The sequence below is a fragment of the Streptomyces sp. NPDC104831 genome, from assembly GCF_055583025.1.
The window spans coordinates 1-55,754 of record NZ_JBVJOT010000048.1 but is presented as its reverse complement, the minus strand read 5'-3'; the positions used below and the strand labels follow the sequence as shown (position 1 = coordinate 55,754).

Annotated in this window: 49 protein-coding genes and 1 pseudogene (1 of these 50 running past the window's edge); 27 read left to right on the top strand and 23 right to left on the bottom strand. The window is 74.7% G+C overall.

What is annotated here, in order from left to right; all coding sequences use genetic code 11:
* Positions 1–823: the 3' portion of an Lrp/AsnC family transcriptional regulator gene (locus ACZ63H_RS28660; RefSeq protein ID WP_469869894.1), read on the top strand. 245 nt of this gene lie to the left of the window's left edge; 823 of the gene's 1,068 nt are visible here — the last part of the coding sequence; its start codon lies beyond the left edge, outside the window; the stop codon is at positions 821–823.
* 266 nt (positions 824–1,089) lie between these two features.
* On the opposite strand, the gene ACZ63H_RS28655 is transcribed toward ACZ63H_RS28660, so the two are convergent.
* Positions 1,090–2,352, bottom strand: a complete 1,263-nt coding sequence (locus tag ACZ63H_RS28655) for an ATP-grasp domain-containing protein (protein ID WP_469869892.1) — start codon at positions 2,350–2,352, stop codon at positions 1,090–1,092.
* Between the two features lie 142 nt (positions 2,353–2,494).
* Between ACZ63H_RS28655 and ACZ63H_RS28650 the strand changes: the two genes are divergently transcribed.
* Positions 2,495–3,454, top strand: a complete 960-nt coding sequence (locus ACZ63H_RS28650; RefSeq protein WP_469869890.1) for a LysR family transcriptional regulator — start codon at positions 2,495–2,497, stop codon at positions 3,452–3,454.
* Positions 3,455–3,600: 146 nt separating this feature from the next.
* Here ACZ63H_RS28650 and ACZ63H_RS28645 read toward each other — a convergent pair whose 3' ends face one another.
* Positions 3,601–4,419, bottom strand: coding sequence for a triphosphoribosyl-dephospho-CoA synthase (locus ACZ63H_RS28645; protein WP_469869888.1), 819 nt, complete (start codon positions 4,417–4,419; stop codon positions 3,601–3,603).
* Positions 4,420–4,425: 6 nt separating this feature from the next.
* Positions 4,426–5,400: an intradiol ring-cleavage dioxygenase gene (locus tag ACZ63H_RS28640; RefSeq protein WP_469869886.1), complete on the bottom strand. Its 975-nt coding sequence runs from the start codon at positions 5,398–5,400 to the stop codon at positions 4,426–4,428.
* 266 nt (positions 5,401–5,666) lie between these two features.
* Between ACZ63H_RS28640 and ACZ63H_RS28635 the strand changes: the two genes are divergently transcribed.
* Positions 5,667–7,043 carry an MFS transporter gene (locus ACZ63H_RS28635; protein WP_469869884.1) on the top strand — a complete coding sequence of 459 codons (1,377 nt, stop codon included), beginning with the start codon at positions 5,667–5,669 and terminating at the stop codon, positions 7,041–7,043.
* Positions 7,044–7,115: 72 nt separating this feature from the next.
* Here the strand turns inward: ACZ63H_RS28635 and ACZ63H_RS28630 are convergent, their stop codons facing one another.
* The 4 genes from ACZ63H_RS28630 to lnt all read right to left on the bottom strand — a co-directional run bounded on the left by ACZ63H_RS28630 (position 7,116) and on the right by lnt (position 12,405).
* Complete coding sequence (locus tag ACZ63H_RS28630) at positions 7,116–9,035, bottom strand: helix-turn-helix domain-containing protein (protein ID WP_469869882.1); 1,920 nt, start codon at positions 9,033–9,035, stop codon at positions 7,116–7,118.
* Between the two features lie 121 nt (positions 9,036–9,156).
* Positions 9,157–10,065 (bottom strand): 3-hydroxybutyrate dehydrogenase, encoded by a 909-nt coding sequence (locus ACZ63H_RS28625; protein WP_469869880.1) that lies wholly within the window; start codon positions 10,063–10,065, stop codon positions 9,157–9,159.
* A 54-nt stretch (positions 10,066–10,119) separates the two neighbouring features.
* Entirely contained in the window at positions 10,120–10,599 is a 480-nt protein-coding gene (locus ACZ63H_RS28620; RefSeq protein ID WP_469869878.1) for an NUDIX hydrolase, read from the bottom strand.
* A 195-nt stretch (positions 10,600–10,794) separates the two neighbouring features.
* Positions 10,795–12,405 carry an apolipoprotein N-acyltransferase gene (lnt, locus tag ACZ63H_RS28615; protein WP_469869876.1) on the bottom strand — a complete coding sequence of 537 codons (1,611 nt, stop codon included), beginning with the start codon at positions 12,403–12,405 and terminating at the stop codon, positions 10,795–10,797.
* Between the two features lie 471 nt (positions 12,406–12,876).
* Between lnt and ACZ63H_RS28610 the strand changes: the two genes are divergently transcribed.
* A complete protein-coding gene (locus ACZ63H_RS28610) occupies positions 12,877–13,827 on the top strand; it encodes an O-antigen ligase family protein (protein ID WP_469869874.1) in 951 nt (316 codons plus the stop codon).
* A 65-nt stretch (positions 13,828–13,892) separates the two neighbouring features.
* On the opposite strand, the gene ACZ63H_RS28605 is transcribed toward ACZ63H_RS28610, so the two are convergent.
* Together ACZ63H_RS28605 and ACZ63H_RS28600 are read right to left on the bottom strand one after the other, a co-directional pair.
* Positions 13,893–14,435 carry a hypothetical protein gene (locus ACZ63H_RS28605; protein ID WP_469869872.1) on the bottom strand — a complete coding sequence of 181 codons (543 nt, stop codon included), beginning with the start codon at positions 14,433–14,435 and terminating at the stop codon, positions 13,893–13,895.
* Positions 14,436–14,527: 92 nt separating this feature from the next.
* Entirely contained in the window at positions 14,528–15,313 is a 786-nt protein-coding gene (locus tag ACZ63H_RS28600) for a glutamate racemase (RefSeq protein ID WP_469869870.1), read from the bottom strand.
* Between the two features lie 40 nt (positions 15,314–15,353).
* Between ACZ63H_RS28600 and ACZ63H_RS28595 the strand changes: the two genes are divergently transcribed.
* Positions 15,354–16,547, top strand: coding sequence for a glycosyltransferase (locus ACZ63H_RS28595; protein WP_469869868.1), 1,194 nt, complete (start codon positions 15,354–15,356; stop codon positions 16,545–16,547).
* A 21-nt stretch (positions 16,548–16,568) separates the two neighbouring features.
* Here the strand turns inward: ACZ63H_RS28595 and ACZ63H_RS28590 are convergent, their stop codons facing one another.
* The gene (locus ACZ63H_RS28590) at positions 16,569–17,864 is read right to left on the bottom strand and encodes a TerD family protein (protein WP_469869920.1); all 1,296 of its coding nucleotides are present in this window, start codon (positions 17,862–17,864) and stop codon (positions 16,569–16,571) included.
* Positions 17,865–18,175: 311 nt separating this feature from the next.
* Between ACZ63H_RS28590 and ACZ63H_RS28585 the strand changes: the two genes are divergently transcribed.
* The 4 genes from ACZ63H_RS28585 to ACZ63H_RS28570 all read left to right on the top strand — a co-directional run bounded on the left by ACZ63H_RS28585 (position 18,176) and on the right by ACZ63H_RS28570 (position 22,933).
* Entirely contained in the window at positions 18,176–18,616 is a 441-nt protein-coding gene (locus ACZ63H_RS28585) for a DUF6643 family protein (RefSeq protein WP_469869866.1), read from the top strand.
* Positions 18,617–18,658: 42 nt separating this feature from the next.
* Complete coding sequence (locus tag ACZ63H_RS28580) at positions 18,659–19,489, top strand: MOSC domain-containing protein (protein WP_469869864.1); 831 nt, start codon at positions 18,659–18,661, stop codon at positions 19,487–19,489.
* Between the two features lie 170 nt (positions 19,490–19,659).
* On the top strand, positions 19,660–20,265 hold the full coding sequence (locus tag ACZ63H_RS28575) for an Rv1733c family protein (RefSeq protein ID WP_469869862.1): 606 nt from the start codon (positions 19,660–19,662) through the stop codon (positions 20,263–20,265).
* Between the two features lie 229 nt (positions 20,266–20,494).
* Complete coding sequence (locus ACZ63H_RS28570; RefSeq protein WP_469869860.1) at positions 20,495–22,933, top strand: right-handed parallel beta-helix repeat-containing protein; 2,439 nt, start codon at positions 20,495–20,497, stop codon at positions 22,931–22,933.
* A gap of 38 nt (positions 22,934–22,971) precedes the next feature.
* Here the strand turns inward: ACZ63H_RS28570 and ACZ63H_RS28565 are convergent, their stop codons facing one another.
* Together ACZ63H_RS28565 and ACZ63H_RS28560 are read right to left on the bottom strand one after the other, a co-directional pair.
* A complete protein-coding gene (locus ACZ63H_RS28565; RefSeq protein WP_469869858.1) occupies positions 22,972–23,400 on the bottom strand; it encodes a DUF4440 domain-containing protein in 429 nt (142 codons plus the stop codon).
* A 98-nt stretch (positions 23,401–23,498) separates the two neighbouring features.
* Positions 23,499–26,048 (bottom strand): hypothetical protein, encoded by a 2,550-nt coding sequence (locus tag ACZ63H_RS28560; RefSeq protein ID WP_469869856.1) that lies wholly within the window; start codon positions 26,046–26,048, stop codon positions 23,499–23,501.
* Positions 26,049–26,304: 256 nt separating this feature from the next.
* Here ACZ63H_RS28560 and ACZ63H_RS28555 point away from each other — a divergent pair, with 256 nt between their 5' ends.
* Entirely contained in the window at positions 26,305–27,135 is an 831-nt protein-coding gene (locus tag ACZ63H_RS28555) for a DeoR/GlpR family DNA-binding transcription regulator (protein ID WP_469869854.1), read from the top strand.
* A gap of 55 nt (positions 27,136–27,190) precedes the next feature.
* On the opposite strand, the gene cds1 is transcribed toward ACZ63H_RS28555, so the two are convergent.
* Positions 27,191–28,315: an L-cysteine desulfhydrase Cds1 gene (gene cds1, locus ACZ63H_RS28550; protein ID WP_469869852.1), complete on the bottom strand. Its 1,125-nt coding sequence runs from the start codon at positions 28,313–28,315 to the stop codon at positions 27,191–27,193.
* Positions 28,316–28,639: 324 nt separating this feature from the next.
* Here cds1 and ACZ63H_RS28545 point away from each other — a divergent pair, with 324 nt between their 5' ends.
* The 7 genes and pseudogenes from ACZ63H_RS28545 to ACZ63H_RS28515 all read left to right on the top strand — a co-directional run bounded on the left by ACZ63H_RS28545 (position 28,640) and on the right by ACZ63H_RS28515 (position 33,851).
* A complete protein-coding gene (locus ACZ63H_RS28545) occupies positions 28,640–28,963 on the top strand; it encodes a hypothetical protein (RefSeq protein WP_467939921.1) in 324 nt (107 codons plus the stop codon).
* 245 nt (positions 28,964–29,208) lie between these two features.
* Positions 29,209–29,769 (top strand): annotated as a pseudogene (locus tag ACZ63H_RS28540) (ATP-binding protein); the annotation flags it as partial.
* Between the two features lie 468 nt (positions 29,770–30,237).
* The gene (locus tag ACZ63H_RS28535; RefSeq protein ID WP_469869850.1) at positions 30,238–30,849 is read left to right on the top strand and encodes a TetR/AcrR family transcriptional regulator; all 612 of its coding nucleotides are present in this window, start codon (positions 30,238–30,240) and stop codon (positions 30,847–30,849) included.
* A 5-nt stretch (positions 30,850–30,854) separates the two neighbouring features.
* Entirely contained in the window at positions 30,855–31,241 is a 387-nt protein-coding gene (locus ACZ63H_RS28530; RefSeq protein WP_469869848.1) for a (R)-mandelonitrile lyase, read from the top strand.
* A 13-nt stretch (positions 31,242–31,254) separates the two neighbouring features.
* Complete coding sequence (locus ACZ63H_RS28525; RefSeq protein ID WP_469869846.1) at positions 31,255–31,839, top strand: DUF4865 family protein; 585 nt, start codon at positions 31,255–31,257, stop codon at positions 31,837–31,839.
* Positions 31,836–32,747, top strand: a complete 912-nt coding sequence (locus tag ACZ63H_RS28520; protein WP_469869844.1) for a phosphotriesterase family protein — start codon at positions 31,836–31,838, stop codon at positions 32,745–32,747. Before ACZ63H_RS28525 ends, ACZ63H_RS28520 begins: the two co-directional genes overlap by 4 nt.
* 57 nt (positions 32,748–32,804) lie before the next feature.
* The gene (locus ACZ63H_RS28515; protein WP_469869843.1) at positions 32,805–33,851 is read left to right on the top strand and encodes a S66 family peptidase; all 1,047 of its coding nucleotides are present in this window, start codon (positions 32,805–32,807) and stop codon (positions 33,849–33,851) included.
* 19 nt (positions 33,852–33,870) lie between these two features.
* Here the strand turns inward: ACZ63H_RS28515 and ACZ63H_RS28510 are convergent, their stop codons facing one another.
* Together ACZ63H_RS28510 and ACZ63H_RS28505 are read right to left on the bottom strand one after the other, a co-directional pair.
* Complete coding sequence (locus tag ACZ63H_RS28510) at positions 33,871–35,121, bottom strand: ROK family protein (protein WP_469869841.1); 1,251 nt, start codon at positions 35,119–35,121, stop codon at positions 33,871–33,873.
* Positions 35,122–35,169: 48 nt separating this feature from the next.
* Positions 35,170–35,820 (bottom strand): alpha-ketoglutarate-dependent dioxygenase AlkB family protein, encoded by a 651-nt coding sequence (locus ACZ63H_RS28505; protein ID WP_469869839.1) that lies wholly within the window; start codon positions 35,818–35,820, stop codon positions 35,170–35,172.
* Between the two features lie 68 nt (positions 35,821–35,888).
* Here ACZ63H_RS28505 and ACZ63H_RS28500 point away from each other — a divergent pair, with 68 nt between their 5' ends.
* Complete coding sequence (locus tag ACZ63H_RS28500) at positions 35,889–37,022, top strand: methyltransferase (protein WP_469869918.1); 1,134 nt, start codon at positions 35,889–35,891, stop codon at positions 37,020–37,022.
* A 70-nt stretch (positions 37,023–37,092) separates the two neighbouring features.
* Here ACZ63H_RS28500 and ACZ63H_RS28495 read toward each other — a convergent pair whose 3' ends face one another.
* Together ACZ63H_RS28495 and ACZ63H_RS28490 are read right to left on the bottom strand one after the other, a co-directional pair.
* Positions 37,093–37,953 (bottom strand): class II fructose-bisphosphate aldolase, encoded by an 861-nt coding sequence (locus ACZ63H_RS28495; protein ID WP_469869837.1) that lies wholly within the window; start codon positions 37,951–37,953, stop codon positions 37,093–37,095.
* A gap of 31 nt (positions 37,954–37,984) precedes the next feature.
* Positions 37,985–38,866: an SIS domain-containing protein gene (locus ACZ63H_RS28490; RefSeq protein WP_469869835.1), complete on the bottom strand. Its 882-nt coding sequence runs from the start codon at positions 38,864–38,866 to the stop codon at positions 37,985–37,987.
* Positions 38,867–39,004: 138 nt separating this feature from the next.
* Between ACZ63H_RS28490 and ACZ63H_RS28485 the strand changes: the two genes are divergently transcribed.
* Positions 39,005–39,784, top strand: a complete 780-nt coding sequence (locus ACZ63H_RS28485) for a DeoR/GlpR family DNA-binding transcription regulator (protein WP_469869833.1) — start codon at positions 39,005–39,007, stop codon at positions 39,782–39,784.
* Positions 39,785–39,862: 78 nt separating this feature from the next.
* Here the strand turns inward: ACZ63H_RS28485 and ACZ63H_RS28480 are convergent, their stop codons facing one another.
* Positions 39,863–40,258, bottom strand: coding sequence for a luciferase domain-containing protein (locus tag ACZ63H_RS28480; RefSeq protein ID WP_469869831.1), 396 nt, complete (start codon positions 40,256–40,258; stop codon positions 39,863–39,865).
* A 435-nt stretch (positions 40,259–40,693) separates the two neighbouring features.
* Between ACZ63H_RS28480 and ACZ63H_RS28475 the strand changes: the two genes are divergently transcribed.
* Complete coding sequence (locus ACZ63H_RS28475) at positions 40,694–41,878, top strand: MFS transporter (RefSeq protein WP_469869916.1); 1,185 nt, start codon at positions 40,694–40,696, stop codon at positions 41,876–41,878.
* Between the two features lie 521 nt (positions 41,879–42,399).
* The gene (locus ACZ63H_RS28470) at positions 42,400–43,140 is read left to right on the top strand and encodes a maleylpyruvate isomerase family mycothiol-dependent enzyme (protein WP_469869829.1); all 741 of its coding nucleotides are present in this window, start codon (positions 42,400–42,402) and stop codon (positions 43,138–43,140) included.
* Positions 43,141–43,147: 7 nt separating this feature from the next.
* Here ACZ63H_RS28470 and ACZ63H_RS28465 read toward each other — a convergent pair whose 3' ends face one another.
* Positions 43,148–43,546 carry a MarR family winged helix-turn-helix transcriptional regulator gene (locus ACZ63H_RS28465; protein ID WP_469869827.1) on the bottom strand — a complete coding sequence of 133 codons (399 nt, stop codon included), beginning with the start codon at positions 43,544–43,546 and terminating at the stop codon, positions 43,148–43,150.
* 85 nt (positions 43,547–43,631) lie between these two features.
* Between ACZ63H_RS28465 and ACZ63H_RS28460 the strand changes: the two genes are divergently transcribed.
* Together ACZ63H_RS28460 and ACZ63H_RS28455 are read left to right on the top strand one after the other, a co-directional pair.
* Entirely contained in the window at positions 43,632–45,122 is a 1,491-nt protein-coding gene (locus ACZ63H_RS28460; RefSeq protein WP_469869825.1) for an MFS transporter, read from the top strand.
* A 72-nt stretch (positions 45,123–45,194) separates the two neighbouring features.
* A complete protein-coding gene (locus tag ACZ63H_RS28455; RefSeq protein WP_469869823.1) occupies positions 45,195–45,479 on the top strand; it encodes a DUF6332 family protein in 285 nt (94 codons plus the stop codon).
* Positions 45,480–45,830: 351 nt separating this feature from the next.
* Here the strand turns inward: ACZ63H_RS28455 and ACZ63H_RS28450 are convergent, their stop codons facing one another.
* Positions 45,831–47,102 carry a geranylgeranyl reductase family protein gene (locus tag ACZ63H_RS28450; protein ID WP_469869821.1) on the bottom strand — a complete coding sequence of 424 codons (1,272 nt, stop codon included), beginning with the start codon at positions 47,100–47,102 and terminating at the stop codon, positions 45,831–45,833.
* Positions 47,103–47,233: 131 nt separating this feature from the next.
* Between ACZ63H_RS28450 and ACZ63H_RS28445 the strand changes: the two genes are divergently transcribed.
* The gene (locus tag ACZ63H_RS28445; protein ID WP_469869819.1) at positions 47,234–48,589 is read left to right on the top strand and encodes a M20/M25/M40 family metallo-hydrolase; all 1,356 of its coding nucleotides are present in this window, start codon (positions 47,234–47,236) and stop codon (positions 48,587–48,589) included.
* Between the two features lie 62 nt (positions 48,590–48,651).
* Positions 48,652–49,356: an MBL fold metallo-hydrolase gene (locus ACZ63H_RS28440; protein WP_469869817.1), complete on the top strand. Its 705-nt coding sequence runs from the start codon at positions 48,652–48,654 to the stop codon at positions 49,354–49,356.
* 6 nt (positions 49,357–49,362) lie between these two features.
* On the opposite strand, the gene ACZ63H_RS28435 is transcribed toward ACZ63H_RS28440, so the two are convergent.
* Together ACZ63H_RS28435 and ACZ63H_RS28430 are read right to left on the bottom strand one after the other, a co-directional pair.
* The gene (locus ACZ63H_RS28435; protein WP_469869815.1) at positions 49,363–50,406 is read right to left on the bottom strand and encodes an NUDIX hydrolase; all 1,044 of its coding nucleotides are present in this window, start codon (positions 50,404–50,406) and stop codon (positions 49,363–49,365) included.
* Positions 50,407–50,555: 149 nt separating this feature from the next.
* A complete protein-coding gene (locus ACZ63H_RS28430; RefSeq protein ID WP_467939953.1) occupies positions 50,556–50,735 on the bottom strand; it encodes a hypothetical protein in 180 nt (59 codons plus the stop codon).
* Between the two features lie 213 nt (positions 50,736–50,948).
* On the opposite strand from ACZ63H_RS28430, the gene ACZ63H_RS28425 reads away from it, so the two are divergent.
* Complete coding sequence (locus ACZ63H_RS28425) at positions 50,949–52,952, top strand: NPCBM/NEW2 domain-containing protein (RefSeq protein ID WP_469869813.1); 2,004 nt, start codon at positions 50,949–50,951, stop codon at positions 52,950–52,952.
* A 456-nt stretch (positions 52,953–53,408) separates the two neighbouring features.
* Here the strand turns inward: ACZ63H_RS28425 and ACZ63H_RS28420 are convergent, their stop codons facing one another.
* Positions 53,409–54,362, bottom strand: coding sequence for an ROK family protein (locus ACZ63H_RS28420; protein WP_469869811.1), 954 nt, complete (start codon positions 54,360–54,362; stop codon positions 53,409–53,411).
* 218 nt (positions 54,363–54,580) lie between these two features.
* Between ACZ63H_RS28420 and ACZ63H_RS28415 the strand changes: the two genes are divergently transcribed.
* Positions 54,581–55,627, top strand: coding sequence for a LacI family DNA-binding transcriptional regulator (locus tag ACZ63H_RS28415; RefSeq protein ID WP_469869809.1), 1,047 nt, complete (start codon positions 54,581–54,583; stop codon positions 55,625–55,627).
* Positions 55,628–55,754 lie beyond the last annotated feature (127 nt).

Below are 55,754 nucleotides of genomic sequence, written 5' to 3'. Positions count from 1 at the left end.
GATCGCCGAGGACCCGCACGTGTTCAACCTCGAGCACGTCAGCGGCGGCCGGGACCTCCTCGTCACCGCTGCCTTCCACGACCAGGCCGAACTCGCCCGCTATGTCGGCTTCCGCCTCGGCGCGCTCGACGGGGTGGCCGCGTCCCGCACCCAGGTCGCCACCACCCTGCACACCGAGGGCAGCCGGTGGCGTCTCGACCGGCTCACCGAGGACCAGCGCCGGCGTCTCGCTCCCGCCGCGACCGCCGAGGCCCGGCAGGGGGGCGGCCGGCTGCTCCAAGGCCGCGACCTGGAACTCGTACGCGCGCTCAGCGAGGATCCCCGGCAGAGCGCCGTCCAGCTCGCCCGCCGTACCGGCCTCAGCCCGACCACCGTCCGCCGCCGTCTCGACCGGCTCGACGCCGAACGCGCCCTGGTCTACCGCTGCGAGGTCGCCCGGACCCTCTCCGGCTGGCCCGTGTCGGTGTCACTGTGGGCAGCCGTGCCGCAGAGCCGGGCCCCGCACCTCGCCGAACGCATCAGCGCCCTGCGCGAGATCCGCCTGTGCGCCTCGCTCTCCGGTCCGCACAACCTGTTGCTCGCCGCCTGGCTGCGCTCGGTCGAGGACATCGCGTCCTTCGAGTCGCGGCTCGTCGAGCGCTTCCCGGAACTCGTCGTCGCGGACCGGGCGCTGACCCTGTGGCCGATGAAGCTGGGCGGCCACCTCCTCGATCCGCAGGGCCGCCACCTGCGCGCCGTTCCTCTCGGTTTCTGGCGCGACCCGCGCTCCGAAGCAGCCGAGGCGAAGCTCCTCGACCGCCTGCGCACCGCGCCGGTGCCTTGACGGGTGCCGGGCGCGGCGAAGCACAGCCGGGATCCGACGCTCCGTGACGGCGATGTCTCCGGCCTGCCGAGCCGCCTCCGGCCGGCCGCCACCGGACCTTCCAGTGGCTGCGCACCGCTTTCTTCACGGCCCTCGCCGGGCTGCCGACCGCCCTGGGTCTCCGGCGGTCAGGCAGCCGGCTCCCCTGACGCGGCCGGGTGTGGCGGGCACGGAGGCGCTCCTCGCGGGTGACGGGCGTGACAGCCGGTGACAGGAGGCGAGCCCGGCTACTCGCGGCCCGAGGCGGCCACGTCGTAGAACGACGGGCCGTCCAGGTATCGGATCGTGTTGGCGTCCCGCAGGACGGTCTCCTCGCTCTCGTGCAGCAGGACCACGATCGCGGGGTAGCTCAGGTCGTCCACCGTGCGCCGGATCAGCTGTCCCGGTGCCACGGCCACCCGGACCTCGTGGAAGCTCTCGAGTGTGCGCAGCCGTTCCAGGTACGGGTAGCCGCGCAGCGTGCCGCAGAACGGGGAGACCAGGCCGACGAACGCGCAGTGCAGGGACCGCGGGTCGTCGTCCTTGTGCCGCGCCATGAACCGGTCGGGGTCCAGATAGGCGTCGACCGTCCAGTCGAGCTGCGAGGCCCCGCGGGCGAGTTGCGCGCAGCGTGGAAGGTGCGCACCGCCGATCCGGGCCCCCGCGTCCACCAGAACGGGACCGGAGGCGGTGATCTTGATCTCGACGTGGGCGGGACCGTGCCGGATGCCGAGCGCGTCCAGCACCTCGCCCGCGTACGCGGTCAGCCGGTCCTGCACCTCGCCCCGGCGCGGCATCAGGTACACGGTGTCCGGGAGGTCGGCCACGCCGTTGGCGGTGATCCGGGTGGTGCGCCAGATCTCGCAGACCCGGTGGACCCTGTCCCGGCTGACCGTGTTCACCATGTACTCGGTGCCGCGCAGGTACTCCTGGGCCACGGCGGCGGTGTTGCGCTCGGAGAAGACGTTCTGCGAACCGATGACCGCGCGGGCGGCAGCCGCCGACTCGTCGGGGGTGTCGCAGAAGTGGACGCCGTTGCCCGCCGCGCTGCGCAGCGGTTTGACGACGATCCGGCCGCCCACGGAAGCGTGCCAGGCACGCACCGCCCGCTTGTCGGTCACGAACGCCTGCCGGGCGGCGGCGAGCCCCGCCTGCCGCACCGTCTCGGTCATGAGGTACTTGTTGCGGCGCGCGCCGCTCAGCGCGGTGCCGTTGGTGGGCAGGCCCAGCAACTCGCTCAGCGCGTCGGCCAGTTCGACTCCTGTCTCGCCGCCGGGGACCACGGCGACGGGCCGGTGGGCCGCGACCGCGCGGGCCGTGGCGGCCAGGTCTCCTCGATGGACGATGTTGTCGCGGTAGTCCGACAGGTCGAACGGGCCCCGGTAGGCGGCGGGGACGTCCGGGGTGCTCTGCACCCGCACCACGGCCGCACCGCGCCGGAGGAACGCGTCGACCAGGCTCTTCGACAGCCTGTAGGAGTCGACGACACACACGAGAGGAGCGGCGGTCATATCGGCCTTTCTGCGGGGGGATGCGCCGAGTATGAGCGGGAGGATGGCGAAAAGGGGACCTCCCATCGGTCATAAGACCCGCGTTATGGCCACCCCGCCCGCGCTTCCCCGTCCCGCTCGTCTCTCTGCCTATGCTGGGGAGATGCAGCTGGAGTTGAGGCATCTCGAAGCTGTCCGCGTGATAGCGGAAGCGGGCAGCCTGGGGCGGGCGGCGATGCGGCTCGGAGTGTCCCAGCCGGCTCTCTCCGCGCAGCTGCGCCGCATCGAACAGGTCACGGGTGGCGAACTGTTCGTCCGCAGCAGACTGGGCGTCGAGCCCACCCCGCTGGGCGAGTTCGTGCTGTCCGCGGCGCGCCGGGTGCTCGGCGAGATGGACGCCCTGACCGCCGGGACGCGAGCCGCCGCACCGCATCCGACACTGCGGCTCGGATGCGTCGATCTCGTCCTGCTGGGCCGGCTGTTCGGGAACCTGGAGACGGAACTGCCCGGCCACGAGGTCGACGTCGCCGTCGAGCACTCGGTGACCACGCTCACCCGGATGCTCGGTGCCGGGCAGTACGACGCGATCCTGTACGGGGAGGTCGCCGACCACGAGGTGCCGCTGCCCGACAGCGCTGCGGCTCGCACCGTCATACCGAGAGAACCGGCCTGCGTGCGCCTGTCCGCCGACCACCCCCTGGCCGGGCAGGAGCAGATCGAACTCGCCGACCTGGCGGGCGAGACCTGGTTGACGGTGGCCGAGGACGACGACGGCGGGCCGGAAGCCATGGTCGGCGCCTGCGATCGGGCCGGCTTCACACCGAAGTTGCGCTACCGGATCGACGACCGCAAGATACGTTACGACCTGATCGCCGCCGGGCGGGTCATCTCCCTGAGCCAGCCCACCTCCCCGCCCACCGAGGGCACGGTGCTGCGCCCGCTGGCCGGCGACCCGCTCACCGGCCGCATCCGGCTCGCCTGGAACCGGTCCGCGGTCTCCGAACGGCGCGCGCGCCTGCTGTACCGGGCGGCGGGACGCGCGTACCTCGACAGCATCCCCGACAACACCTTCTACCGCGCATGGTGGGAAGCCCGCCCCGAACTCCACCCGGCCCTCGCCTGAGGTCACGGCGGTGGTGGGCCGGACCGCCGGGGCCGGCTTGTGGGCCCGGAGCGCCAGGCCCGGCGACTGTTTCGGAAGGCCGGGCAGCCGGATCACGTTGCCGTGACCCGGCTACCCGACCAAGGCGTGTCCGTGTTCACCGGCGTTCACCGGCCGGAAGTGAGGGCGTCCAGGAACAGGGTCCCCGCGAGCAACCCGGTACTGCCGCGAGGGCTCCACGAGCGGGCGCGGAGGTCGGCGTCCAGGGCGGTCAGCGCCTCGGCGCCCGTCGGTGCCGCGGTGCCACCCGTCTCCAGGACGGTACGGGCGCCCGCCTGGACGTGGCGCAGGCCGGCCGGACCCGCTGTGTACAGGAGTTCGGTGTCCTGCAGGGTGGCCATGACGGTGAGCAGGGCGTCGAGACGCGCCTGTGTCTCGGTGGCACCGGTCGCGCGGGCGGTTCGGAGCGCGGTGAGGGCACGCCGTATGTGCGGGAAGCCGGCGCGTGCCTCGCCGCGGGCGCCGGCTGCGCCGTAGGCCGCCGCCATGGTGGAGCCGTGTGAGGGGCGCCGGGGAGCACCGTGGTCGCGATGGGCGGCGAGTTGTTTCGCCGTGTCGGTGAGCCGGGAGCCCTGTGCGGTGGGGCCGAGTGCGGTGGCGGCGGTCAGCAGGCCGAGGGCCCACAGAGCGCCGCGGTGGCCGCCGCCGGCCCGGTTCACCGTATGTTCGGCGCACCGTCCGATCGCCCACAGTTCCGCGCACAGCGCCGGGGTGGGTGCGCCGGTGCGGCGGGCGGCGGCGGCCATGGCCGCGAGGCCGGGAGCGAGCGCTTTCGCAGACCACAGCAGGGCGCGGTGGTCCCGGCCGGTGGCGCGGACGGCGAGGTCGCGCGGGTCGGGCAGTCCGGGCTGTGGTGCCAGGGCCAGCTGCGCGAGCAGTGCGGAGACCGCGGTCCGTGCGAGCTTCTCGTCCTCGCAGCTGATCACGGGCGGCTACGAGGAGGTCGAGGCCGACGGGGCCGTCGTGCCGGAGGAAGCGTCGCTCGGCGGGGCCCCGGTGGGAGCGCCGCTCGGCGGGGTGCCGGTGGGGGCGCCGCCCGGCGGGGTGCCGGTGGGGGCGCCGCCCGCGCCGGTGTTCTCGGCGTCCGGGTCGACGCCAAGGGTGAGGAAGCCCGTGTAGCCCTTGGACGGGTCCTTCTTGTGGACGGCCTTCAGAGTGAGCAGCCCGCCGGCGGCGCCGGTGTCGTCGTACACCATGTCGTCGGCGAGCTTGGTGTAGGAACCGGTGTGCCGCGCGTACGGCTCCAGGGCGAAGATCTCTTGGGCGGTCTCGTCGTCGAAGAACAGCTGGCCCGTGAAGTTGACCTTGCCGCCCTCGTAGGTGCCGTCCCCCTTCTCACCGCCGGTGTGCACCTTGACGTGGATGTGGCAGGTGCGCGGGGTGTACCAGCCGGGGAAGATCGTCTCGAACTTGACGACACCGTTGCCGTTGGCGATCTGGTAACCGCGCAGGTACGTCTTGTCGTTCGCGGTGGAGCCGTCCTCGCTCTCGGCCGGGGCCGAACCGCCGGGGTTGGCGGTGGTGTACCCCGAGTAGTAGCCCCAGGCGTCACAGTGCCAGATCTCCACGGCCGCACCGGGAACGGGGGTGCAGCCGTCGGTGGCGTCGACGACGGTCAGGCGCAGGGTGAGCGGCACGCCCTTCTTGCCCTCGGTGATGTCCTTGCGTACCAAGGCGCCGTCGAGGTGGTACGGCCCCTCGGTGACGCTCGTCATCAACTGCATACAGGTGCTGCCGGACGACGCGGCGGAAGCCGATGCCGAGGTGTCCGTGGCGGTGGCCCTCGTCGTGTCGGCGAAGGCGGACTGGTAGCCGGTGAAGGCCAGCCCGCCCACGGCCACCGTGCCTCCGGTCACGGCGATGGCTCGGCGGCGGGTGATGGACCGGTCGATGTGTTTTCCCGTCATGCCGGGAACCTACGAACCATGGCTATGGGCCGAATAAGGCGACGCCAAGAACGGCCTGTCAATGGACCGCCGTACGGAACACCGCGGTCACCGGATGGAGACCCGCACCCGGCCGCCGTGAACACCCCCTCCCCGCCCCGGCATGGTGGCCGCACGCATACCCGCCCCCAGAACTATGGTGCCCCACCACATGTGCCCCTGACCTGCGGCTTCCTACCGTGTGCCGACACGTACCCGTCCCCACCGCACACGAGGAAGTGGCGCACATGGCATCCGGAAACACCGCTCCCCCGCCCCCCGCGAGCCTCCCGAGGATCGTCGCCGCCAGCCTCATCGGGACCACCATCGAGTGGTACGACTTCTTCCTGTACGGCTCCGCCGCCGCGCTGGTGTTCAACAAGTTGTTCTTTCCGGGCTCCGATCCCCTCGTCGGGACGCTGCTGTCGTTCCTGACGTACGCCGTCGGCTTCGCCGCCCGCCCGCTGGGGGCGCTGGTGTTCGGCCACTACGGTGACCGGCTGGGGCGCAAGAAACTGCTGGTGCTCAGCCTGGTGCTGATGGGCGGGGCCACCTTCGCGATCGGACTGCTGCCCACGCACGCCACCGTCGGCAGCGCCGCGCCGCTGCTGCTCACCGCGCTGCGGCTGGTGCAGGGCTTCGCGCTCGGCGGCGAGTGGGGCGGAGCCGTCCTGCTGGTGTCGGAGCACGGGGACGCGCGGCGGCGCGGTTTCTGGGCGTCGTGGCCGCAGACCGGCGCCCCGGCCGGGCAGTTGCTCGCGACCGGTGTGCTGTCGCTGCTCACCGCCGTACTGTCCGACGACGCCTTCGGCAGCTGGGGCTGGCGCATCCCGTTCCTGCTCTCCGGGGTGCTCGTGCTCGTCGGTCTGTGGATCCGGCTCTCCGTCGACGAGTCCCCCGTCTTCAAGGAGGCTTTGGAGCGGGCCGAGGCACGGCGGGCCCAGGCGGACGAGCAGCCGCCGCTGGTCTCCGTGCTGCGCCACCACTGGCGGGACGTCCTGGTGGCGATGGGCGCCCGGATGGCGGAGAACATCAGCTACTACGTCATCACCGCGTTCATCCTCGTCTACGCCACCACCTCGGCCGGCGTCTCCAAGCAGACCGCGCTCAACGCCGTACTCATCGGCTCCGCCGTGCACTTCGCCGTCATCCCGGCCTGGGGCGCGCTGTCCGACCGGGTCGGGCGGCGGCCGGTGTACCTGCTGGGCGCGGCCGGTGTCGGGCTGTGGATGTTCCCGTTCTTCGCGCTCGTGGACACCGGGTCGTTCGGCTACCTGATCCTGGCCGTGACCGTGGGCCTGGTGCTGCACGGCGCCATGTACGCGCCGCAGGCCGCGTTCTTCGCGGAGATGTTCGCGACCCGGATGCGGTACTCGGGCGCGTCCATCGGCGCCCAGTTCGCTTCCGTGGCGGCCGGCGCGCCCGCACCGCTCATCGCCACCGCGCTGCTCTCCGACTACGACAGCTCCACCCCGATCGCGCTGTACGTGATCGGCGCCGCGGTGCTGACCCTGGTCGCCGTGGGGCTCGCGCGCGAGACGCGGCACCGGGATCTGGGCCGGATCGCGGACGAGGACGTCGAACCCTCCGGCGCGCGCCCGGCCGCCCGGGCCCGGACGCGCTGACCGGCAGCCGCGGCCCGTGCCCGCACCGGCCCCGCCCGCACCGTCACCGGCCGGCCCCTCGCACGGGGCCGGTCAGTGCCGCGCCGCCCTCGACAACCGGTGGAGTCTCAGGGCCAGTTGTATCTCCAGGGCGCGGGCCGGGCTCTGCCAGTCGGCGCCCAGCAGGCGGCCCACCCGCTCCAGTCGCTGCGCCACCGTGTTCACGTGGACGTGCAGCGCGTCCTTGGTGCGCGCCGGGCTCATCCCGCCCTCGAAGTAGGCGGCGAGGGTGCGCACCAGTTCCGTACCGCGCCGTTCGTCGTACGACACCACCGGGCCGATGGTCCGCTCGACGAAGCCGGCGACGTCCCGTTCGCCCGCGAGGAGCAGACCGAGGAAGCCGAAGTCCTCGGCCGCCGCGCCGTCCCCGGCCCGGCCCAGCAGGCGCAGCGCGTCCAGGCAGCGGCGGCCCTCGGCGTAGGCGGCGGCCACCGCCTCGGGATGCCGGGCGAGGTCGGTGACGGGAGCGGAGGCGCCGACGGTGACCGGCTGGTGGACGGCCGTGCCCAGGTGGCGGGCGGTGCGGCGGGCCACCTCGGTGGCGCTGTCGGCGGCGCCGAGCGGCAGCAGCAGGACGGTGCCGCCGTCGCGGGCCGCGGCCAGGCCCTGCCGGGTGGCGGCCAGGTGGGAGGCGGCCGACCACAACCGGCGGCGGGCCGCGGCCTCCTCGTCGGCGTCGGCCGCCGGGCCGTCGAGGCGGGCGGCGAGCACGACATGGGTGGCGTCCAGGTCGGCCCGGAGGCGGCCGGCGCGTTCGCGCAGCAGGCGGGGGTCCCGGTCGCGCGCGTCGAGCAGGTCGTCCAGCAGCTCGCCGCGCACCCGATGTTCGGCCTCGGCGGCGGAGCGGCGGGCGAGCAGCAGCAGGGAGGTGACCATCGCCGCCCGCTCCAGAGTGCGCTGGTCGACCGGGTCCAGGCCGGGGTGGCCGCGCAGCACCAGGGCGCCGAGGAGTTCGCCGCCCGCGGCCACGGCGGCGATCCAGTCCTTGCCGTGCCGTACGGCGTGTCCCTCGGCGCGGGACGCCTCCAGCGCCTCGGCCGGTGCCGCCGCGGCCTCGGCGAACGTCACGGTGCCGTCGAGGACCTGGGAGACGGCGGCGGCCACGTCGTGGACCCCGCCGCCGCGCAGGACGAGTTCGGCGAGCCGGTCGTGGACCTCCGAGGCCCGCTCGATGACGGCGCTGCGGTCCCGGATGATCTCGTTGGCGCGCTCCAGGCCGGCCAGGGCGGTGCGGGTCTCGGTGAGCAGGTTGGCGGTGTCGATGGCCGCCGCGGCGAGGGCGGCGAAGGAGCCGAGCAGGGCGATCTGCCCGCGTTCGAAGACCCGTGCCCGCCGGTCGGCCGCGAACAGGACGCCGATCACGTGCGGGCCGAGCATCAGGGGCACGCCGAGGATGGCGACCAGGCCCTCGTCGCGGACGCCGGCGTCGATGGCGTGCGTGTGCTGGAAGCGGGCGTCCTCGAAGTAGTCGTCGGTGACGTAGGGCCGCGCGGTCTGGGCGACGAGTCCGCCGAGCCCTTCGCCCATGCCGAGGCGCAGTTGCTGGAAGCGGGCGGAGACGGAACCCTCCGTGACCCGCATGTAGGTGTCGCCGCGGGCCGGGTCGTTGAGGCTGAGGTAGGCGACGTCCGTGCCGAGCAGGGAGCGGGCGCGCTGCACGATCGCCTGGAGCACGGCGTCCACGTCGCGCAGTCCGGCGAGGTCGTGGGCGGTCTCGAAGAGCGCCGAGAGCTCCGCCTCGCGCCGCCGCCGTCCCTCCAGTTCGGCGCGCACGCGCAGGGCGAGCAGTCTGGCCTCCTCCAGCGCGGCGATCCGGCCGGCCGGCTCGGCGGCGGCTCGGGCGCGCAGGACGGGCTGCTCGAAGGCCTCTACGGAGGCGTCGCGGGCCAGCAGGTCGAGGTACGGGACCTCGGCGCTGCCGACGGGCGCCGGCTGGAGGTGATCGCGGGACATGGTCACAGGATTCCGTATCGGCCACCGGCCCGGCAGGCCTGTGGAAAACTCCCGGGGCCGGTGGTGCCGGGCCGGTCGGCGGGCCGTTGGTCCGCCGTCCGGGGCGAGCGCGGCGGGCCGGTCAGTGGGCCGTCCACCCGCCGTCCAGGACGAGCGAGGTACCGGTGACGAAGGACGCCTGCGGGCTGCACAGATAGGCCACGGCCTCGGCGACCTCCTCGGGTTCGATGAGCCGCCGCAGCGCGCTGTCCTTCAGCAGCACCTCGGACACCACGCGTTCCTCGGGGATGCCGTGCGCCCGCGCCTGGTCGGCGATCTGCTTCTCGACCAGCGGGGTGCGCACATAGGCGGGGTTCACACAGTTCGAGGTCACACCGTGGGCGGCGCCCTCCAGCGCGGCCGTCTTGGACAGTCCTTCCAGGCCGTGTTTGGCGGCCACATAGGCGGCCTTGTAGGCCGAGGCGCGCAGCCCGTGGACGGAGGACACGTTCACGATCCGGCCCCAGCCTTGCGCGTACATGTGCGGGAGGGCGCCGCGGATGAGGCGGAAGGGGGCCTCCAGCATCACGGTGAGCACCGTGTGGAACACCTCGGGCGGGAACTCCTCGATGGGCCGTACGAGTTGCAGCCCGGCGTTGTTGACCAGCACGTCCGCGCCGGCGGCGGCGCGCTCGGCGGCGTCCAGGTCGGTGAGGTCCACGACCCGCGGCACGACGGCGCCCGGGAGGCCGCCGGTCCGCTCCGCCTCCCGGACCAGCTCGTCCAGGCCCTCCTCGTCCCGGTCGACGGCGCGCACCTCGGCCCCGGCGGCGGCCAGCCGCAGCGCGCAGGCACGGCCGATGCCGCCGGCGGCCCCGGTGACGAGCGCGGTCCGGCCGCCGAGGTCGAGGGCGAGGGGCCGGGGCCGGGGGGCCGGACCGGGCGCGGGGGCGGACCCCGGCGCGGGCGCGGGTCCGGTCCCGGGACCGGAACCGGGCGTGCGGGCGGCGCCGGGCGGGGAGGCGGCGGGCAGAGGGGTCGGCGAGGTCATGGGCCGACCCTAAGCGGAAGCCCATCCTCACCACATATGGTCGCCACCCATACTTCAACCGACACTCATAGGGTCGAACCATGTGGGGGCATCGGACATGGCCTGCTTGATCCGGAAGAGGCCGAACTCGTTCAGCTCGGGCAGCGCGTCCACCGCGAACCAGCCGACCTCCAGCGACTCGTCGTCGTTGACCCGGGCCTCACCGCCGACCGCCCGGCAGCGGAGGGTGATGTCCATGTACTGGCAGACGTCGCCGTTGGGGTAGGTGACCGGCGGCAGTGCCTGGACCAGGACCACCCGCTCGGCCACACAGCGCACCGCCGTCTCCTCGAAGACCTCCCGCACCGCGCAGGCCGCGGGCTGCTCGCCCGGCTCGGGGATGCCGCCGATCACCGACCACTTGCGCGTGTCCGTCCGCCGGCCGAGCAGCACCCTGCCCTCGTCGTCGAAGACGATCGCGCTGATCCCGGGCAGCCAGACCAGCTGCTGCCCGGCGGAGTCCCTGAGCGTGCGGAGGAAATCGGGGATAGCCATGATCCGACCCTAGCGGCCGGCACCGCGCCCCCGGCCGTTTCCCGGGTCGTACGACGGCCGTACCCCGCACGCGACCGTCCCGGGCCGGCAGCTCCCGCGGCCGGACGGCAGGGCGTGCGCCCCTCCCCCGCCGGCCCGTCGGCCACGCGGCAGGGCGTACACCGCCCGCACGCCGCCCCGTGACCGGGCGCGCGGTTACGCGTTCCCGGTGCGCCGGGCGCGCAGGCCGGAGCCGATCGCCCAGCCGACGCCGCCCGCGGCGGCCAGCACCAGCGCCAGCTCCGGCAGGGTGCCCAGCTCGGTGGCGGGGGTCGTGGACGTGCGCAGCGGCACCTTCTGGACCAGGTAGGCGGGCACGAACATGCCGGTCTTCTGGGTGATCCGGCCGTCCGGCAGGATCACCGCGCTGACCCCGCTGGTCACCGGCACGGTCACGGTGCGGCTGTGCTCGACGGCGCGGACGCGGGACATGGCGAGCTGCTGGTAGGTCATCTCGCTGCGGTCGAAGGTGGCGTTGTTGCTCGGCACGGAGATCATCTCCGCGCCGTGCGTCACCGTGTCGCGCACGGCCCAGTCGAAGGCGGCCTCGTAGCAGGTGGCGAGGCCCACCTTGGTGCCGGCGAGGTCGAACACGCCCGGCTCGGTGCCCGGGGTGAAGTCCTGGCGGGCCATCTCGGTCCAGCTCTTGTTGATCGCGCCGACGAGCGAGCGCAGCGGGAGGAACTCGCCGAAGGGCTGGATCTGCCGCTTGTCGTAGGTCTGCGTGGGGCCCTTGGCCGGGTCCCAGAGGATCTGCTCGTTGAACAGCTTGCCGTCCCGCTCCACGACCCCGCCGACGGAGACGGGCACGCCGATGTCCCTGGCCGCCTGGTCGATCACGGCGGCGGCGTCCGGGTACTCGAAGGGGTCGATGTCGGAGGAGTTCTCCGGCCACAGCACGTAGTCCGGTCTGGGCGTCCTGCCCGCGCGGACGTCGGCGGCGAGCTTGTGGGTCTCGCGCGCGTGGTAGTCGAGCACGGCCCGCCGCTGGGCGTTGAACTCCAGGCCGGCACGCGGCACGTTGCCCTGGACGAGCGCCACGGTCGCGGTGCCCTTCTCGGCCCGGTCGCTCACCAGCGCGCGGGCCGCGAGCGCGCCCCCCACGGGCACGGCCACGCTGAGCAGCGCGGCGGTCGCGGCGGCGCGCCGTACGGTTTGGGTGCGCCGCCGCTCGGCGATCAGCCGCCCGGCCTCGTACAGGCCGAAGCCGCACAGGACCACCGCGAAGCCGAGCACGGGCGTGCCGCCCACCGCGGCGAGCGGCAGGAAGACGCCGTCCGCCTGACCGAACGCGATCTTGCCCCAGGGGAAGCCGCCGAAGGGCACGCGCGCGCGGGCCGCCTCGCCCGCCGTCCACAGGGCGGCGGCCCACACCGGCCAGGCGGGCAGCCGGGAGACGGCGGCGACACCGACGCCGACCAGGGCGACGAAGACCGCCTCGGCGGCGACCAGGGCCAGCCAGGGCAGGGGCCCGACCTCCACGCTCGTCCACACCAGCAGCGGCAGCAGGAAGCCCAGCCCGAACAGGTAGCCGAGGCCGAGGGCGGCCTTCCAGCCCCGGCCGCGCAGCACCCAGCCGAAACCGGCGAACGCGGGCAGGGCGAGCCACCACAGGGTGCGCGGCGGGAAGCTGACGTAGAGGAGCACTCCGCAGAGCACGGCGGCGACGGCCGGGACCAGGCGCATCAATCGGCCACGGCGCGTGGAGGACGCGGGGCGCGGCCGGAGCCGGTCCGGCTGGTCCACGGAGGTTGCGGTGACGGTCACCCGGGTGAGTGTACGGCGGCCCGCGCCCCCCTCGACAGCGGCCATCGGCGCCCGCCACCGGCCGCTCACCAGCGACGACCTCGGTGAGCCGGTGCCGTGGCGAGCGCCGGGCCGCTCCGCCGCCCACCGCGGAGATGCCGGGCCGAGGGACGGTCGCGGTGCGTGGCCGGCCGGGGCCGGCCGGGCGCCCGCCCCGGCCGGTCGCGCGCCCGCCGTGCCCGGCCGGGGCGGGTGCCGGACCAGCGCAATCATGCCGTTCCTCCGCATCTCGTCCCCAAAACGCTCCACAGCCGTTACGGTGTGCCCAGCCTCGGCGGCCCGGCCGGTCACCGGCCCGCGGCCGGGGCCTGCCAAGGTCGGGGGACCGGGTACGAGGGGCGACGGGTGGGGTCGACGGGGACGCAGTCCGCGACCGGTACGTGCGGTGCGGATGCCTTTTGCGCGCGAAGAAACGTTTCCGACGGGACGGGCATGATCCTGTTGGGAGCCTGCGCCGGGTGGTCGCTGATCACCGCGGCGGTCCATGGCGGGCGGCCGGAGGGCGTGCTGCTCGCGGTGCTCGCCCTGGCCGCGGGGTATGCGGGGGGCCGGGTGTCCGGCGCGCTGCTGCCGGTGGCCGCGCCCTGCGCCGGCGCGGCGGCGGGGCTGGTCCTGGCGGTGACGCTGCCCCGGCTCTCCCCCGGTCCCTGGTACGCCGGCCCGCTCGGGCCCGTCGGCGGCACGGCCGCGCTGCTGGCGCTGGCCGCCGGGGCCGCGTGCTGTGCCGCGTGGGCGACGGGGGTACCGCTGCTCCGGCTCGGGCTGGCGGCGCTGGCCTGCGCCACCGTGCCGGCCGGGCTGCTGCTGGGGTCGCCGGCCGGGTGCGTGGCCGGCGGGGCCGTCCTGCTGTGCTCGCTGGCCGCGGGCTCGGCGCGCGGCCGGGGCTGGTGGCTGGCGGGGCTCGCGGGGGCGGCCGTCGTGGTGACCGCCGTGATCTGGGCGGTCGCGGCGGGCGCGGTGCCCGGAGGGCTCGCCGGGGCGTTCGGCGGCTGGTTCCCCGCGCACCGGGTGCCGCAGTGGCAGGACGCCCTGCGGCTGGCGGGCCACCACCGCGGCCTCGGCGTCGGGCCCGGCCGGTTCGGCGAGCCGGCCGGCATCGGGGCGCCGGCGCTGCCGGCCGACGGCAGACCGCACTCGGCCCCGTTGCAGCAGGCGGCCGAACAGGGCCTGGTCGGGGTGTCGCTGCTGGCCGCGGTGTTCTGCTGGGTCCTGTACGCGCTGTGGCGCACCGCCCGCCCCACACCGGTGGCCCTCACCGCGGGCGCGGCCCTGACGGCGCTGGCCGCGCTCGCCTCGGTGAGCAACGCGCTGAGCTTCACGCCGGTGACGGCGGGCGCCGGCCTCCTGGCGGGCTGGGCGACGGCCCGGCCGTGGTCACCGTGACGCGCGCGCCGGGAGCCCCGTCGGCGGCACGCCACCCGGCCGTCCCGCCCGCCCGCGCGGCCGTCTCAGCCCGCCGTCCCCGGCCGGATCGTGCGGAGGCGGTCCCTGATGAGCCGGACCGCGGACTCCGCGTTGTCCACGGTGATGGTGAAGGTGTGGCCGTCCCACAGGCGCAGCACGATGCCCTCGCCGCGGCGGACGACGACGGCGGTGCCCTTCTCGGGACGCCAGCGGTAGCCCCAGCCGCCCCACTGCCGGGGGGTGACATGGGCGTCGAAGTCGGCGCCCGCCACGTGCGAGAGCGGGATGCGGCGGCGCGGGAGCCCGATGTGGCCGCAGCGCACTTCGAGGCACTCCCGGTCGAGCTTGAGATCGACGTGTACGAAGGCGAGCGTCCCGAAGAGCACCAGCAGGCCGGCCGCGATGCAGCCGACGACGGACATCGCCAGCGCGGCGATGCCGGACGTCCAGGCCGAGTCCACGGCCAGCTCGATGCCGAGCGCCATGCAGGCGGCGCCGACGAGCGCGAACAGCCACTGCACCCGGTTGGTGGCGCGTCCCTTCCAGACCGGGGGGAGCTTTCCGTCGGCGGCGGGGTGGTCCCTCATGCCTATGAGGTTACCCGGCTTTCACCGCCCGGGGAGGGTGCAGCGCACGGCGCACGGCCCGGCGGCGGGCGGGCGGGTGCCTGCCGCGCCGGTCAGCGGACGGGGCTGACGGAGCGCAGGAAGCGGCCTTCGTCGTAGGACAGCGCCGTGTCCGGGAGCGTCGCCTCGCGGCCGCTCAGCAGCACGGTGAGGGTGGTGTCGGCGACGGCGTCCGGGGCCGCTTCCACCCCGATCCGGCGCAGTGCCTGGGCGGCCACCGCCCCGGCGGTGCCGTGCAGCACGAGCGGCGGGCGGCCGGGCCGCTGGACGGCCGCGCGGATGCGCTCCGCGACCAGCTCGTAGTTGGTGCAGCCGAGCACGAGCGTGGTCACGTCGTCCGGGGTGCGGGAGGCGGCCGAGGCGATCGCGGCGTCGATCGCGGCGTCGTCGGCGTGGTGCACGGCGTCCGCGAGGCCGGGGCAGGCCACCTCGGTCACGGCGACGCCGTCGGCGAACCGCTCGATCAGGCCGCGCTGGTAGGCGCTGCCCGTGGTGGCCGGGGTCGCCCAGATCGCGACGGGCCCGCCGCCCGCGGCGGCCGGCTTGATCGCCGGTACGGTGCCGATGATCGGCAGCCGCGGCTCGAAGCGCGCCCGCATCGCGGGCAGGGAGTGCACGGAGGCCGTGTTGCACGCGACGATCAGCACGTCGGGGTCGTGCGCGGCGGCGGCCCCGGCGACGGCGATGGCCCGCTCGGTGATGTCTTCGGGAGTGCGCGGTCCCCAGGGCATGCCGTCCGGGTCCCAGGACAGCACCAGATCCGCGTCGGGCCGCAGCCGGCGTACCGCGGCGGCGGCGGGGAGCAGGCCGATTCCGGAGTCCATGAGCGCGATCTTCACCCGGCCACGATAGACGATGCCCTCTCACGGGCCCGTGCCGGTGGGGCAGACTGCCGCCGTGGACGCGTACTTGTGGATCACCGTCGTATCACTGGCCGCCTGGGCCTGGCTGCTGCTCGGCCAGGGCTTCTTCTGGCGCACGGACGTCCGGCTGCCCCCGCGCCGGGAACCGGGGGCGTGGCCGTCGGTCTGTGTGGTCGTCCCGGCCCGGGACGAGGCCGCCGTGCTGCCGGACAGCCTGCCGTCGCTGCTGGCGCAGGACTATCCGGGGCGGGCCGAGGTCTTCCTGGTGGACGACGGCAGCACGGACGGCACGGGGGAGCTGGCCCGGGAGCTGTCCCGGCGGCACGGCGGGCTGCCGCTGACGGTGGGCTCGCCCGGTGAGCCGCCGGCGGGCTGGACGGGCAAGCTGTGGGCGGTGCGGTACGGCATCGGGCTGGCGCGCGCGCGTGACCCGGAGTACCTGCTGCTGACGGACGCGGACATCGCGCACGCGCCGGACAGCCTGCGCGAGCTGGTGGCGGCGGCCGGGGCGGGCGGCTTCGACGTGGTGTCGCAGATGGCGCGGCTGCGGGTGGCGAGCCTGTGGGAGCGGCTGGTGGTGCCGGCCTTCGTGTACTTCTTCGCGCAGCTGTATCCCTTCCGGTGGATCGGCCGGGAGGGCTCGCGTACGGCCGCGGCGGCGGGCGGGTGCGTCCTGCTGCGCACGGACATGGCGGAGAAGGCGCGCATCCCGGACGCCATCCGGCACGCCGTGATCGACGACGTGGCGCTGGCGCGGGCGGTGCGGGGCGCGGGCGGCCGGGTCTGGCTGGGGCTGGCCGAGCGGGTGGACAGCGTGCGGCCCTATCCGCGCCTGCGCGACCTGTGGCGGATGGTCTCGCGCAGCGCCTACGCCCAGCTGCGGCACAACCCGCTGCTGCTCCTCGGTACGGTCGCCGGGCTGGCGCTGGTGTACCTGGTGCCGCCGGCCGCCGTGGCCGTGGGCGCGGCCGGCGGTGACGCGGCGACCGCGCTCGTCGGGGCGGCGGCGTGGGCGGTGATGGCGGGGACGTACCTGCCGATGCTGCGCTACTACGGGCAGCCGCTGTGGCTCGCGCCGTTGCTGCCGTTCACCGCGTCGCTGTACCTGCTGATGACGGTCGACTCGGCCGTGCAGCACTACCGAGGGCGCGGGGCCGCCTGGAAGGGCCGTACCTACGCCCGGCCGGACGCCGTGCCCGAGGAGGGCTGAGCCCGGCCGGGGACGGGCGGGTCACTTGCGGCCGGGCGTCCAGTTCATGCCCCAGCCGTAGGCGCGGTCCATGGTCCGCTGCGGGCTCGAACCGCGCTCCGGGACCAGGTACCGCGCCTCGCGCCGGACGAGGAGGTCGCCGCCGGTGTTGGTGATCAGGGCCAGCGCGCACACCGGGGAGGCGACGGTGCACTCGTCGAGCGAGAACTCGATGGGGGCGCCGTGCTGCGGCTGGAGGGTGACGGTGGCGTTCAGGTCGGCGAAGGAGCGGGCGCCCTCGTAGATGGTGACGAAGACGAGGATGCGCCGGAAGTCGCCCGTGTGGTCGAGGTTGATGGTGAGGTTCTCGCCGCGGGCCACCGCTCCGGTGCGGTCGTCGCCGTCGAGATGGATGTACGGCGGCCGGTTCAGCGCGCCGAAGGCGTTGCCGAGGGCCTGGACGACTCCCTTGCGGCCGTCGGCGAGTTCGTACAGCGCGCACAGGTCGAGGTCGACGCCGCCCTGGCCGCTCAGCCGGTTGAGCCAGCTCGTGGACTGCTTGCGCATCTGCCAGTTGAGGTTGACCCGCATGGCGCCGGAGGTGCCGCCCTGCTTGGCGAGCGAGACGGAGGGGGCCGCCTTGGTGAGCGTGACCTTGGACAGCCGGACCGGCGGGGCGGCGGGCGGCGGTGGCGGGACCGCGGCGGGAGGCGACGGCGGGACCGGTGCCGACGTGGGAGGCGGCACCGCGGCGGGGGCCGCCGTGGGGCGGGGCGGCGGGGTGACCGGGGCGGCTGCCGCGGGGGGTGCGGCACGCTGGGGTTCGTCCACGGTGATGCCGAAGTCCCGGGCCAGTCCCTCCAGTCCGCTGTCGTAACCCTGGCCGACGGCCCGGAACTTCCAGCCGCCCTGGCGGCGGTAGAGCTCGCCGAGCACGAAGGCCGTCTCCACCGTCGCGCCGGGGTTGTCGAAGCGGGCGACCACCCGGCCCGAGGCGGCGTCGGTCACCTCGATGTACAGGTCCGGTACCCGTCCGAACGTGCCGCCGTCGGCGGAGGCGGCGAGGACGATCCGCTCGATGCCGTCCTCCACGCGCGCGAGATCGGCCAGCAGGGTGTCGGTGACGCGTTGGCCGGTCGTCCGCTTGCCCTCGTGGCGTACCGCGCCGGAGGGATGGGCGGGCTGGTTGTAGAAGACGAAGTCCCCGTCGGAGCGGACCTTTCCCGAGGCGAGCAGCAGCGCCGAGGCATCGGCGTCCGGTACTCCGGGCCCGGCGCGCCACCCCAGTTCGACGCGCAGCGCCGCGGTCGGCACCTGCGTGTTGGACCCCTTCAGCATGGTCATGTCCGCCCCCATCACATGTCGGCTCGGCGCGTTTCGCCCTTCGGTCCGGATCTTCTCGGCCCGTGCGATCCTCACCCGCACAACCTATTCCGGGCCGCGGAGCGCGCCCGGGAACGGCACAGGAAGATCGCCGGTCAACCGTCGGTAACACCGAAGGAACTCGGCCTTTACACGATCCAAACGTCGAGCAGTGTCCCTTTTTGCCATGTTCGCTCGTATTGGGGTTGTCAGGCTACCGACGACACGGAAAACAACCCTCTTATCGGTCTCCCCAACCAGCACATCGTGGGCTTAACTTATGTGCCATGACCTCCCCCCGCTCCACTTATGGTGGCGGCTACTACTCCGCCTCCTTCAAGGAGACCCCGATCTACGACTCGCTCGTCGCAGAGCGTGGCACTCCGCAGATCGCCCCGATCCGGGTCCCCGCCGCCTATGACACGGGCAACAGCCTGCCCGCCCTGCCGTCGGCGCTGCCCGCCCTCCCGGCGGCCCCGTCCGCGCAGCCCCCGGCCTACGGCTATCCGCAGGCGCCGCAGCCGGCACCGCTGCAGCAGGCGCCCACGGCGTACATCCCGCAGCAGGCGAGCGCCCCGCGCGGCTATCCCGGCCCGCAGGCCCCGCAGCAGCAGCGGCCGATGGCGCAGGGCGGCAACGGGTACGAGGCCATGCGCCCGGCCGCGCCGCGCCCCGCGCAGGCGCCCTACCAGGATCCGTACAACAACCAGCAGTACCGCGGCTACTGACGGCACCCCCGGCCGTCGGTGCCGCCTGGCACGATGGTCGGCATGGGAAACGCCGTAGTGCAGTCGATCCACGTCCATCCGGTCAAGGCGTTCCGGGGCGTCGCACCCCGGACGGCCGTGGTGGAGCCCTGGGGCCTGGCCGGCGACCGGCGCTGGACGTTGATCGACGACGGGGGAAAGGTCGTCACACAGCGCGAGTCGCCGCGCCTGGCGCTGGCCGCCGCCGAGCCTCTGGCGGGCGGCGGCGTTCGGCTGTCCGCGCCCGGCCGGGCGCCGCTGACGGTCGAGGTGCCGCAGCCGTCCGGGGCCATCCCGGTGGACGTGTTCCGCACGAGGGTGGAGGCGGTCCCGGCCGCCGCCGCCGCGCACGCCTGGTGCAGCGCCTATCTCGGGACCGATGTGCGCCTGGTCCACATGGACGACCCGGCCGTCCGCCGCCCGGTCGACCCGGAGTACGCCCTGCCCGGCGAGACGGTGAGCTTCGCCGACGGCTTCCCCCTGCTGGTCACCACGGTGGCCTCGCTCGACGCGCTGAACTCCCTGATAGCCGAGGGGCCGCACGCCCACGAGGGCCCGCTGCCCATGGACCGGTTCCGGCCCAACCTCGTCGTCGCCGGCACCGGGCCCTGGGCCGAGGACGGCTGGCGCCGGATCTCCGTCGGCGATGTGGTCTTCCGGATCGCCAAGCCGAGCGCGCGGTGCGTGGTGACCACCACCGACCAGGACACCGCCGTACGCGGCCGGGAGCCCCTGCACACCCTGGCACGCCACCGCAGGACCGGCGGCAAGCTGCTGTTCGGAGTGAACCTCGTGCCCCTCGGCCCCGGCACGGTCGGCGTCGGCGACCCGGTGCGCGTGCTCGACCGGCGGTGATCGGCGCGGACCGGGAACCGGGGGGCGGGTGCCGGTCGTTGAGGGGACGCGCGGGATTCGTGGGAGACCGCGCACGCCGGACGTCCCGGCGCGGGTGAGCCGCTCCCTCCCGGTCCGGGCCGGGGCGGGCACCCGCCGCCGGGGGTGGTGACGCACCGGAAGGGGGGGACATGCGGGCACTCACCGGGCTGTGGCGCTGGCGGCGCAATCCGCTGCGCCGCGCGACCGATCTGGCCGAGGCGTGGGCGGCCCTCGTCGCGCTGCTGCTGATCGCCGTGGCCGCGCCCGTGACGGGCTGGCTGGTCGGCGCCGCCGCCGACGACGCGCTCCAGCGGTCCGCGCGGCAGCAGCGGCACGCACGCCATCTCGTCACGGCCACCGTGGTGCGCGAGCTGGGCGGCGCCCTGCCGGAGGCCGACCCGGAGTCGGCCTCCGCGCGTGCGAGCCGCAGCCGCGTCCTGGCGTACTGGACGGGTCCGGACGGCACCCGGCGGCACGGTCCGGTCCTCGCGGACCTCAAGTCCCCGCACCGGGGCGACCACTTCGGGCTCTGGACCGATGCGCACGGCCGGATGACGCCCCGCCCGCTGGACTCCGCCACGGCGACGGCGCACGCCGCGCTCGCGGGGCTCGGCGCGGCCCTGCTGACCGCGGCCCTGGCCGAGACCGCCCGGCGCGTGACCGTATGGCGCCTGGTCCGCCGCCGGTACGCGCGCTGGGACCAGGCGTGGGACCGCGCCGGGCCGGACTGGGGCAAGGCGGGCACCGGCAGCTGACGGCCCGACCGCTCCGGTCGGCCGGCCGCGCACGCACACGCTACGGTGGAGCGGCCGAAGCGCTGTCGGCGACGCCCCGTGGGTGCGTGACCCCCGGGGCGGACGGGATCCCGGGAGCGGCGAACGCGCTCCCGTCCGCGGGCCGCGCACGGTCGCGGCCCGGCACCGGCGACAGCGCCGCGGTGGGCGGCGAGCCATCAGGACGACGAGGTGGGGGCACGGCAACGCCATGACACAGGGCACGGTCCAGGTGACGCACACCGGTACATCGCGGTGGCGGCGCCGCACGGGTGAGTACGCGTCGCTCACCGCCGCCCTGGAGGCCGCCGCCGACGGCGACGTCCTCACCATCGCCCCCGGCACCTACCGGGAGAACCTCGTCGTGCACCGGGCGGTGACGCTGCGCGGCTCCGAGGGCTCGGCCGGCTCGGTGAGGATCGCGCCCGCGGACGGGGTGCCGCTCACCGTGCGGGCCTCGGCGGTGGTGCGGGACGTGCACGTGGAGGGCCAGGACGCGGCGGCGCCCGCGCTGCTGGTCGAGGAGGGCACGCCCGAGCTGACGGACGTGCGCGTCGTCACCCGGTCCGCCGTCGGCATCGAGGTGCGCGGCGGCGCCCGCCCGACCGTGCGCCGGTGCACCGTGGACAATCCGGCCGGCGTCGGCATCGCCGTGCTCGACGACGGCGGCGGGGTGTTCGAGGACTGCGAGGTCGTCGCGGCCGGCCAGGCGGGCGTGGCGGTCCGCGGCGCGGCCCGGCCGCGGCTGGAGCGCTGCCGGGTGCACCACGCCTCCGGCACCGGGCTCACCGTGACCGGGGAGAACACCGCGCTGGAGGCGGTGGGCTGCGAGATCTACGAGGTGCGCGGCGCCGGGGTGCAGATCACCCAGCGGGCCACCGCGCAGCTGACCGACTGCGAGGTGCACCGCACCACCGCGGACGGCATCACCCTGGACACCGACGCGGTGCTCACGCTCGCCGACTGCCGGCTGCACGACATCCCGGAGAACGCGGTCGACCTGCGCTCCCGCTCGGTGCTCACGCTGACCCGGACCACGGTGCGCCGGTTCGGGCGCAACGGCCTGTCGGTGTGGGACCCCGGGACCCGGGTGGACGCCAACCAGTGCGAGATCTTCGACAGCACCGGCGACTATCCGGCGGTGTGGGTGAGCGACGGGGCCACCGCCGTGCTCGACTCCTGCCGGGTGCACGACGTGCCGGACGCGCTGTTCGTCCTGGACCGCGGCTCCCGCGCGGACGTCGTCGACAGCGATCTGACGCAGGTGCGCAACACGGCCGTGTCGGTGAGCGACGGGGCCACCGCGCAGCTGGACGACTGCCGGGTCCGGGAGGCGGCGACCGGCGCCTGGTTCCGCGACCACGGCAGCGGCGGCACGCTGAACAACTGCACCCTGGAGGGCACCCAGACGGGGGTGATCGTCACCAAGGGCGCCGACCCGGTCGTCGAGCGCTGCACGGTCGACTCGCCCGCCGAGGCCGGTTTCTACGTCTCCGCGGGCGGCCGGGGCACCTTCCTGCACTGCCGGGTCACCGGCAGCGGGGGCTACGGCTTCCACGTGATCGACGGCAGCCGCACGACGCTGCGCAGGTGCCGCACGGAGCGGTGCGCGCGCGGCGGGTACGAGTTCGCCGACGCCGGTCCGGACGCGGGCGCCGGGACGGGGCCGGTCGTGGAGGACTGCACCAGCGACGAGAGTGCCGCCTCCCGGACGCCCGCCCCCAGGGAGCCGGCCGTGCAGACGGTGCCGCAGTCCGCCGGCCTGCTGGGCGCCCTGCCGGGGCAGCGGGCGGCGGAGCGGGCCCCGTCCGGCCCCGCCGGGGAGCCCGACGGGGCGCGGCGGACGCCGAAGGACGTGCTCGGGGAACTCGACGCCCTGGTGGGGCTGGAGAGCGTCAAGCGGGAGGTGCGGGCGCTGACCGACATGATCGAGGTGGGCCGGCGCCGGCAGCGGGCGGGCCTGAAGGCGGCCTCGGTCAAGCGGCACCTGGTCTTCACCGGCTCCCCCGGCACCGGCAAGACGACGGTCGCCCGGCTGTACGGCGAGATCCTCGCCGCACTGGACGTGCTGGAGAGGGGCCACCTGGTGGAGGTGTCCCGGGTCGACCTGGTCGGCGAGCACATCGGCTCCACGGCGCTGCGCACCCAGGAGGCCTTCGAACGGGCGCGCGGCGGGGTGCTGTTCATCGACGAGGCGTACGCGCTGTCCCCGCAGGACGCCGGGCGGGACTTCGGCAAGGAGGCCATCGACACGCTGGTGAAGCTGATGGAGGACCACCGGGACGAGGTGGTGGTCATCGTCGCCGGGTACACCGCCGAGATGCAGCGCTTCCTCTCCGTCAACCCGGGCGTGGCCTCGCGTTTCTCCCGCACCATCACCTTCGGCGACTACGGCCCCGAGGAACTGCTGCGGATCGTGCGGCAGCAGGCGGACGAGCACGAGTACCGGCTGGCGCCGGGCGCCTCGGAGGCGCTGCTGACGTACTTCGCGGCGCTTCCGAAGGGCCCGGCGTTCGGCAACGGGCGTACCGCCCGGCAGACGTTCGAGGCGATGGTGGAGCGGCACGCGAGCCGCGTCGCCCAGTTCCCCGACCCGACCACCGACGACCTGACCCTGCTGTACGCGGAGGACCTGCCCGAGCTGCCCTGAACCGCGTACGGGCTTCGGGCCGGTCCTCGCCCGCCGGGTTACAGGTTGTCTCCCCAGCCGGGCTGGATCATGGTCTGGAAGGCCCACCTGCCGTCCCGCTTGAGCAGGATGTCGGCGTACCGCAGGCGCTGGGAGTGACCGTCGGCGGTCATGGTCGAGTCGGTGAAGACGACGGCCATCGAGGGCGACAGGAACACCGGGGTCCGGGTGGACTCGAAGGCGATGTCCTGGTCCCCCTCGCCCATCACGTGGGTCATGGTGGCGAGGAAGCGGTCCCGGTCCCACTGCGCCGACCGGCCGTCGCCCGCGGCGTCGTCGCTGACGAGGTTGAGCGGGAACACCGCCATGTCCGCCATGTGCCGGACGTCGCGCCGGCCGCTGGCCGCGTCGTACTCCGCGAACCAGGCGTCCAGGCTCGCGCGGTCCTCGGCGGTCGGGGTGTAGCCGGTGTCGGGCAGGAAGGTCATGCGGGCTCCTTCGGTGGTGGAGGAACACAGAGCTAATCAACTTTGACTAGTTACAACGCCGGGAGCGTACACGCCTCCGCGCCACTGATCAAACTTGATTAGCGCTGAGCCGGGAGGCCGGGCAGGAGACGGGTGAGGAGGGCCGCCCGTTCGCGGGCGAACGCGGGGTCCGACGGGTAGTCGGAGTGGCCGAGGATCGGGGCCGGGAGCGGGTCGTCGAGGGTGCGGCCGTAGGCACGGGGGTCCGGCAGGGGCTCGTGGTCGACCTCCGGGACGGTGCCGCCGGGGATCCGGACCGGGCCGCCGATGGGATCGGTGCGGCGGTAGAGGTTGCGCCAGCAGGCGATGTCGCGGTGCAGGGCGGCGAGCGCCGGCGGGCCGAAGTGGGCCGGGAACCAGCGGCCGTACAGGCGCTCCAGCGGGGAGCCGTAGGTGAGCAGGGCGACCCGGGTGCGCACGGACGGCGGGAGCTGCCAGGCCGCCGCGGCGGCGAGGACGCTGCCCTGGGAGTGCCCGGACAGCACCAGCCGGCCTCCGGTGCGCCGGGTCCAGGTGACCATGCGCCAGGTCAGGTCCGGCACCGCGCGCTCGGCGTAGCAGGGCGGGGCGAAGGGGTGGGCGGCGCGCGGCCAGAAGGTGCCGACGTCCCAGAGGATGCCGATGGTGCGCCGGGCCGAGGCGTCCTTGTAGGCACGCCTGCCCCAGGTCACGAAGAGCACGAAGCCGAGCCCGACCAGCCAGGAGCCGAGCGCCTGGGAGGTCTCGGCCACGGCCTGGAGGAGGTGGGGGGTGCGGCGGGCCGCGCCGTCGGGCGTCTTCCCGGTGGCCGCGGCTCCGGCCAGCGCGACCGTGCCCAGCAGCAGGGTGGTGGCGGTGAGGACGGCGACGACGAGCGGGACGCGGTCGGTGAGGGTGGCCATGGCGCGGGCGTGCGCGATGGCGCGGGTGCGGGGCGGGTCCTCGGGTTCGCCGGGGTATTCGCGGCGCACCCGGGCGCGTTCGGCGCGGGCGGTCCTCGCGGTGCGCACCGCGAGGGCGGCGGCCAGGAGCAGCAGCACCGCGATGAGCGGCGGGATGACGGACGACTGCCAGGTCAGCAGGGCGGGCGGGCCGGCGAGCAGGGACCGGGTGCCGTCCAGCCAGTCGGCGACGCGCTGGGCGACCCCGCCGGACATCACCCCGGCCAGGGCGCAGGCGAGCAGCGCGACGGCGGGCCCGCCGAGGCCCCGCATCCCGGTGCGCCGGTCGGGGCGGCGCCGGTACAGGTCCCGGGCCACGACCGCGAGGGCGACGACGAGCAGGCCCTGGGCCAGCATCAGGCCGCCGAAGGCCCAGGCGCCGGCCAGCCGCCCGGTGGACTGCCAGCCGGGCCGGGACCAGCCGGTGTACAGCAGGGCGAGCAGGAGCAGGGCGAGCGCGCCGAGCGGCAGGCGGCGGACCAGGTGCCGGTCCAGGCGCCGGTCGAGGCGGCGCTCGCTGCGGCCCCGGCGGCAGACCACCCAGGCCACCGCGACCGCCGCGGCGAGCAGGGCCGCGGTCAGGGCCCAGCCGAGGGCGTCCAGGACGGCGGGGCCGCCGGGGCGGTGGTCGAAGCGGGCGGCCGGGACGGTGACGGTGGCGGCCACGGTGAGCAGCCCGGCCGCGGTGTGCGCCGCGCGCAGCCGGGCGACCAGACGGCGCCCGTACCAGAAACCGGGCCGGGCCAGCGCTCCGCCGTCGGGGTCCGGCTCCGGGGTGTCGGCGCCGGGCCCGGCGGCCGGGGCGCCCGCGTCCCGCGCGACATCGGTGCCCGGCGTGGCGTCGTCCCCGTCCTCTCCGGGACCCGTGGCCCGCGCGGAGCCGGTGTTCACCACGGCGGCGTCCGGGGACAGCGGCCGGTGGGACTCGTAGGCGCTCCAGGTGCGGTGCGAGAGGTACCAGAGCAGGCCCGTCAGCGCGGCCGGCAGCAGGGCGGCGAGGGCCAGCCGGCGACCGGGCGCGCTCCACCAGCCACCTGCCCCGGCGGGCGCCCCGGGAGCCGCCGGGGCCAGGAAGCCCAGCCAGGAGTGGCGGCTTACGCACGCGGGGACGTTCGCGCACTGCCAGGCCACCAGGTCCAGCGCGACCTCGCAGACGGCGGCGACCAGCAGCACGGTCAGGGTGAGGGCGGCCAGCCTGACCAGCAGGCCGTAGAGCCGGACGGTGCGCGGCCGGCCGGGCGCGGCGGGGCGCATCCAGTGGGCGAGGTTGACGACCATGAACGGCAGCAGCAACAGCCACAGGGCACGGCTGCCGTCGCCGGAGGTGAGGTTGCACCAGACGTACGCCTCCCGGACCGGCCCGCCGCGCGGTTCCCGCCCCTCCGGCCCGGCCCCGTCGGCCCGGTCGGTCTCGACGTCCTCGGTGCGCCGGAAGACGGCGGCCGTGTCGTCGCCGGAGACCCGGACCGTGCGCGGATCGCCGAGCATCTTCTCGGGCGTTGTGCCGCCGACCCCGTGCACCAGCAGTTCCAGATCGGTCTCCAGGGCCGTGGACCACCCGGCGGCACGGCCCGCGTGATCACCCGCGTGGCCACCTGGGGGCGGACCGCCCGGGGCCCGGTCGTCGTACCGGCCCGGCGGCGGACCGTCGTCCTGCTCCGCCGTCTGCTCCCGCGCGCGTTCCGTCATCTCGCACATCCCCCGTGACGCCCTGACGTCTGTGTCGTGCGGGCTCCAGGATGGCCGGTCGGGCCGCCGTGTACACCCCCCGTCACCGAATCTCCCCGAACCGGGTCACGACGGACGCCCCGGAGGTGGTGGCGCGCGTGCCGCCGCCCCGTGAAAGGATGGGGCGCCCGCGCCCGGCCCGAACGGACGGAAGTCCAGGTCGCAGCCGGTGCGCCGGACGTGTCGGACGGTTGGCGGAGAAAGGACCGGAGCGTACGTGAGCGAGAATCAGAACCTCCTCGCGGAGCAGCGCCGCGCCCTGATCCTGGACGAGGTCCGGCGCCGGGGAGGTGTGCGGGTCAACGAGCTGACCCGCAAGCTCGGTGTCTCGGACATGACCGTGCGCCGCGACCTGGACGCGCTGGCCCGCCAGGGCGTGCTGGAGAAGGTGCACGGCGGCGCGGTGCCGGTGGTCGAGGCGAGTACGCACGAGCCGGGGTTCGAGGCGAAGTCGGGGCTGGAGCCGACCGCCAAGGAGGACATCGCGCGTGCCGCGGCCCGGCTGGTCGGCCCGGGGGCGGCGATCGCCCTGTCCGGCGGTACGACGACGTACGCGCTCGCCCGGCACCTGCTGGAGGTGCCCGACCTGACCGTGGTGACGAACTCGGTGCGGGTCGCGGACGTCTTCCACGGGGCGCAGCGCACCTCGGGGCAGCGCCGGCAGGCGGCCACGGTGGTGCTCACCGGCGGAGTGCGCACCCCGTCGGACTCGCTGGTGGGGCCGGTGGCCGATCAGGCGATCGCCGCGCTCCACTTCGATCTGCTCTTCCTCGGGGTGCACGGCATATCGGTGGAGGCCGGCCTGTCCACGCCGAACCTCGCGGAGGCCGAGACCAACCGGCGCCTGGTGCACTCCGCGCGCCGGGTCGTGGTGGTCGCCGACCACACCAAGTGGGGCACGGTGGGCCTCAGTTCCTTCGCCACGCTGGACCAGGTGGACACGCTGGTGACGGACGCGGGCCTGCCCGCCGAGGCACGCGCGGAGATCTCCGAGCACCTGCGGGTGGTCGTGGCGGGCGAGCCGGAGGACGAGATCGCGGAGGGCTGAGGCCCGCACGGCGAAGGCTCCGCCCGGCGGCGGCCCGCCGGGCGGCGGCCCCGCCTCAGTCCGGCCACACGCCGGTGGCCAGGAACGAGTCGATCGCCGCCGTGTACGGCGCGACGTCCAGTCCCTGCACCGCGAGCCACGCGTCCGAGTAGTACTTGTCGAGGTACCGGTCCCCCGGGTCGCACAGCAGGGTGACGACGCTGCCGGTACGGTCCTCGGCCACCATCTCGGCGACGATCTTCAGCGCGCTCCACAGCCCGGTGCCCGTGGAGCCGCCCGCCTTGCGGCCGATGGCGCCCTCCAGCGCGCGTACGGCGGCGACACTCGCCGCGTCCGGCACCTTCATCATCCGGTCGATCGCGCCGGGCACGAAGCTGGGCTCCACGCGGGGCCGGCCGATGCCCTCGATCCGGGAGCCGCAGTCACAGGTGACGTCCGGGTCGCCGGTGGTCCAGCCCTCGAAGAAGCAGGAGTTGTCCGGGTCGGCGACACAGATCCGGGTGTCGTACTGCGTGTAGTGGACGTAGCGGGCGAGGGTCGCGGAGGTGCCGCCCGTGCCCGCCGTGGCCACGATCCAGGCCGGCTCCGGGAACCGCTCCAAGCGCAGCTGGCGGAAGATGGATTCGGCGATGTTGTTGTTGCCGCGCCAGTCTGTGGCCCGCTCGGCGTAGGTGAACTGGTCCATGTAGTGGCCGCCGGTCTCCGCCGCCAGGCGGGCGGACTCCTCGTACATCTTCCGGGAGTCGTCCACGAAGTGACACCGCCCGCCGTGGAACTCGATGAGCCGGCACTTCTCGGCGCTGGTCGTACGCGGCATGACGGCGATGAAGGGCACGCCGATCAGCTTCGCGAAGTATGCCTCCGACACCGCCGTGGAGCCGCTGGACGCCTCGATCACCGGGCGGCCCGGGCGGATCCAGCCGTTGCACAGGCCGTAGAGGAAGAGCGAACGGGCCAGCCGGTGCTTGAGGCTGCCGGTGGGGTGGGTGGACTCGTCCTTGAGGTAGAGGTCGATGCCCCACCCCTCGGGCAGCGGGAAGCGCAGCAGGTGCGTGTCGGCCGAGCGGTTGGCGTCGGCCTGGACCTTGCGCACGGCCTCCTTCAGCCACTCGCGGTAGGCGGGGTCGCTGCGGTCGACGTCGAGGGTCGCGCCGGTTCTGGTCTGGGGCGGGCTGCTCACGGCCGGGCTCCTTACACTCATCGCCGACGGCGCCTCGCGCGGGCCGGCAGATCGAGCATAGGCACCTTCGACACGCCTTCCCACCTGCATAAACGCATCTTTGGGCCACCCAAAGGCGAGCTGGGGCACAGGCGTGCGAGCGGGCCGGGGCGCAGGGGGCGCAGTGCTCCCGGTGGCTCCCGTACACGCCCCGCGCGGGCTGGTGCTCCAGGCTCGGCCGAGGCAGACTGCACGCGACGGGACGGCTCGTCCCGGACGGGGGCATCAGGAACCGACACGTCATCGAACGACGCGAGCACGGAGAAGAGCGCGAGGGGGGCCGACATGGCCGAGCCGGAGTTCAGGGCCACACGCGTGCGGATCGGCAAGGGGCTGCGTTCGCTCACCCGGGCCGGGCAGGTCCGGATCAGCGACGGCAGACTCCAGTTGCTCACCAGCTACGGCAGCGAGATAGACAGCGCGCCGGTGCAGGCGGTGCGCGCCTCCAAGCCGTGGTTCGTGCCGGACGACCGGGCGCTGGCCGACCTGAACGGCACGCGGTACCTGCTGACGCTGGGCGAGCACGACCCCGCGCCGGGCCGGCCGGGACCGCCCGCGGCCCGGCGGTTCGTCGAGGCGGTCCGCCGGGCGGCGGGACGCGGCGGCTGAGCGCGTCGGGCCGCACGGGTGAACGCGACCGCGCGCCGGGCACGACGCGCGGTCGCGGCGAGTTGCGGGAGCGCTTGCGCTGCGTCACGCTGGTCTCACTCACTCTGGGTTTACCGGCGATAACGCTGCGAACCAGCCCGCCGGCCACGACAGCAGGCGGACGTTTGGACGCAAGCTCCCTGCTGGATCCGTTGTTCTCCGTGTTCTTCCGGTTCCTCCGGACCTCACATCGGGGAGTCGCAGCCGTGATCAGTCACCCAAGCAGGCACTGCACGGTGGAGCTCCAAGCCCTGCCGTCGCGGATCGGCCAGGTCCGCAGAATCGTATCTGCGCAGTTGCGTTACTGGCATCTCGACCCGTTGATCGACCGGGCCGCGCTCGGTGTGACGGAGCTGCTGAGCAACGTCCACCGGCACGCCAGGCCCGACAAGTCGTGCGTCGTGGAACTGGAGTTGCTGCCGGACCGGCTCACGGTCTCGGTGCGCGACCACGATCCGCGCCTTCCGGTACCGGCCGACGCCGCGGACCCGGCGGATGCCACCCCGCTGCTGGCCACCTGCGGTCGGGGACTGGCGATGGTGGCCGCGGTGAGCGAGAGCTGGGGGGCGCGGCCGGACGGGGAGAACGGCAAGGTGGTGTGGTTCACGCTGCCGGCCCCGGCGGCGGTCCACCGTCATCCGGCACGGTCGCCGCGGAACGCGTCCCGGGCCGCCCCGGCGCCGTCCCCGGCGACGGTCTCCGCAACGCTGGGGGCCGGGGTGCCGGCGAAAGGCGGCCCCGCCGTCCCGGTGGAGGCGGTGGCGGCGACCACGGCACCCGTGCCGGCGGGCACCGCGGCGGGAGGCGCGGTGGCCGTCGGCGGTGCGGGCGCACCCGTGACCGCGGGCACGGCGGCGGGGGGCGCGGTGGCCGTCGGCGGTGCGGCACCGGCCGGGGCGGCGGACTACGGCGCACGATGACGCGGCGGCGGCCCGGGTCCGAGGGGCCCGGGGCTGCCGCCGCCGGCCGGCCGCCTCCGCGAACGGGACCACCCGGCCCAGGGCGCCCTGGGCCGGCGCCGCCGCCCGGCCGCGCCCGCGCGCCGAGGCGCCCCGGAGTCAGGGCGCCCGGCCCCGAACCTCTCCCGCACCCGGCCACCCCCGCGGCGGCAGTGCCCCGGCCCCCTGGCGCCCGGGGCGCTCCGCCATGGCGGTCCGGTCACACCTGCGGGGATCGGGGCGAGCCGCCGGACAAGGGACTGGCATTCTGTAACTACTAGTATGTACAGTACTCGCATGAGCACCTCGGAACGACTGATCGAGTCCACCCGCGAGCTGCTGTGGGAACGCGGGTACGTGGGCACCAGCCCCAAGGCGATCCTGGAGCGCGCGGGCGCCGGCCAGGGCAGCATGTACCACCACTTCAAGGGCAAGCCGGATCTCGCCCTCGCCGCGATCCGGCGCACCGCCGCGGAACTGCGGGCGACCGCCGAGGCGTTGCTCGACGGGCCGGGCACGCCGTACGAGCGGATCGAGGCGTACCTGCTGCGCGAGCGCGATGTGCTGCGGGGCTGCCCGGTCGGCCGGCTGACCATGGACCCGGACGTGATCGCCAGCGACGAGCTGCGCGCGCCCGTCGACGAGACGATCGCCGCGATCCGGGACCGGATCGCGGCGATCGTCGAAGAGGGCAAGCGGCAGGGTCAGTTCGCGCCGGAGCTGGACGGCGCGGAGGTAGGCGCGGCGGTCCTCGCGACCGTGCAGGGCGGCTATGTCCTCGCCCGCGCCTCCGGCTCCCCCGCCGCCTTCGACGCCGGCGTGCGCGGCCTGCTCGCGCTGCTCGCCCCCCGCAGCCCCGAAGCTCCCGAAGCCCCCGCGGCTTCCCCGACTCCCGGACAGGAGAACTGAGTCACGTGCACATCACCCGACGGCGGCCCGGCACGCGGCAGGGCCCGGCGGAGAACTTCACCGGCACCGTCTGGCTGGACGAGATAGCCGCCCCGGCCGCCGCCCGGCTGCGCATGTACAGCGTGCACTTCGCGCCCGGCGCGCACACGGCCTGGCACACGCATCCGCACGGGCAGGTGCTGCACGTCCTGGAGGGCGAGGGGCTGGTGCGGTGCGAGGGCGGCGAGGTGGAGGAGATCCGCGCGGGCGACACGGTGTGGATCGAGCCGGGCGTGAGGCACTGGCACGGTGCCGGGCCGCGCACCTTCATGACCCACCTCGCGGTCGTGGAGGCCGCCGAGGACGGCACGACCGCCGAGTGGGACGCGCACGTGTCCGACTATCCCGCCTGAGAGAGGGCACGACATGCACGCGATGCAGTACGAGTTCACCCTGCCCGCCGACCACGACATGGGGGCCGTCCGGTCCCGGGTCGCCCGTGTCGGGCATGTGCTGGACGACTGGGACGGCCTGGGCGTCAAGACGTACGTGATGCGCGAGCGCGGCGTGAACGGCTCGCCGGTGAACCAGTACGGGCCGTTCTACCTGTGGAACACCATGGAGGGCATGAACAGGTTCCTGTGGGACGGGGCCTTCCAGGGGCCCGTCGACGACTTCGGGCGGCCCGCGGTGCGGCAGTGGACCGGCCTGGCCTTCGAGGAGGGCGCGGCGACCGCCTCCACGCCGGCGTACGCCGTCCGGCGGCGCCGGCCGGTTCCGGAGGGCGTGGAGTTGGCGGCCTTCATGGCGGACGCGGTGGCCGAGACCGGGAGGCTGGCGGCGGCGGACGGCGCGGTGCTCGCGGCGGCGGCCGTGGACACGCGTGCCTGGGAGGTCGTGCACTTCTCCCTGTGGGAGCACGACGCCCCCGAGGCGGACGGGGACCTCTTCGAGGTGCTGCACCTGTCCGCGCCCGGCCGGGACCGGCTTCCGCGTGGTCGGCAGTGGTGAGGCGCGTCCGTACCGTCCTCGGTGACATCCCGCCCGGCGAGCTGGGCGTGTGCGACGCGCACGACCACCTCTTCCTGCGCAGCCCGCGGTTGCCGGGGCAGGAGCTGGACGACGTGTGCGCCGCCCGGGCCGAACTGGCGGCGTTCCGGGCGGCGGGCGGGGCGGCCGTCGCGCAGTGGACGCCGTACGGCATGGGGCGGCGGGCGGCGGACCTGCCGGCGTTGTCCCGGGCGACCGGGGTGCGGATCGTCTGCGCCACCGGACTGCACCAGGCGGCGCACTACGCGCCAAAGTCGCTGGCCGGGCTGAGCGGCGGCCGGCTGGCCCGCCTGTTCGTGTCGGAGCTGACCGAGGGCATCGGGACGACCGGCGTGCGGGCGGGGCTGATCAAGGTGGCGGGCGGGTTCCACGGGCTCGACGCGCACGCCCGCCGGACGATGGCGGCGGCGGCCGAGGCGCACCACGCCACCGGTGCGCCGATCGCCGTGCACCTGGAGCTGGGCACCGGCGCGCTGGACGTGCTCGACCTGCTGTGCGACGAGTGGGAGGTGCCCGGGGAGCGGGTGATCCTGGGGCATCTGAACCGCTCCCCCGACCCGGTGGTGCACCGGGAGGCCGCCGCGGCGGGCTGCTGGCTGGCCTTCGACGGGCCGTCCCGCGCCCACCACGCCACCGACTGGCGGATGCCGGAGGCGGTACGGGCCCTGGCGGAGGCGGGGTTCGGGGACCGGCTGCTGCTCGGCGGGGACACGGTGACCGCCGGGGCGCGCTCGGTCGACGGCGGGCCCGGCATGCCGTACCTGCTGCGCCGGGTGCGGCGGCGGCTGGCGGCGGCGGTGGGCGCGGAGCTGGTGGAGCGGATGCTCGGCGAGCACCCCGGGCGGGCGTTCGGCGCCGACTGGAAGTGAGGGGCCGGGCGGGAAATGCGGATGAACAGCCGGGAGGCGGACCCTAACCTGACCGGCATGATCACGCCCGTGTATCCGCCCAAGCCCGTGCCCGGCGACCGCATCGCGGTCCTCTCGCCCGGATCCGGCCTGGCGGGGATCCTGCCGCTTCCGTTCGAGCTGGGGCTCAGGCGGCTGCGGGAGGACTTCGGCCTGGAGCCGGTGGAATACCCCACCACCCGCACCCCGGGCGCCGGTCCGCGGGACCGTGCCGCCGACATCCACGCCGCCTTCGCCGATCCGGCGGTCAGGGCGGTGATGGCCAGCATCGGCGGCGACGACCAGATCACCGTGCTGTCCCACCTGGACCGGGAGCTGATCCGCGCCCACCCCAAGCCGTTCTTCGGCTTCAGCGACAACACCAATCTGCTGCTGTTCCTGCGCAATCTGGGCATCGTCGGCTACCACGGCGCCGCCGTGATGACCGAGCTGGGCCGCCCGTGCGCGATGCACCCGGTGACCGCCGACTCGCTGCGCGCGGCCCTGTTCACCTCGGGCCCGTACGAACTGCGCCCGGCCGGGCGCTACCGCGACACCGACCGCGACTGGGCCGACCCGGCCACGTTCGACGCCGAACCCGACTCCGAGCCGGCCGGCGGCTGGATCTGGCACCGGCCCGACCGGGTCGTCGAAGGGCGCGCCTGGGGCGGCAACCTGGAGATCCTTTCGTGGCTGCTGATGGCCGACCGCGAGATCGAACGCGATCCGGCCGCCTACGACGGAGACGTGCTGTTCCTGGAGACCTCGGAGGAACTGCCGAGCGCCACCGAGGTCTTCCGGATCCTGCGCAACATGGGGGAGCGCGGCCTGCTGGAGCGCTTCCCCGCACTGCTGATGGCCCGCGCCAAGGCCTGGAGCTTCGAGCGGCCGAACGACGCGGACGCCAAGCGGCGCTATGCCACCGAGCAGCGTGAGGCGGTGCTGCGCGCGCTGGAGGTGTATGCCCCGCACACCATGGTCGTCTTCGATGTGGATTTCGGACACACCGATCCGCAGTTGGTGATCCCTTGCGGCGGTGAGGTCCGCGTGGACGGCCCGGCGCGCCGGATCACGGTGACGTACTGACGGCCCGACGCCCTGCGCGTCACCGCGCGCTGCCGGCCAGTGCCGTCAGCGGGTCGTCGAGGACCGGCTGCCAGGCAAGTTCCCCGGCGCCGACCAGGCTGCTGTGGTCGAGGGTGCACGGCAGGATGGGGACGCCGCCGCTCTGGCCCCACAGGCTGCGGCCCGCGACCACCGCGCGCAGCCGGCCCGGGTCGGCCGCCAGCAGGGTGCGGTGCAGACCGCCGAGGATGATGCGGTCCGGGTTCAGGATGTTGACCAGGCCGGCCAGGCCGAGGCCGAGGCGGTCGATGAGGGCTTCGGCCGCCCTGCGGACGGCCGGGTCGTCGTACTGGGTGCGCAGCAGGTCGTCGGCCTGCCGCAGCAGCGACACCTCGGGGCCGGGCTCCCGGCCGGCCTCCACCAGCAGGGCCAGCGGGTCCGCCTCCACGTCCAGGCAGCCGCGGCTGCCGCAGTGGCAGGGGCGGCCCTCGGGGTTGACCGTGAGGTGGCCGACCTCCAGCGCGAGGCCCGAACTGCCGGTGTGCAGCCGGCCGTCCAGGACGAGCGCGCCGCCGACCCCGCGGTGCCCGGTGGCCACGCACAGCAGGTCCCGCGCGCCCCGGCCGGCGCCGTGCCGGTGCTCGGCGAGCGCGACGAGGTTGACGTCGTTGCCCGTGAACGCGGGCCCCGTGATGCCCGCGGCGCGCACGCGCTCCGCGAAGGTCCGCCGGACCGGCGCGCCGACGGGCCAGGCCACGTGCAGCGGGTTGAGGGCCAGGCCGTCGGGTTCGGCGACGGCGGACGGCACGGCGAGCCCGGCGCCGACACAGCGCCGGCCGGTCGTGCGCAGCAGTTCGGCGCCCGCCTCCACGACACTGCCCAGCACCTGGGCGGGATCGGCCTCGACGGCCTCGCAGCCGGGCGCGGTCGCCACGATCCGGCCGCCGAGCCCGACCAGCGCGGCCCGGAAGCCGTCGGCATGGATCTGCGCCGCGAGGACCACCGGCCCGTCCTCGGCGACCTCCAGCCGGTGCGAGGGGCGGCCCTGGGAGCCGGCCGCGGAACCGGGCCGGGCGTCCACCCGGATCAGGCCCAGCGCCTCCAGCTCGGCGGCCACCGCGCCGGCCGTCGCCCGGGTGACGCCGAGTTCGGCGGTGAGCACGGCCCGGGTCGGCGCCCGTCCGGTGTGCACCAGCTCCAGCGCGGGCCCGAGGGCACCGCGCCCCCGGTCCAGCCGCGCCCTCGAGGTGGTCCTCTCCCCCGCTGTCCGGGGATCCGCCTTGCCGTTCATGAGGGCGAGTCTCCCATGATCCGCGCCCGGGGTGACCGGTCCCGTCGGCTATCGGCCGCTGACCCGCAGGGTGATGTTCAGCCGCCCGGCGAGGCCCAGCCAGTCCGGTGCGGTGCCCGGGCGGACCCGGGGCACGCCGTGGTAGGCGAGCCGGGAGGGACCGCCGAAGACGAACAGGTCGCCGCCGCACAGCTCGACGTCGGTGTACGGCTTGCCGCGCGTGGCGGTGTTGCCGAAGCGGAACACACAGGTGTCGCCGAGGCTGAGGGAGACCACCGGTGCGTCGGCCTCCTCGTCGGCGTCGCGGTGCATGCCCATGCGGGCGTCGGCGTCGTAGAAGTTGATCAGGGCGATGTCGTACGGCGCGGCCGGCACGGCGTCCGGGCCGAGGGCGTCGGTCACCGCGCGCCGGCCCAGTTCGCCGAGCCAGTCCGGGAACGGCTTGACGGGGGCGCCGTCGCCGTCCACGGCGGTGCGGGCGTAGGCGTACGGATACCAGTGCCAGCCCAGGCAGACCTGGCGGGCGGTCATCGTGCCGCCGCCGGGGGTGCGGACCGTGCGCAGTCCGGCGGGGGGCCGCGCCCACCGGCGGCAGGCGGCGAGCAGGGCGCGCTGCCGCGCGGCATCCAGCCAGTCCGGGACGTGCACGGCGCCCGGCGCGACCCGCGCGCGCTCCCTGGGGAAGAGCTCATCCTCCATGCCCCCATCCTGCCCCACGGGCCCTGAGCTGCGGCTCGGTTAGCCTGGGACGCACGATGAGCGACCGTATGACGACACCGTGGGGCGAGGTCGAGCTGACCCGTTTCCCCGAGGACCCGCGCGACCGGCTGCGTGCCTGGGACGCCTCCGACGCGTACCTGCTGCGCCATCTCGCCGAGGAGGGCGTGCCGCTCACCGGCGCGGTCGTGGTGGTCGGGGACCGCTGGGGCGCGCTGGTCACCGCGCTGGCCCGGCACCGGCCGACGCAGATCACCGACTCCTTCCTCGGTCAGGAGGCGACCCGGGCGAACCTGGCGCGGGCCGGTGTGGAGCCGGGGGCCGTGGGGCTGCTCACCACCCAGGACCCGCCTCCGGAGCGGGTGGACGTGCTGCTGGTGCGGGTGCCCAAGAGCCTGGCGCTGCTGGAGGACCAGTTGCTGCGGCTGGCGCCGTCCGTGCACGCGGGCACGGTCGTCGTCGGCACCGGCATGGTGAAGGAGATCCACACCTCGACGCTGCGGCTGTTCGAGCGGATCCTCGGGCCGACCCGGACCTCGCTGGCCCGGCAGAAGGCCCGGCTGATCTTCTGCGCCCCCGATCCGGCGCTGGAGCGGCCCGCGAACCCGTGGCCGTACGGCTACGCCCTCCCGGACGGTGTCGGCGCGGTGTCGGGGCGCACGGTGGTCAACCACGCGGGCGTCTTCTGCGCCGACCGGCTGGACGTCGGCACCCGTTTCCTGCTGCGGCACCTGCCGGGCCCGGGCGCGGGCCGCGTGGTGGACCTCGGCTGCGGCAACGGCGTGGTGGGGACGGCGGTGGCGCTGGCCGATCCGACGGCCGAGGTCCTGTTCGTGGACGAGTCCTTCCAGGCGGTGGCCTCGGCGGAGGCGACGTACAAGGCGAACGGGGTGCCGGGGCACGCCGAGTTCCGGGTCGGGGACGGGCTGGCCGGGGTCGCCTCCGGCAGTGTGGACCTGGTGCTGAACAACCCGCCGTTCCACTCCCACCAGGCGACCACCGACGCGACGGCCTGGCGGATGTTCACCGGGGCGAAGCGCGCGCTGCGCCCGGGCGGCGAGCTGTGGGTGATCGGCAACCGGCACCTCGGCTACCACCTGAAGCTGAAGCGGTTGTTCGGGAACAGCGAGACGGTGGCGGCGGACCCGAAGTTCGTGGTGCTGAGGGCGGTCAAGAAGGGCTAGCCGGACCGCCCGGTGCCGCGGCGCCGGGCGGTCCGGCCGCGCGGCTCCCCCGTCCCGCTCCGGGCGCCGGTCAGCCGCCGGTCCCGGGCAGTACCCCGATGATCCGCCGTACCTCGCGGGCCATCGCCTCCCGCCCCACGCCGAGGTACGCGCGCGAGTCGACGGCCTCGGGGCGGGCGGCGAGGAAGTCCCGGATGGCGCCGGTCATGGCCGCGTTGAGCGCCGTGCCCACGTTGACCTTGGCGATGCCGCCGCCGACCGCCGCGACCAGGGCGTCGTCCGGTACGCCGGAGGAGCCGTGCAGGACGAGCGGCACGCTCAGCCCGGCGGACAGCCGTTTCAGCAGGGCGTGGTCGAGTACGGCGGTGCGGCGGGTCATGGCGTGGGCGCTGCCGATGGCGACGGCCAGGGCGTCGACGCCGGTGGCGGCGACGAAGTCCCGCGCCCGGCCCGGGTCGGTGCGCGCGCCGGGCGCGTGCGCGTCCAGCGGGGGCCGGCCGTCCTTGCCGCCGATCTGCCCCAGCTCCGCCTCGATCCACAGCCCCCGGGCGTGCGCCCAGTCGGCGGCGGCGCGGGTCACGGCGAGGTTGTCGGCGTAGGGCAGGCGGGCCGCGTCGTACATGACCGAGCCGAATCCGGCATCGGGTGCCTGGCGCAGCAGGTCGTCGCTCTGCACGTGGTCCAGGTGCAACCCGACGGGTACGGCCGCCCGTTCGGCGGCGGTGACGGCGGCGCGGGCCAGCGGCAGGAGCCGTCCGTAGCGGAACTTGACGGCGTTCTCGCTGACCTGGAGGACCACGGGTGAGCCGGCCGACTCGGCGCCGGCGATGACGGCCTCGATGTGTTCCAGGGTGATGACGTTGAACGCGGCGACGGCGCGGCGGGCCGCTGCGGCCCGGGTGACCAGCTCGCCGGTGGGCACGAGGGGCACGGGGTGTCCTTCCAGGGCGTGGCCGGCGGGGTCAGGGGGCGAGGATCACCGAGCGGGTGAGGTGACGCGGCCGGTCGGGGTCGAGGCCCCGGGCGGCGGCGACCGCGACCGCGAGCCGCTGGACGCGGACGAGTTCGGCGAGCGGGTCCCGTTCGCTCTCGATCCATGCCGCGCCGGTGGCGCGGACCTGTGCGGCGAGCCCGTCGGGCGCCGTGCCGAGCATCCAGGTGGCGGTGTCCTCGCAGGTCACGCTGATCGGGCCGTGCCGGTACTCCATCGCCGGGTAGGACTCGGTCCAGGACAGGGAGGCCTCGCGCATCTTCAGAGCGGCCTCGTTGGCGAGTCCGACGGTCCAGCCGCGCCCCAGGAAGGTGAACTGGGCGCGGTCCACGAGGCCTTCGGGCAGCGGGTCGGCGAGAGCGGTGCGGGCGTCGGCCACGACGGCGTCGGTGTGCAGGCCGAGGTGGGCGCGCAGCAGGGTGAGCGCGGTGGTGGCGAACCGGGTCTGGACGACGGAGCGTTCGTCGGCGAAGTCCAGCACGACGAGGTCGTCCGCGGCGGCCGTGACCGGGGTGTCCGGGTCGGCGGTGACGGCGGTGGTGCGGGTGTGCCCGGCCAACTCGCCCAGCACGTCGAGTACTTCGGTGGTGGTGCCGGACCGGGTGAGGGCGACGACCCGGTCGTAGGACCGCCCGCGGGGGAACTCGGAGGCGGCGAACGCGTCGGTCTCGCCCCCTCCGGCTCCCTCCCGCAGCGCGGCCACCGCCTGGGCCATGAAGTACGAGGTGCCGCACCCGACGACGGCGACCCGCTCCCCCGCCCGCGGCAGCGCGTCCCGGTGCCGCTCGGCCTGCTCGGCCGCTCGTGTCCAGCACTCGGGCTGGCTGTTCAGCTCGTTCTCGACATGGGTCATGGCCCACACCCTCCCCTTGCTGATTGTTCTTGCAAGATATAGCGAGCTTTCGATCACAATCAAGCATTCAGAGAGGGGAAGAACGGGTGCGCTAGGGTCGCCGGGAGATCGTCCGGAGGATGCGATGGGAGGCTGCGGATGTCCCGGGACGCCCGCTGGAAGGCGCTGCTGGAACTGCTCGTGGAGCGCGGCCGGCTGGAGGTCGAGGAGGCGGCGGCCGAGCTGGCGGTGTCGGCGGCGACGATCCGCCGGGACTTCGACCGGCTGGCCGAGCAGCAGATGCTGGTCCGCACCCGGGGCGGAGCGGTGGTGCACGGGGTGTCGTACGAACTCCCGTTGCGCTACAAGACGGCCCGGCGCGCCTCGGAGAAGCAGCGCATCGCCAAGGCGGTGGCCGAACTCCTCGCGCCGGGCGAGGCGGTGGGGCTGACCGGCGGTACGACCACCACGGAGGTGGCCCGGGCGCTGGCCGTGCGCGGCGACCTCGCCACCGGCTCCCCCGCGCTGACCGTCGTCACCAACGCCCTCAACATCGCCAACGAGCTGGCCGTGCGCCCCCAGTTCAAGATCGTGGTGACGGGCGGGGTGGCGCGCGCGCAGTCGTACGAACTCATCGGTCCGCTCGCGGACGGGGTGCTGGGCCAGATCACGCTGGACGTGGCGGTGCTCGGCGTCGTGGGCTTCGACGTCACGCACGGGGCGGCGGCGCACGACGAGGCGGAGGCCGCCATCAACCGCCTGCTGTGCGAGCGCGCCGAACGCGTGGTGGTCGCCGCCGATTCCAGCAAGCTGGGCCGCCGCGCGTTCGCCCGGATCTGCGGGACCGAACTCGTGGACACGCTGGTGACGGACACGGCGGTGGAGCAGGAGACGGTACGGCGACTGGAGGAGGCGGGCGTGCGGGTGCTGGCGGTGTGAGCGCACCGGCACGGCGGACGACGGCGCGAGGTGCGCCGGTACGGCGGACGACGCCGCGAGGTGCGCCGGCCGGTCGTCTCAGATGCCGCCGAGGTCGGCCTTGACGAACCCCGCGCCCCGCTGGTCGTTGCAGCCCGCCACCGGACGGTCGGCCGGGTCCGGCCAGGTCTGCGGGGCCTGGAGCGCGACGCTCACCAGTGTCAGCAGCAGGTCGACGTCGCTCGCGGCGTCCAGGCGCAGCGTCACCCACGGCGAGCCGCGCACGATCCTGATCGCGCCCGAGTTCTTGAGGTCCTTGGTGAACCGCCGGACCGCCCGGTCGGTGAGCCGCAGATCGACATCACGCTCGGAGTGGAAGTGGACGATCTCGCCCTGGGCGGAACTCACCGCCTGACCCAGGCCACAGCTGGGGACGGTCTCTCTCAGATCCGGCCAGGTCGCCAGTTGCGCGAACGCGCGCGAGGCCAACGTCATGGGCCCATCATGGCGCGCTCACCCCGCCGCAACCAGTTGGTGAGCGCGCATTAACCGACCTGTATCCGCAGCGCGTTCAGGAATCCGCACGTCCATTCAGCAGTCGAACGCCCCTGCCCCTGGCGGGGGTTGTCCGTTCCGGTGCCGTGCGGGGCGCGGAAACCGCAGGTGGGCGGGTGCGGCGAGGGAACCGGCCCTTTCCCGTGCCAGGGACGCACGGGAAAGGGGAGCCGGCGGGTCCGGTCGAGCGGGCCGGCACGGGGCATCCCGAAAGGGCTAAGCACCGGACACCGGTTCGTCACCAGGGCCGACGAGGGAGCGCGGTTGACGGCCGGCCGTGCGGCGCCGGCACCCGTGCCTCCCTTGCCCGGCCCCGGCGCCACCCGTACGCTGGAGTTTGTGCCGATTCTAAACAAAACCCGGGTGCACAGCGTCGTGCCGGGCCGCAGCCTCACGGCACTGCGCGCGGCGATCACCGCCTTCTTCGCCCTGGACGGATTCATCTTCGCGGGATGGGTCGTCCGCATCCCCGACATCAAGCACCAGACGCACGCCTCCGCCGGCGCCCTCGGGCTCGCCCTGCTCGGGGTGTCCGCCGGGGCCGTGCTCACCATGACGCTGACGGGCCGGCTGTGCCGTCGCTACGGCAGCCATCCGGTGACCGTGGTCTGCATGGTGGTGCTCGCGCTCAGTGTGGCGCTGCCCCCGCTCACCCACTCGGCGCCCGTGCTGGGGGCCGTGCTGCTGTTGTTCGGCGCGGGCTACGGCGGTGTCAACGTGGCGTTCAACAGCGCCGCCGTCGATCTGGTCGCCGCGCTGCGCAGGCCGATCATGCCGAGTTTCCACGCGGCCTTCAGCCTGGGCGGGATGGTCGGCGCGGGCCTCGGCGGACTGGTCGCCGAGCACCTCTCCCCCACCCGTCACCTGCTGGGCCTCACCGTGGTCGGGCTGCTCGTCACGGCCGTCGCCGGACGCACCCTGCTGCGGTGCGAGCCGCCGGCGCCGCCGGAACGCCCGGAGACGCCGGCGGCGAAGCCGGGCGGGAAGTCCCGGCGCGGGCTCGTCGTCGTCTTCGGGCTGGTCGCGCTGTGCACGGCGTACGGGGAGGGCGCGATGGCCGACTGGGGCGCGCTCCACCTCCAGCAGGACCTCGCGGCCTCCGCCGGCACCGCGGCCACCGGGTACGCGTGCTTCGCGCTCGCCATGACCATCGGCCGGCTGTCCGGGACGGCGCTGCTGGCCCGGCTCGGCCGGGCCCGGACCGTGATCGGCGGCGGCGGCGTCGCGGCGGCCGGGATGCTGCTCGGCGCGCTCGCACCGTCGGTGTGGGCGGCGCTGGCGGGTTTCGCGATCACCGGTCTGGGACTCGCCAATCTCTTCCCGGTCGCCCTGGACCAGGCGGGCGCGCTGGCCGGTCCGTCCGGGGTCGCCCTCGCCTCCACCCTCGGCTACGGCGGCATGCTCCTCGGGCCGCCCGCGATCGGGTTCATGGCCGACTGGTTCTCCCTGTCCACGGCGCTCACCAGCGTGGCCGCGCTGGCCGCGGTCGCCACCGTCCTCGGCGTGGCGACGCGTCGCGCCTTCACGGACCCCGCTGCGCCCTCGCGACCGGCGCGCTGACGAGGCCGCGGAGTCCGCACCCCCGGCCCCCCGGGTCGGCCCCGCCGCCCGCCCCGGGCGGCGGGGCCGACTCCTCCGGCACGTCTTGCGCGGCCCGGACGAGCAAGGCGGGCCGGGGCGCCGCTGCCGTGGTGGCCCGGCCGGCGGTGTTCGCGCCGGCCGCGGGGGGCGTCGTTCGTCCCGTCACACGTTGGAGTGCAAGAGGACCGCCGTCCGGATGAGCGGCCGCCGGCATGAGCATCGTCGCCTCATGACCTTACGAAAGACACCCGGCCCCAACAGGGCCTCGGCGACGGGAACGACACCCCTCGCCGAGGCCGCCGCCTCCGCCGCGCCCTCGGCCGTCACGGGCCGCGCGTGCGGTACCGGCGGGCCGCACACGGACGCCGGGGGCACGAACAGCGGCCCGGGCCCGCGCGCCCGGCGCCCCCGCGGCACGATCGCCCGGCTCCCGCGGAGCGAGCGCACGGGGGTGGTCGGCCATGTCCCCCGCCCTTTCTGACGACCGGCAGACTGGTTCCATGAAGATCGCCGACTTCATCGAAACCCTGGACCGCGAGGGCCGGTTGCTCGCGGCGGCCGCCGCTGCCGCGGGGCCCGGCGCCAGAGTTCCGACGTGCCCCGACTGGCAGGTGCGCGATCTGGTGCGGCACACCGGCTGGGTGCACCGCTGGGCCGCCGCCCTGGTCGCCGACCGGGTCACCACGCGCCGGCCGCTGGGCGATCCGCCGGAGACGGCCGACGACGAGCTGGTGTCCTGGTACCGGGACGGTCACCGCCTGGTGGTGGACACGCTGGCCGCCGCCCCCGCCGACCTGGAGTGCTGGACCTTCCACCCGGCGCCCAATCCGTCACCGCTGGCGTTCTGGACCCGTCGGCAGGCGCACGAGACGACCGTGCACCGCTACGACGCCGAGCGAGCGCGCGGCGGGGAGCCGTCCCCGATCGCCCCGGACTTCGCGGCGGACGGCATCGACGAACTGCTGCGCGGCTTCCACGCCCGCGAGCGCAGCCGCGTGCGCTGCGAGGAGCCGCGGGTGCTGCGGGTGCGCGCGGTGGACGCGGGGGCGGACGCCGTGTGGACCGTACGGCTCACGGCCGGGCCGCCGGTGACGGTGCGCGGGGCGCAGGGCGAGGCGGAGACCGAACTGTCGGGGCCCGCCGACCAGTTGTACCTGGCCTTGTGGAACCGGGCGGATATCCCCCGGGTGACCGGTGATCCGGCGCTCGCGGCCCTGTGGCGGGAGCGGTCCGGGATCTGAGGCCCGGTCAGTCCGTGCCGGCCAGCATCCGGGCCAGCACCTCGCGCTGCACCGGCCGTACCTCGCCGTGCAGCGCGCGCCCCTTCGCCGTGAGGCAGACCCGCACCGCGCGCCGGTCCTCCGCACACATGCCGCGCTCCACGAGGCCGTCCTTCTCCAGCCGGGCGATGAGCCGGGACAGCGCGCTCTGACTGAGATGGACCCGGTCGGAGATCTCCTGCACCCGGTAGGCAGAGCTGCCGTCCGGGGCCACGCCCTCGGCCAGCAGGTCGAGGACCTCGAAGTCGCTGGCGCACAGCCCGTGCCCGTGCAGCACCCGGTCCAGTTCGCACTGGGTGCGGGCATGCAGCGTCAGGATCTCCCGCCACTGCTCCACGAGCCCCTGCTCGGCATTCTTCGCCGCCATGCCCGCACGGTAGCAGAAAACGAGGTTTGTTGCACCGTAATTAAATGAGCTTGCATCTGATGCGTGTGCATGTAATCTCGTCGCCATGACCTCTCCGCTCACCACCTCCGCGGCCCCGTCCCCGGCCGCGCGCTGGACTCCCCGGCTGTGGGGCACCCTCCTGGTGCTGTGCGCCGCGATGTTCCTGGACGCGCTCGACGTGTCGATGGTCGGCGTGGCCCTGCCGTCCATAGGCTCGGATCTCCACCTGTCCACGTCGACCCTCCAGTGGATCGTCAGCGGCTACATCCTGGGCTACGGCGGCCTGCTCCTCCTCGGCGGCCGGACCGCCGATCTGCTCGGCCGGCGCCAGGTGTTCCTGGTGGCCCTCGCCGTCTTCGCGGTCGCGTCGCTGCTCGGCGGGCTCGTGGACTCGGGCCCGCTGCTGATCGCCAGCCGCTTCGTCAAGGGCCTCAGCGCGGCCTTCACGGCGCCGGCCGGGCTGTCGATCATCACCACCACGTTCCCGGAGGGCCCGCTGCGCAACCGGGCCCTGTCGATCTACACCACCTGCGCCGCCACCGGTTACTCCCTGGGCCTCGTCTTCTCCGGCCTGCTGACGGAGGCCAGCTGGCGGTTCACGATGCTGCTGCCGGCGCCGGTCGCGCTGATCGCCCTGTTCGCGGGCATGAAGCTGCTCCCGCGCAGCGAGCGCGAGCGCGGCCACGGCGGCTACGACGTCCCGGGCGCCGTCCTCGGCACCGCCTCGATGCTGCTGCTCGTCTTCACCGTGGTCCAGGCACCGGAGGCCGGGTGGGCGTCGGCCCGCACGATCCTGTCCTTCGCCGCCGTGGCCGTCATGCTGGTGGTGTTCGTCCTCGTCGAGCGGCGCAGCCCCAGCCCGCTGATCCGGCTCGGGGTGCTGCGCTCCGGCCCCCAGGTGCGGGCCCAGCTCGGCGCGCTGACCTTCGTCGGCAGCTACACCGGCTTCCAGTTCCTGGTCACCCTGTACATGCAGCAGGTGCTGGGCTGGTCGGCCATGCACACGGCGCTGGCGTTCCTCCCGGCGGGTGCGCTGGTGGCGCTCTCGGCGACCAAGGTCGGCACCGTCATCGACCGGTTCGGCACGGGACGGCTGATCGTGCTGGGCTTCGTCATGATGACGGCCGGATACGCGCTGTTCCTGCGCATCGACCTGAACCCGGTCTACGCGTCCGTGATCCTGCCGACCATGCTGCTGGTCGGCGCGGGCTTCGCCCTGTCCTACCCGTCCCTCAACGTCCAGGCCACCAACGGCGTGGACGAGCACGAGCAGGGCATGGTCTCGGGTCTGCTGAACACCTCGGTGCAGGTGGGCGGTGCGCTCTTCCTGGCCGTGGTGACGGCGGTGGTGACCGCGCACGCCCCCGAGAAGGCCACCCCGCAGGCCGTCCTCGACAGCTACCGGCCCGGACTGGTCGTGGTCACGATCGTCGCCGTCGTGGGACTGCTGCTCTCGCTCAGCGGCCTGCGCCGCTCCCGGCCGGCGCACTCCCTCGTGGTCGCCAGGTCCACCATGACGGAGGCGGACGCCGACCGGGTCCCGGTCCGCGACTGACGGGGGCCGCCTCCAAGGTGCGCCCGGCGGGGGCTCGTTGCCCGCCGGGCGCACCTCTGCGAAGGTGACGGGATGGACACACACGGGGGCCGCCGCAGCCAGGCCGAACGGGACGCGATGACGGTGGAGATCGGTTACGCGCTGGTCAGCGCCCTGTTCGCGGCGGCGGTGCTGTTCGGGGCCGTGGCCGGGCCGGCGCTGCTCCTCGATCTCCCCGGTCCGCTGTCGAAGGTGCTGCTGCGGCTGGGCCTGGTGGTCGCGCCGGTCGTGTTCACGGCCCGGGTGGTGAGCGTACTGCTGCGTTTCCGGTGGCCGGCCCAGCCCGCCCGGCCGGGTCGGCCCGGCCCGGATGCGTAGGCCCGCACGACCGGTCGAGCAGGGTCGCGGGCGCCGGGCCTCCCCGTGCCGGCCGGCGGCCGGCGGGCGACCTCCCCGCCGGGCCGGCCACGCTGGACGCCGTCCCGGGCCGCCGAGGTCGGCCGAGCGGGGTGGTCCGCCGCGCTTCCCGGGGACGACGGGGGCCGTGCGGAGATCCGGGCGCCGGCCGTGTGCCCCGCGGGGGGCGGCGACGCGGTCCGGACCGCCGCCCCGCCCGGACGGAGCCCCCCAGGACCGCGCCGGACCCCGTCCGGCTCTTTCGCGGGCGGCTCCCCGTCCGGCTCTTTAGGCGGCTCCCCGTCCGCCCCGGGCGGCTCCCCTTCCGGCCCGTCAGGACCCGACGGGCTCCCCGTCGGAGGCGGGTTCCTGTGCGGTGGCCTCCGCCGGAACCGCCGACCGGCGGTCGAGGGCCGTCAGGGCGCGCTGGGCGATCGGACGGGAGCGGACGAGCTCGCCCAGGGTGGTCGCGCCCTGGGTGATGTCCCGGAACGCCCGCCACGCCGGGCGGAAGCCGGTGAGCGCCGCGTGGAACAGGCCCGGGCTCCGCTCGAACACGGTCAGCAGCCGCTTGCCGACACTCATCTCGACGCCGAGCCCCGCCTTGATCGCGAACGCGTAGTTCAGGGCCTGGCGGCGGGTGTCCACCGCGTCGTGCGCCTCGGCGATGCGCACCGCCCACTCCCCCGCCAGCCGGCCCGAGCGCAGCGCGAAGGAGATGCCCTCACGGGTCCAGGGCTCCAGCAGACCGGCCGCGTCCCCGCAGACCAGCACCCGGCCCCGGGACAGCGGCGAGTCGTCGGCGCGGCAGCGGGTCAGGTGCCCGGAGGAGAGGGACGGCTCGAACCCGGCGAGGCCCAGCCGGGCGATGAAGTCCTCCAAGTACCGCTTGGTGGCCGCGCCTTCGCCGCGCGCGGAGATCACGCCGACGGTCAGCGTGTCCCCCTTCGGGAACACCCAGCCGTAACTGCCCGGCAGCGGGCCCCAGTCGATGAGGACCCGGCCCTTCCAGTCCTCGGCGACGGTCTCCGGCACCGGGATCTCCGCCTCCAGGCCGAGGTCGACCTGGTCGAGCTTCACCCCGACGTGGGCCCCTATCCGGCTGGCGCTGCCGTCGGCGCCGACGACCGCGCGGGCCAGCACCGTCTCCCCGCCCTGGAGGACGACGGCGACCGTGCGCCGGTCCGGCACCGCCGAGCCGTGCTGCTCGACCCGCTGGACGGTGACGCCCGTCCGCAGCTCGGCGCCCGCCCGCTGGGCGTGCTCGACCAGTTGCTGGTCGAACTCGGGGCGGTTGATCAGGCCGAACAGCATCTGCTTGGAGCGGCGGGTGCGGGTGAAGCGGCCGTTGTGGGAGAACGTGACGGCGTGCACCCGGTCCCTGAAGGGCAACTCGAAGCCGGGCGGCAGGGCGTCGCGCGAGGGGCCGATGATGCCGCCGCCGCACGTCTTGTACCGCGGCAGCTCGGCCTTCTCCAGCAACAGCACGCGCCGTCCCGTGACCGCCGCCGCGTAGGCCGCCGAGGCGCCCGCCGGGCCCGCGCCCACCACGACGACGTCCCACACCCGCCGCACGTCGTCCGCTGAAGAGTTCTCGCCGCTCACGATGGTCTACCGCTCCGCTCAAGCCGCTGCCAAGTGTCCTGTCGCATCCTACGGCGACCGTCCGGGCGATCCGCTGTGGGAGGATCGGTGTACCCACCCCGTACAACGTCGCACCCACGAGGAGCGTGCCCATGCCGTCGCACCCGATCGCCGAGACCGTCGCCACGCTGCTGCCCCGGGCAAAGGCGGAGCTGGCCGAACTGGTCGCCTTCCGGTCGGTGGCGGACTTCTCGCAGTTCCCGAGGAGCGAGAGCGAGGCCGCCGCGAACTGGGTCGCCGACGCGCTGCGGGCCGAGGGCTTCACGGACGTGGCGCTGCTGGACACCCCGGACGGCACGCAGTCGGTGTACGGATACCTGCCGGGCCCGGAGGGTGCCAAAACGGTCCTCCTCTACGCGCACTACGACGTGCAGCCCCCGCTGGACGAAGCCGGCTGGACCACTCCGCCGTTCGAGCTGACCGAGCGCGACGGCCGCTGGTACGGCCGCGGGACCGCCGACTGCAAGGGCGGCTTCCTCATGCACCTGCTCGCCCTGCGCGCCCTGAAGGCGAACGGCGGGGTCCCGGTGCACGTGAAGGTGATCGTGGAGGGCTCGGAGGAGCAGGGCACAGGCGGCCTGGAGCGGTACGCCGAGCAGCACCCCGAGCTGCTGGCGGCGGACACCATCGTCATCGGCGACGCGGGCAACTTCCGGGTCGGCCTGCCGACGGTGACCACCACCCTGCGCGGCATGACCCTGGTGAAGGTGCGGATCGACACCCTGGCCGGCAATCTGCACTCGGGCCAGTTCGGCGGCGCCGCCCCGGACGCGCTGGCCGCGCTGATCCGGGTGCTGGACTCGCTGCGCGCCGAGGACGGCTCCACCACGATCGACGGTCTGGAGGCCACGGCGGCCTGGGACGGCCTGGAGTACACCGAGGAGCAGTTCCGCGCGGACGCCAAGGTGCTGGACGGCGTCGGGCTGATCGGTGACGGCTCGGTCGCCGACCGCATCTGGGCACGCCCGGCGGTCACCGTGCTCGGCATCGACTGCCCGCCGGTCGTCGGCGCCACCCCGTCGGTGCAGTCCGGTGCCGGTGCCCTGGTGAGCCTGCGGGTGCCGCCGGGCACGGACGCGGCACAGGCCGCCAAGCTGCTCCAGGCGCACCTGGAGGCGCACACCCCGTGGGGCGCCCGCGTCACCACCGAGCAGATCGGCCAGGGCCAGCCGTTCCGCGCCGACACCTCCAGCCCCGCCTACCAGGCGATGGCCGAGGCGATGGCGGTGGCCTACCCCGGCGAGACCATGAACTACGCCGGTCAGGGCGGCTCCATCCCGCTGTGCAACACCCTCGCCGGGCTGTACCCGCGGGCGGAGATCCTGCTCATCGGGCTGAGCGAGCCGGAGGCACGGATCCACGCGGTGAACGAGAGCGTGTCCCCCGAGGAACTGGAGCGGCTGTCCGTCGCCGAGGCGCTGTTCCTGCGCAATTACGCGGCTGGCTGACCTCTTCTGCCCACGGCAGAGGGCCCTCGCCGGCAGGCGGGGGCCCTCCCTACGGTCGGGGCATGGACGTCATCGAACTGCTGCCCCGGCTGCACCTGCTCCGCTTCCCCGTCGGCCAGGCCTATCTCTGGCGTGACGACGAGGAGTTGACCCTGATCGACGCGGGCCCGATCGGCGCCGGCCGGCCGATCGCCGACGCGGTCACCGCGCTGGGGCACGCGCCCCGGGACGTACGGCGCGTCGTGCTCACCCACTTCCACGAGGACCATGTCGGCGGGGCGGCCGAGTTCGCCGCGCTGAGCGGGGCCGAGGTGCTGGCGCACCACTTGGACGCCCCGTTCGTCCGCGGGGAACGGCCGGGCCCGCCGCCCCGGACCGAGGAGTGGGAGCGGCCCCTGCACGCGGCGGCCCTCGCGCAGTTGCCGCCGGGGCCCCCTAAGCCGCCGGCCTCGCTCACCGAGCTGTCCGGCGGTGACGAGCTCGGCTTCGGCGGCGGCGCCCGGGTGGTGCACATCCCGGGGCACACCGACGGCAGCATCGCGGTGTTCCTGCCCGCGCACGGCGTGCTGTTCACCGGGGACACGGTGGCGGCGGCACCGGACGACGGCACGCCGATCCCCGGAGTGCTGAACCTGGACCGGGAGCGACTCCTCGCCTCCATACGGAGGTTGGCGGACCTCGGCGCGGAGGTCGCGTGCTTCGGGCACGGCGACCCGGTGCTGTCCGGCGCCGGCGCCGTGCTCCGCTCGCTCGGTCAGGGCCGTTAGGCGGGATCAGCCGACCGGCACCCCCGCCTCCAGGTACAGCGCGCTGCCCTGCTCCCGGGCGCGCAGCGCCCAGCGCAGCCGCTCGTAGCGGACCGGGGGCAGCATCGCGGCGGCCTCCTGTTCGGTGGCGAACCGCCAGGCGCGCAGCTCCGGTCCGGGCAGCAGCACCCGGGACGCCTCGCCGGGTGCCAGCCGGCCGCCGTCGAAGAGGAGCCGCAGCCCGCCGTAGCCGGGCGGAGTGGGCCGTTCCCAGTCCACGACCAGCAGCCGGGGCACCTCCCGCAGCTGTATCCCGGTCTCCTCGGCGACCTCGCGCATCCCGGCGCGGGCCGGTGCCTCGCCCCGTTCCACCACGCCGCCGGGGAACTCCCAGCCGGGCTTGTAGGTGGGGTCGACGAGCAGCACCCGGTCGTGCTCGTCGAAGAGCAGCACCCCGGCGGCGAGCGTCTCGGCGGTCGGCTCGGGGGTCTGCACGATGTCGCAGGCGGGGACGGCGCCGTTGCCGACGGCCTCGGCGATGCGGACGGCGGTCTCGTACGGGGTGAGGGCGCTGGTGTCCAGCGGGTGGGCGTCGGCGGTGAGCCAGGTGGCGAGGGCGGCGCGGTAGGGCTCGATGTGGTCGTAGGACCACTGCCGGACGCGCATCTCGCCGTCGGGTGCCTCGGGCGGTATCCCCCGGTCGGCTATCCGCTCCCGCAGGATCGTTTCGGTGGGGGCGAGCAGCAGGTGGTGCACCCGGATGCGGCGGGCGGCGAGACCGCCGAAGATCTCGTCGCGGTACTCCTGGCGGAGCAGGGTCATCGGTACCACGAGGGTGCCGCCCAGCTCGGCGAGCATCGCGGCGGCCGTGTCGACCACGAGCCGCCGCCAGATCGGCAGGTCCTGGAAGTCGCCGGCCTCGGCGAGGCGCTTGGGTGGCAGCAGGTGCGTGAGCGCCCCGCCGATGATCTCGGGGTCGAAGAGCGCGCTGTTCGGGATCAGTTCGATCAGTTCACGTGCGGTCGTGGTCTTCCCCGCACCGAACGCGCCGTTGATCCAGACGACGGTCACGGACTCCCCCTCTTCTGTTGGCCCCCTGAGGATTGCCCGCTCCACCCTGCCATGGAAACCCGCCGCCGTTGAGGGCGCCTGTCCGCGCACACGCGAGTGCCGGTGCCCCCTGTGGCGGGGACACCGGCACGCACGCCCTGCGCCGCGGATCAGTCGCGGTCGAGGACGCCGTCGGTCTCCAGGCTGTGGTCGGCGATGAGGTCGCCGACCTCGTCCACCGTGTCCGAGACGTCGAGCGGCCGGTCGGGCGCCGCGTGGGACGGGGTGACGGCGGCCACGACGAATCCGGCGGCGAGGGTGGCGATGGCGAGCATGCTGCGCTTCTTCATGCGCTGACCAACTGCGGCGACGGGTCGGAGGTCACGCGGATCGTGGCGGCTTTTCCGCGTCGGACAGGGGCCTTGGGGCGAACAGTTCCGAACGGCCGGACCGGCTTGAAGGAAGCCTTTCCAACAGACTCCGACACGTCCTACCGTAAGCGCACAGCATGACGCGTACATGCCGTTCATTTCCGCCGTTCGCGAGTCGGAGGAGCATCGACGATGCGTCACCCTCACACCCGCACCATCCGCCGCGGGGTCGCCGGGGCCCTCACCGCCGGACTGCTGTGCGCGGCGGGCCTCGCGGCACCGGCCGCGGCCGCCCCCGCCGCCCCGGCCGACGGCCTCGCCCGCACCCCGCCGATGGGTTTCAACAACTGGAACTCCACCCAGTGCCGCGCCGACTTCGACGAGGCCATGGTCAAGGGCATCGCGGACCTCTTCGTGGAGAAGGGCCTGAAGGACGCCGGCTACCGCTACGTCAACCTGGACGACTGCTGGGCCCTGCCGGAGCGGGATGCGAACGGCCACCTGGTGCCCGACCCCGGGCGCTTCCCGGGCGGCATCAAGGCGGTCGCGGACTACGTCCACGCCAAGGGGCTCGAACTCGGCATCTACACCAGCGCCGGCACCAAGACCTGTAGCAACACGGGGTTCCCGGGCGCCCTCGGCCACGAGTACGACGACGCCCGGCAGTTCGCCGACTGGGGCGTGGACTACCTGAAGTACGACAACTGCAACAACCAGGGCGTGGACGCGCGACAGCGCTACCGGACCATGCGCGACGCGCTCCGGGCGACCGGCCGGCCCATCGTCTACAGCATCTGCGAATGGGGCGAGAACAAGCCCTGGGAATGGGCCGCGGACGTCGGGCACCTGTGGCGGACCACCGGGGACATCAGCGACAACTGGTCCTCGATGCTGTCGATCCTGAAGCAGAACCTGCCCCTCGCCCCGTACGCCGGTCCCGGACACTGGAACGACCCCGACATGCTGGAGGTCGGCAACGGCGGCATGACGGACACCGAGTACCGCTCGCACTTCTCGCTCTGGTCGGTCATGGCCGCACCGCTGCTCATCGGGACCGACCTGCGCAAGGCCTCCCGCGCGACGTACGACATCCTGGGCAACAAGGAGGTCGTCGCCGTCGACCAGGACCCGCTCGGCCGGCAGGGCGCGGTCGTCTCCTCCGCGGGCGGCCGCTGGGTGATCGCCAAGGAGATGGCGGACGGCAGCCGCGCGGTGGCCCTCTTCAACGAGTCCGGCACCGCCCAGCGGATCGCCACCGACGCACGCGCGGTCGGCCTGCCCGCCGCCGGCGGCTACTCGGTGCGCGACCTGTGGCGGCACCGCACGTACAACTCCGCCGGCACCCTCGCCGCCACCGTCCCGGCCCACGGCACGGTCCTGCTCCGCGTGGCGGCCGATCCGCGCTGGGCCGCGCACCCGCCCGCCGTGGAACTCGGCCTGGACGGCGACCTGTTGCTGACGGCGGCCACCCCCGCGACCCTGACCGGCGCCGTCACCGACCTCGGGGGCACGCCCGCACGCCGGGTGTCCGTCACGCTGACCGGCCCGGCCGGCTGGAGCGTACGGGCCACCTCGCCGGCCTCGGCCGCCGCCCTCCCCACCGGCAGGACGCTGCGCACCCGCTGGCGGGTGACCGCCCCGGCCGGCACCCCGCCGGGCTCCTACAACCTGACGCTGCGGGCGGACTACCGCTCGCCGTCCGGCACTGCGGAGACCGGCGAGGTGCCGCTGACCGCGTCCGTGGTGGTACCGCCGCCGTCCGGGACGTCGTACCTCGGCGACCTGCCGTGGCTGTCGGCCGTCAACGGCTGGGGGCCGGTGGAGCGCGACACCAGCAACGGGGAGAGCGCCGCGGGGGACGGCCGGCCGCTCACCATCGGCGGCACGGTCTACGCCAAGGGGCTCGGCGTCCACGCCCTCGGCGACATCGCCTTCTACACCGGCGGGGCCTGCGAGAAGGTCACCGCGTCCGTCGGCGTGGACGACGAGAAGGACACCAAGGGCACCGTCGCCTTCGAGATCCGGGCGGACGACGAGGCGGCGGCGGGCACCGGCGTCCTCACCAACGCCATGCCCGCCCGGCAGCTCACCGCCGACGTCACCGGCGCCCGAGTGGTCCGGCTGGTCGTCACCGACGGCGGCGACGGCGTCGACTCCGACCACGCGGACTGGGCGGACGCGCGCCTGAGCTGCTGAACGCGCGCCCGGCACCGGACGGCATCGGCAGGCCGACGGCGCGGGGACCGTCCCGGCAGCGCGTCCGCAGGTCCCGTACTCCGATGACCGCCCCACCGGCCGGCGGCGGCTGCCGCCGGCCCCGGACGGGACACGTGTGCGCGGGCCGGGGCGGCCGCCGCCGAGACCGGCGCGTCCCGGCGGCCCCTTGAGAGGGCGGGGGACGGCGGACGTGCCGGGTGCCTGGGTGGTCGCCGGGCCGCTCCCCGCACCGTCCGTCCGGCGCAGGAGGGTCCGCCGGGAGTCCGGGGCCACGACGGGCGGAGCGGCGCCGCCAGGCGATGCGGCGGGCCGGCCGGCGCCCGGACCGCCGGGGCACGGGCGCGTTCCCGGTGCCGCGCCGGCTCGGCCGCCCCACCGGAGGTCTTCACCGTGGTCGAAACCGGCAGGTGTCGACCACGCTCGTGACCGATACGGCTAGCGGCTCGCCGCCGTCGCGTCCGGGGTGCGGGTCAGGGCCGCCGCGGCGGCGCCGACCAGGCCCGCGTCGGTGCCCATCCGGGCGGGTACGACGGTCAGCCGCCGCACGAAGGAGAGGGTCGCGTAGTCGGTGAGGGCCTTGCGCAGCGGGGTGAACAGGATCTCGCCCGCCTTGCCGACCCCGCCGCCGACCACCGCGATGTCGATCTCGACCAGGGTCGCGGTGGCCGCGATCCCGGCGGCCAGCGCCTGCGCCGCCCGCTCGAAGGAGGCGACGGCGACCGGATCGCCCGCGCGGGCGGCGGCGGCCACCGCGGCGGCCGAGGTGTCGCCGTCGGGACCCGGGCGCCAGCCCTGCTCCAGGGCCCGGCGCGCGATGTTGGGCCCGCTGGCGAGGCGCTCCACGCAGCCGCGCGCGCCGCACGGGCAGGGGTCGCCGTCGAGGTCGACGCTGATGTGGCCGATGTGGCCGGCGTTGCCGGTCGGGCCCGGGTGGAGCCGTCCGCCGAGCACCAGACCGCCGCCGACGCCGGTGGACACCACCATGCACAGCGCGTTGTCGTGGCCCCGGGCGGCGCCCTGCCAGTGCTCGGCCGCCGTGATCGCGACGCCGTCGCCGATCAGCTCGACCGGCAGTCCCCCGGTGGCCGTCCGCACCCGGTCGACCAGCGGGTACTCCCGCCAGCCGGGCACGTTCACCGGGCTCACGGTGCCCGCCGAGGCGTCCACCGGGCCGGCGCTGCCGATGCCGACCGCACCGGCGCGTTCCCACAGCGGTGACCCGGTCAGCTCGCCGAGGACCTCCTCGACGGCCCGCATGACCGTTTCGCCGTCCTGCCGGGCGGGCGTGGGGCGCTGGGCGCGCACCAGGAGCCGTCCGGTGCCGTCCACCAGCGCGCCGGCGATCTTGGTGCCGCCGATGTCCAGGGCCGCCACGAGGTCGGTGTGCATCAGAGTCAGATCTCCCCGTTGAATGCTTGAAAACCAAAGAAGAGCAGGCCGGTCAAGCGGTGGGGGCGCAGGCCGGTGACAGCGGTGGACAGTCTCTCTCGCACCTGACAACGTTGTCCAGGCTCTATGCTCGACGCCACATCCTCATACAAGCCCACGGATCCCGCACCGCCGTGGAGCCGAGCGACGACAGCCGGACGACAGACAGGACAGCGCACGTGCCCGAGACCACCCGCCGCGCGGACCTCCCCGGGAACCGGTACGGCAACCGCCCGACGATGAAGGACGTGGCGGCCCGCGCCGGGGTCGGGCTGAAGACGGTCTCCCGCGTGGTCAACGGCGAGCCCGGGGTCACCCCGGACACCGAGCGCCGGGTGCGGGAGGCGATCGACGCGCTCGGCTTCCGCCGCAACGACAGCGCGCGGGTGCTGCGCAAGGGCCGGACCGCGAGCATCGGGCTGGTGCTGGAGGATCTCGCGGACCCGTTCTACGGACCGCTCAGCCGCGCGGTCGAGGAGGTGGCGCGCGCCCACGGCGCGCTGCTGATCAACGGCTCCAGCGCGGAGGACCCCGAGCGGGAGCGGGAACTGGCGCTCGCGCTGTGCGCGCGCCGGGTCGACGGGCTGGTGGTGATCCCGGCCGGGGACGACCACCGGTATCTGGAGCCGGAGATCAGGGCGGGTGTGGCCACCGTGTTCGTGGACCGCCCGGCCGGCCGGATCGACGCCGACGTGGTCCTGTCCGACAACTACGGCGGCGCCCGTGACGGCGTCGCCCACCTCGTCGCGCACGGCCACCGGCGGATCGGGTTCATCGGCGACATGCCGCGCATCCACACGGCCGGTGAGCGGCTGCGCGGTTACCGGGCGGCCATGGAGGACGCCGGGATAACCGTCGAGGAGCGCTGGATGTCCCTCGGCGCGACCGACCCGGAGCGGGTGCGCCGGGCGGCGGAGGAGATGCTGACCGGTCCCGACCCCGTGACCGCGGTCTTCGCCGGCAACAACCGGGTGACGGTCACCGTGGTCCGGGTGCTGGCCGAGCGGTCCCGCCGGGTCGCGCTCGTCGGCTTCGACGACTTCGAACTGGCCGATCTGCTCCGGCCCGGCGTCACGGTCGTCGCCCAGGACTCGGCGGCCCTCGGCCGCACGGCCGCCGAACGCCTCTTCCGCCGGCTGGACGGCGCCCCCCTCGCCCCGGAGCGCATGGAACTCCCGACCCGCCTCATCGCCCGCGGCTCGGGCGAACTGCCGCCGGCGGACTGAACCCGAGGGGCGCACGGGGCGTTCGCCGCCTCGGGGGGGGGGGGGGGGGGGGGGGGGGGGGGGGGAGGGGGGAGGAAGGGGGGGGGGGGGGGGGGGGTGTTGGGGTGTGGGGGGAGGGAGAAGAGGA

Bases quoted from the DNA above. Each gene is read 5' to 3' on its own strand.
- ACZ63H_RS28655 (WP_469869892.1), bottom strand. From the start codon at position 2,352: ATGACCGCCGCTCCTCTCGTGTGTGTCGTCGACTCCTACAGGCTGTCG.
- ACZ63H_RS28650 (WP_469869890.1), top strand. From the start codon at position 2,495: ATGCAGCTGGAGTTGAGGCATCTCGAAGCTGTCCGCGTGATAGCGGAA.
- ACZ63H_RS28640 (WP_469869886.1), bottom strand. From the start codon at position 5,400: ATGACGGGAAAACACATCGACCGGTCCATCACCCGCCGCCGAGCCATC.
- ACZ63H_RS28635 (WP_469869884.1), top strand. From the start codon at position 5,667: ATGGCATCCGGAAACACCGCTCCCCCGCCCCCCGCGAGCCTCCCGAGG.
- ACZ63H_RS28630 (WP_469869882.1), bottom strand. From the start codon at position 9,035: ATGTCCCGCGATCACCTCCAGCCGGCGCCCGTCGGCAGCGCCGAGGTC.
- ACZ63H_RS28625 (WP_469869880.1), bottom strand. From the start codon at position 10,065: ATGACCTCGCCGACCCCTCTGCCCGCCGCCTCCCCGCCCGGCGCCGCC.
- ACZ63H_RS28620 (WP_469869878.1), bottom strand. From the start codon at position 10,599: ATGGCTATCCCCGATTTCCTCCGCACGCTCAGGGACTCCGCCGGGCAG.
- ACZ63H_RS28610 (WP_469869874.1), top strand. From the start codon at position 12,877: ATGATCCTGTTGGGAGCCTGCGCCGGGTGGTCGCTGATCACCGCGGCG.
- ACZ63H_RS28605 (WP_469869872.1), bottom strand. From the start codon at position 14,435: ATGAGGGACCACCCCGCCGCCGACGGAAAGCTCCCCCCGGTCTGGAAG.
- ACZ63H_RS28590 (WP_469869920.1), bottom strand. From the start codon at position 17,864: ATGCTGAAGGGGTCCAACACGCAGGTGCCGACCGCGGCGCTGCGCGTC.
- ACZ63H_RS28585 (WP_469869866.1), top strand. From the start codon at position 18,176: ATGACCTCCCCCCGCTCCACTTATGGTGGCGGCTACTACTCCGCCTCC.
- ACZ63H_RS28580 (WP_469869864.1), top strand. From the start codon at position 18,659: ATGGGAAACGCCGTAGTGCAGTCGATCCACGTCCATCCGGTCAAGGCG.
- ACZ63H_RS28575 (WP_469869862.1), top strand. From the start codon at position 19,660: ATGCGGGCACTCACCGGGCTGTGGCGCTGGCGGCGCAATCCGCTGCGC.
- ACZ63H_RS28570 (WP_469869860.1), top strand. From the start codon at position 20,495: ATGACACAGGGCACGGTCCAGGTGACGCACACCGGTACATCGCGGTGG.
- ACZ63H_RS28565 (WP_469869858.1), bottom strand. From the start codon at position 23,400: ATGACCTTCCTGCCCGACACCGGCTACACCCCGACCGCCGAGGACCGC.
- ACZ63H_RS28560 (WP_469869856.1), bottom strand. From the start codon at position 26,048: ATGACGGAACGCGCGCGGGAGCAGACGGCGGAGCAGGACGACGGTCCG.
- ACZ63H_RS28545 (WP_467939921.1), top strand. From the start codon at position 28,640: ATGGCCGAGCCGGAGTTCAGGGCCACACGCGTGCGGATCGGCAAGGGG.
- ACZ63H_RS28535 (WP_469869850.1), top strand. From the start codon at position 30,238: ATGAGCACCTCGGAACGACTGATCGAGTCCACCCGCGAGCTGCTGTGG.
- ACZ63H_RS28525 (WP_469869846.1), top strand. From the start codon at position 31,255: ATGCACGCGATGCAGTACGAGTTCACCCTGCCCGCCGACCACGACATG.
- ACZ63H_RS28515 (WP_469869843.1), top strand. From the start codon at position 32,805: ATGATCACGCCCGTGTATCCGCCCAAGCCCGTGCCCGGCGACCGCATC.
- ACZ63H_RS28510 (WP_469869841.1), bottom strand. From the start codon at position 35,121: ATGAACGGCAAGGCGGATCCCCGGACAGCGGGGGAGAGGACCACCTCG.
- ACZ63H_RS28505 (WP_469869839.1), bottom strand. From the start codon at position 35,820: ATGGAGGATGAGCTCTTCCCCAGGGAGCGCGCGCGGGTCGCGCCGGGC.
- ACZ63H_RS28500 (WP_469869918.1), top strand. From the start codon at position 35,889: ATGACGACACCGTGGGGCGAGGTCGAGCTGACCCGTTTCCCCGAGGAC.
- ACZ63H_RS28490 (WP_469869835.1), bottom strand. From the start codon at position 38,866: ATGACCCATGTCGAGAACGAGCTGAACAGCCAGCCCGAGTGCTGGACA.
- ACZ63H_RS28485 (WP_469869833.1), top strand. From the start codon at position 39,005: ATGTCCCGGGACGCCCGCTGGAAGGCGCTGCTGGAACTGCTCGTGGAG.
- ACZ63H_RS28480 (WP_469869831.1), bottom strand. From the start codon at position 40,258: ATGACGTTGGCCTCGCGCGCGTTCGCGCAACTGGCGACCTGGCCGGAT.
- ACZ63H_RS28470 (WP_469869829.1), top strand. From the start codon at position 42,400: ATGAAGATCGCCGACTTCATCGAAACCCTGGACCGCGAGGGCCGGTTG.
- ACZ63H_RS28465 (WP_469869827.1), bottom strand. From the start codon at position 43,546: ATGGCGGCGAAGAATGCCGAGCAGGGGCTCGTGGAGCAGTGGCGGGAG.
- ACZ63H_RS28460 (WP_469869825.1), top strand. From the start codon at position 43,632: ATGACCTCTCCGCTCACCACCTCCGCGGCCCCGTCCCCGGCCGCGCGC.
- ACZ63H_RS28455 (WP_469869823.1), top strand. From the start codon at position 45,195: ATGGACACACACGGGGGCCGCCGCAGCCAGGCCGAACGGGACGCGATG.
- ACZ63H_RS28445 (WP_469869819.1), top strand. From the start codon at position 47,234: ATGCCGTCGCACCCGATCGCCGAGACCGTCGCCACGCTGCTGCCCCGG.
- ACZ63H_RS28440 (WP_469869817.1), top strand. From the start codon at position 48,652: ATGGACGTCATCGAACTGCTGCCCCGGCTGCACCTGCTCCGCTTCCCC.
- ACZ63H_RS28430 (WP_467939953.1), bottom strand. From the start codon at position 50,735: ATGAAGAAGCGCAGCATGCTCGCCATCGCCACCCTCGCCGCCGGATTC.
- ACZ63H_RS28425 (WP_469869813.1), top strand. From the start codon at position 50,949: ATGCGTCACCCTCACACCCGCACCATCCGCCGCGGGGTCGCCGGGGCC.
- ACZ63H_RS28420 (WP_469869811.1), bottom strand. From the start codon at position 54,362: ATGCACACCGACCTCGTGGCGGCCCTGGACATCGGCGGCACCAAGATC.